This is a genomic window from Ruegeria sp. CDSB029, assembly GCF_059611125.1.
The window spans coordinates 1-55,358 of record NZ_JBXWOX010000020.1 but is presented as its reverse complement, the minus strand read 5'-3'; the positions used below and the strand labels follow the sequence as shown (position 1 = coordinate 55,358).

Sequence of the window (55,358 nt, the reverse complement as noted above, 5' to 3'; positions counted from 1 at the left end):
GTTGCTTGTGGATTGTAAAACCGTGCAGGCGGCATCGAATACCCACACCGCGTAAAAGCGCCATCAAAAGCGTACCCTTGGTGTTGCATTGCCCATACCCATCGGCCAGTACATCCGAGGCGGCGATGTCATCGGCGCGGTTGTAGCCGAAGGCGATCTCATTTCGCACGAAGTCATAAATCGCGCCGATGCGATCTGTTTGCGGTAGGTCGCGCCAGCGACGATTGGCGATGAGCGCGGCAATGGGCCCAGCTTCAAAATCCAGTAGCGGCGTGGCCGTAAGAAGCGGGTCGTTGGCAGCCATAATATCTCTCCACGAATCGTTTGAGAGATGTTTAATTGCTCCAGTCACTGTAGGTTCAAGAAGTCTTTCATACGGTCTCGAGTTCGTCTTTCGACGTCAGGCGCCGATTTCTTCGTGGTTGGTCAGGCATTCGGAATGATCGCGTAATACTTCGAGAACACGGCATTCAGATGTGTTGCCGCCGCTGCATTCGTGCACCATGCGTTGAAGTTCGGTACGCAGTGCTTCGAGGCGGGCCATTCTTTGCTCGACCTGTTTGAGTTGCCGACGCGCGATGGAGTCTGCCTCTGCACAAGAACAACCCGGATTGTCACTCAAATCAAGGAGCTCACGGATCGCTTCCAGTGGAAAGCCTAACTGACGCGCATGTCGAATAAAGGAAAGGCGGTCGACTTCGGCATCGCCATAGCGCCGCTGCCCCCCTTCTGTTCGGCCAGGCTCCGGCATCAACCCGATCTGCTCGTAGTAGCGAACCGTCTGAACCTTTGTTCCAGTCTTTTTCCCAAGAGTACCGATTGTAAGCACATGAGTCTCCATTCAAAGGTACAGTGACTGTAGTTTTGAATGCGGCAACCGACAAGTGAAACGGCATAAATTCTCCGAACCCGTGACACCCCGCCGCAGATACCAAAACCGCCTTGAACCTCTAGCAGCTAGAGCATGTACATGCGCATTCAGATGCAAGAATCAAAAAGCAGGCAATTCGTATTGAAACTGACAAAGTTCCAGAAATACCTATGGGCTGTAGCGGGTATAGCAACGGCCGCGTTTGTCTATCTGCTGCTTTGGTCAGATTACAGCGCCAGCCAAAACCAAACCAGCGCCGCAGCTTTTAGCGCCAGGTTCGACTTGACCGATCATTCGGGCGTCACACGATCCGAAAAAGACTATGCCGGGCGTTGGATGCTGGTGTTTTTCGGATTCACCAACTGCCCGGACGTCTGCCCAACGACCCTGTCCGAGGTCGCGGCCGTCATGGACGGTCTGGGAAACAAAGCGGAAGAGGTCCAACCTATCTTCATCTCCATCGACCCCGAGCGGGATACGCCTTCGGTCCTGGCCGAATATGTGCCGCTCTTTGATGCAGGCATTATTGGCCTGACCGGCACGCCTGAGCAAATCGCGCAAACCTCCGAGTCTTTCCCGATCTTCTACGAACGGGTCGAGGAGGCCTCGGCACCCGATGGGTACACAATGGGGCACACATCGCATTTGTTCTTGTTCGACACACAGGCAGATTTTGCCGAATCCTGGTCTTACGGCACACCCGCCGAAGACATTCTGGCGGATCTGAAACAGAAAATCTGACAACAATGACCCGATTGACCAAAGAAACCGCTCTCGGACTGGCCTGGATGCTGGCGCTGTTTTCATCGCTTGCCGTTTTGTTCATCGGCGAGGTGCTGGGACAAACGCCTTGCCTGCTCTGCTGGTTCCAGCGCGCCTTTATGTTCCCATTGGCCATCATTCTTGGGCTCGGCCTGTGGTGGCAAGACTGGCGCGTCGGTCGATACGGGGTCGCGCTGGCGATTGGCGGCGCGGGCATGGCCTTGTGGCACATGGGCCTTTACGTCGGTCTGATCCCAGAAAAAATACAGCCCTGCACCGCAACGGGACCGTCCTGTACGGATGCGAACCAATTGGTCTTTGGCACCCCAATCCCTCTGATGGCGCTTGTTGCGTTTGCGCTTATCGGCGTGCTGTCCGCCCTTTCACTCAAGGAGATACAAGAATGAACAGACGTGGTTTGATCCTGTCCGTTCTCGCGCTCGGTGCCGCCGGTTTTGGCGGCGGCGCGTGGTACGTGACCCAATCGAAGTCCGCAGGCGCTGCCGATTCAGTCGCGCCTGAAATTGCTGCAACACTCATCCGGCCGTATTCCCCGATACTTGGCCCGGAAGACGCCCCCGTGACCATTGTCGAGTTTTTCGATCCGGCCTGCGAAGCTTGTCGCGCATTTCATCCAATCGTGAAAGACATCATGGCACAACACGGCGACGCAGTGCGCGTCGTTATCCGTTACACCCCATTCCATGGCGAAGCGTCAGAAGAAGCGATCCGCGTACTGGAAACCGCGCGGATGCAGGACGTTTTCGAGCCGGTGATGGAAGCCGTATTGAGAGAACAACCCAGATGGGCCGCGCATGGCGCACCCGAACCGGGTTTGATCCTGCAGATTGCAGCATCGGCGGGTCTGGATGTCGACGCGGCAAAGACGCAGATGCGCGCGCCTCAGACAACGGGGCTACTTAATCAGGAACGTGCGGACGTTGCGGCTGTTGGCATACAGAAGACCCCCTCTTTCTTCGTCAATGGCAAGCCACTCGATCCGTTTGGTGAGGCCGAGTTGAGACGTCTGGTCGCGGCAGAAGTTGCAGCGGCGCAAAGTTAATCATGCGTGTGAGCAAAATCATGAAATTCCATCCGAAGAAGACCACACTGGCAAGCGCCTTTGCCGCTTTTGCCCTGAGCATCGGTCTTTCAGCGTCTGTTCTGGCAGAGGCCGACGAAATTGTTGTTGAAGACGCCTGGTCTCGCGCATCGATCGGAACCAACCGCCCGGGTGCGGCCTATATGACGATCCGCAACACCGGCGACGAGGCAGTCACAGTGACCGGCATCCGCACGGACCTTGCAGAGATGCCCGAAATTCATATGACCTCGACCAATGAACAAGGGGTCAGCTCTATGGCGCTGGCCGGGAATATCGAGATCGTCCCGGGTGCCTCGGTCGCACTGGAGCCCGGCGGATTGCACGCCATGCTGATGCGGCTCCAACGGCCGATGACCAAAGGCGAGAGTTTTGCGTTGACACTGATCTTTGCCGATGGCGAAGAGATGTCGGTCGAGGTGCCGATTTATGGAATAGCGGCGCGAGGGCCAGAAAACTGATGCAGCGCAGACGTCTGTTTCAGATGGGTGCGGCTGGTATCGGCGTGCTGGGTCTTACGCTTGTTGCGGGTTGGTGGCAGGTAGACGGCCCCGGTGCACCCGACCCTGATCCGCTGCGGCCGCTTTCCTTGTCGGCCATGGATTTCCGTATGACCGACCACGAAGGCAACACGGTAAACACGCGAACGCTTACCGGTCGCGCAAGCATGGTGTTTTTCGGCTTTACCTATTGCCCTGACGTCTGCCCGACCACGCTGTCTGATATCTCGGACTGGCTTGACGGGATGGGGGATGATGCCGAGCAGCTGAACGTCGTGTTCATCACCGTCGATCCCGCACGCGACACCGTCGACGCCATGGCCGACTATGTCAGCTATTTCCACCCGGCCATCCGCGGATGGGTCGGTCAGCCCGAACAAATCGCCAGAGCCGCCGCAGACTTCCGAGCGACATACGAGAAGGTCCCGACAGATGATGGTGATTACACGATGAACCACACCGCCAGCGTTTTCCTTTTCGACGCTGACGGCCAATTCGCCAGCACCATCGACTACCACGAGAAAAGGGATTTCGCGGTCCCCAAAATTCGCCGCGCAATGATTAGAGGAACGAAAGAAACGTCATGAAAGCAAAACATTTGGCAACTGCTGCCGGTGGTGTTTCGTTGGCAGTCGCTGCGGTCTTCGCTCTTACTCCAAAAGAACCTGCGATGCGGGCTCCTGTAGCAGCAAGTTTTCAGCCCCCGGAACACCCTGAGCTACCGCAACATGACGCGACGCCCACAATTGACGTGGCGGCCAGCCGTCTCGAGTCCTGGCCAGATATGAAACCACCTGTTGTCCCCGCAGTCGCATCAGCTGATGACCCCTTGCCGGCCATTGATCCACCTTTGAAAACCTGGTCACGCGAGATTGAGTCTGGCGAAACCCTTGATGCAGTTCTTGCCGAGGCCGGACTCGATGCGGCTGACCGCGCCGAGATCGCACTGGCGCTGGGAGCAGAATTCGACTTGCGTCGTCTGCGCCCAGGGCATTCGATCGCGCTTACCCGAACGCCCGATGGCCGCCCGCTGCGCATAACACTTGCGGTTGATGACGGTGTCCGCGTCGAGGCGGTCTTTGGCCAATCTCTGGCCACGCGGGTTGTGACCCCTGAGCCTGACACCGTAACGATCGCCGGAAAGACGATCATCGAAAGTTCGATTGCAGCTGCACTGGATGATGCAAACCTGCCTGCGCGATTTGCGGTGGATCTGGCCCAGATGCTGAGCGGTACGATCGATTTCCGACGCGAGCTCAGCGGCGGCGAAACGCTGCGCCTGCTCTGGCGCGAAAAACGTTTGGATGACCAAAGGATCGGCCAGCCGGACCTTGCCTTTGCGGCGCTGGAGATGGGTGAGACGCTCTACGAAGTGGTCTGGCCGGATGACAGCAGCGGACGCGCCACAATCTATGTTGATGGCGAGTTGCTTCGTGTGTTTGCACAACCTGTCGAAGGTGCACGTCTGAGCTCGGTGTTTGGCCGGCGCAAACATCCGATCTACGGCAACGTGCGGATGCATACCGGCGTCGATTTCGCCGCCGCGCGGGGCACTCCTGTGCATGCTACAGCGCCTGGTCGGGTATCCTATGTCGGGTGGCGCGGGGGATATGGCCGCGTGGTGGAAATCACGCACGGGTCGGATACGGTCACACGCTACACTCATCTCAGCTCGGTCACCGATGACCTGTCAAAAGGTCAACGCATAAAGGCTGGCGAAGTGATCGGACGCGTGGGATCGTCTGGAACTGCGACCGGGCCCAACATGCATTATGAGGTGCTGGTCGACGGACGACCAACCGATCCGCTTGCAGATGACCGCTTCGCTGAAATCACAGGTGACAAATCTGCGGACACTGCCGCGCAGGAACGGCTGACCGTCGCACGAGCCCAGCTTGAGGAGCATCTTTCGGAACGGGTTACGGACAGGCTCTGATCCATTCGACGTCCCCGCTCGGCAACACACCTCAAGTAACTTACCTTGCTATGTGTTGATGACGGCCGCGATCTTAATTCAGAACACGAAAACCGAGGAAACGAGGATTTGATATGATGGCAATTGCGGGCGCCTTGGGTGGTGCAATTTGGGGCGGCTTACTGGCCAAACGGAGAAACGGAAACCGTGTTGACATACTTCAATACGCAACAGGATACGGAATCGCATTTGGCCTGCTTGCCTTTTTCGCTTCGCTTGCCATTTTGCGTCTGGTTTCCTAGCGCAGCTCTTGCTGCTGCGGCGGGATGGAACGCCCCTTCAAGAAACCGCTTCGAAGTGTAGTGGCCTTTGCGGTTCACATCGTTGCCAGTATCTGGTGAAGCCCTATTTTGTTGAATTCTTTTGAGAGTTCACGCCTCTGTCAGGCAAGAATGTAGATGGGCGTTCCGTCGGGCACCATTGCGTAGACCTCTTCGATCTGGCGGTCTGTGACAGAGATGCACCCGGCGGTCCAGTCTCGCTTACCCATCGGATCAACGCCTCGTCGCGGGCCACCATGAATGAAGATGTCACCTCCTGGCGACTTACCCTGCGCCTCAGCGAAAGCGCGGTCTGCTTCATTCGGGTATGAGATACCAATGGACAAATGGAAAAGGCTGTCCGGATTTCGCCGGTCAATGACATAAGCGCCTTCAGGTGTTCGCCCGTCGCCTTCGAACTGCTTGTGTTCACTTGGCGCGAAGCCAAGGTCGACCGGATAGGTGCGCAACACTCCTTCTGCTCCATCCAGAACCAGCAATCGCTCCGACTTGTACAGGCGAAGCCGTGTGACTTCTGGCCCCGTGTATGAGCGGAACTTGTTCGCGCATCCCGACAGGAAAGCGGTCACGCCGCCCAAAAGGAAAAATCGTCTTGGAAATTTGCCAACCATCACTGCTCTATGCCTCTTTTTAGAGGTCTCCTATGTGGATCTGATACCACGAGGTCAGAACCCGATCAATGTCCATGCGCCACAGCGCGCTCCGCCAGAGGTTCGCTGACCCTTTGTCCTCCACGCGGCCCAGCCTTGTCTTCCTTTGCTCTCAGCAGGCGTAGTGCATTGGCCACAACCAGCAGTGAAACACCGACATCTGCCGCGATGGCACTCCACATTGAAGCCATACCTACACTCGTGAGGCCCGCGAACACAGCCTTCGTCGCAAGCGAGAAACCGATGTTCTGACGGATGATCGACATGGTCCGGCGCGAATGTCCGATGAGCCACGGCACCTTGCCGATATCATCCGTCATCAGCGCGATATCCGCCGTTTCGATCGCCGCGTCCGAGCCGACCGCCCCCATGGCGATGGCATAATGCGACCGCGCCATGGCCGGCGCGTCGTTCACGCCGTCGCCGATCATGGCCACCATCTCGTGACGCTCGGCCAGTTCCTCGATTGCCGTCACCTTGTCGTCGGGCAACAGTTCGGCGCGCACCTCGTCGATGCCAACCTCGGCGGCCACAGCCCGCGCTGTGCGCTCGTTGTCGCCTGTCAGCATGACAATCGTTTTCACGCCCTGCGCGTGCAGCTTTGCCACAACATGTTTGGCGTCAGGCCGAATACGGTCGCGCACTTCTAGAACACCTGTGACCACGGTCTCGTCACCGACAACCACAAGCGTACTGCCCGCGCCTTCGATCTGGTTACGCAGACCGGTCGGGATGGCATCACCAAATCCCTTCTCGGTGGCAAAACGATCCGAGCCCAGCCAAACCGAGCGGCCCTCGGCACGGCCTTCCAGACCCCGGCCCGGCACTGTGCGAGTATCTTCCGCGGCGGAAATCGCGATGCCCTCGGCCTCGGCCCGTGTCAGGATGGCACGCGCCAGCGGGTGCGAGGATCGCACCTCAAGGCAGGCCGCGCTTGCCAGCAGATCCTGTACGGATGCGCCGCCGAGGGGATGAACAAGCGCCACTTCAGGCTCGCCCATGGTGATCGTTCCGGTCTTGTCCATGGCCAGCGCCGTGGTGCGGCCTGGGGCCTCGATGTAGGCACCGCCTTTGATCAGCACTCCGGCCCGCGCCGATGCGGTCAGTGCCGCGACGATGGAAACCGGCGTTGAGATCACCAGCGCGCAGGGGCAGGCAATGACCAGAAGAACCAGCGCGTTATAGATCCAGAAGCCCCAAGGTGCACCAAAGGCAAGCGGCGGAATAAGAGCGATGGCAACCGCGACGATCATCACGATCGGCGTATAGATACGGGCGAATTTGGTCACCCATTGTTCAACCGGCGCACGCCGGGCATGGGCATCACCGACCATGCGGATGATCTTGGCCAGAACAGTGTCCGACGCCGTCTTTGAGGCGCGCACCATAAGGGTCCCTTCGCCGTTGATAGTACCGGCATAGACTTCGTCGCCCTGTTCCTTGGGCACCAGGGCGCTTTCACCGGTGATCGGTGCCTGATCGACGGCGCCAGCACCGTCTATGACCTCTCCGTCCAGCGGAATGCGGTCGCCCCCGCGCACGATGAAACTGTCGCCGACAACCACTTCGGCCGCCGGAACCACCTCTTCCCGACCGTCCGGTCGCAGCACCAGCGCCGTCGGTGGTGCAAGATCAAGCAGCGCCGAGACAGCATTACGCGCGCGCCCGACACTCCAGCTTTCCAGATAGAGAGAGAGCGAAAAGAAGAAGGCAACGGTTGCGGCCTCGAAAAACTCGCCCAAACCGATTGCGCCGCAGACGGCAACAACCATCAGCAGGTTCATGTCAGGCGAAAGCCGCCGTGCCGAGGACCAGGCCTTGGGGGCCACCAGCCAGACGCCAAACAGGATTGCAACGGCGAACAACGCCGCCTCAGGCAAGGGCATCTGCACGTCGCCATGTCCTGAAAACAACCCGAGCGCACCACCCATTCCGGTTTCGACCAGATGCCACAGGAAACCAGCCGCCCAGAACCCACCACTGAGCATGGTGAAACGTCGCTGCCGCGCGATATGCGCCGCCTGATCTTCGGCGGCATTCTCATCGTCCCAGGGCTTGGCACTCATCCCGGTGCTGGCGACCAACTGCTCGATCTCGTCATCAGAGATTCTTGCTGCAGTTTCAAGTAACGTCATCCGTCCGTTGATCACATCGAACGCGATATGGTCTGTTCCACCGACCTTCGGTCCGACGACCCGGTTCAGGATCGCCACCTCTTCGGCGCAGTCGAGACCCGAGACCTGAAAGCTTCGGCCATTGACGGGAGCTGGCACGGACGGCGCCACATCTGCACTGGCTCCGCCACCACAGCAATGTTGGCCTTGTTTGGCATCATGATCACGATTGTGATCGTGGCTATGGCTGTCGGACGGCATGAAAATACCTCAAGATTCTCCGTGGTCAGAAACAGATAGTCCCTACAGCAACTAGAGCTTCAAGGCCAAATTCTCGGTAATTTCCAAAATGTGTGCTGTCTCGTAGAACATGCCGACGCCATTGCAGCTTGCGGGCCATCAACGCCGGTGCGACCTTTCCGGCAACGAATCGAAATATTGGTCGGAAAAAGCTACATGCAGAACAAAAAGATTTTAGCTGTCGTTGCAGCGCTGTCCGTCACCGCCGGGTGTTCCTCACAGTTTGATGCGGAAAACCAGATTGGAAACCTGCCGGATTCCGTTGTGGCCCTTGCTGCTCCGGGGCAGAACTTGGCGACTGCACGCCTTGTTCCACAAGACAATTGTTATTGGTATGCGCATAGCGGGCCGGTCGAGACTACCCTGGTACCGTTGCGCGCTACAAATGGCGGCCCGATCTGTGTCGCACGCGAAGCGTGACAATCGGGCGGTCGCCAATTCGCTTTCGGTGGCCATTACGTTTGTGCGGTAACGCTGTCCTCGGCTGAGTATAGATATGCGGTCGAGCCGACTTTGACGTTCGGATAAAGATCGTTGATATGCGCCATGATCATGCGGACGCAGCCAGAGCTTGCACGTCCGCCAATGCTTCTGGGCTGCGGTGTGCCATGGATTCTTAAATAAGTATCACGGTCGCCAACGAACAGGTAAAACGCCCGGGATCCCAATGCATTGGTCGGCCCGGGTTCCATCCCATTCCTGAATTCCGCGTATTCCGGATTGCGCTCGATCATGGACGCTGTTGGGGTCCAATGCGGCCATTCAACCTTGCGCCGGATCGTATACGTTCCCGGCTCGTACAGATTGCCACGCGCAATGGCGACGCCATAACGCATCGCCGTGTCGCCCTCTTCGATATGATAGAGGTAGCGCGCCACCGCATCGACATGAATATCACCAGGCACCAGGCCATCATTCGCAGTGACCCGCCGCGGCAGAAAACGTTCGTGTACACCCCAAGGATTTGTAGTGGCGGCATTATATCCAGGCGGTGTGACCTGGGCGTCCCAAGCGGACTTTTGCGAACCCGTTGGCCAAGTCTTAGCCAACAGCGGGCTAGATACCGACGCTGAAAACAGCGCAATGGTTGTTTGTATGAAATGGCGTCTCGTCAGCATGGTCCCGGTCCAATTCTTCAATCATGTCTGCCGGTTCAACGGTCCAGCGATCAAAGGATATCCATAATGCCTCTAGCAGCTAGAGCTTCAAGTGGTTTCCGGTAACGTTTTGGACATCAGCACCATTTTTGAGCTAGCTTGTGACCTTTGTGCCGGCGTCACGGTAACCCTGGAAGATTCGCTGCTCTCGTTGACAGAATTGAGTGTTTTTTCACTAGGTCGTGCTAGCGCCATCGCGAACTTATGCTGCAGGGTAACTGGCAAACACCTCTGTGGTTCCATCCTTGTGGATCAGGAAGACGTCAAAGGCTTCGCGTTCGCTTGCCGGTCCCATGCCCGGCGAGCCGAAAGGCATACCCGGAACCGACAGTCCGACAGCATCCGGGCGTTCGCCCACCAGGCGTCGAATGTCATCGGGTGGGACATGCCCTTCGATCATGTAGCCCTCTATGCGACCCGTGTGGCATGACATCATGCCCTCCGGAATTCCATTGGCGGATTTGTAAGCGTTCAAGGCCTCCCATGCGCTGTTTTCCACGCTTACTTCAAAACCTTCCGCTTGCATGATTTTGATCCAAGAGGCGCAGCACCCGCAATTCGGATCCTTCAGGACATGGATTGACGAACTGGATTTTGCGAAGGCAGGAAGCGCCGCAACCGCTGCTACTCCGTACAACACGGCTCGGCGGCTCAGATTACTCATCGTCATATTTCCCTCCAAGGAAATGTTACCTTGACCCGCTACGAAAGCGCGCCGATTATGTTGTCGCTAAGGTTTGAACACTGACGACAGGCCTTTTGCCTCACTTGAGATCGACACATTCGTCACCTATGGATTCTATCTGATGTTGCATTCTTGGTGATGTCGGGATTTGCCGCAATGATCTTGGTCAATTTCTATAGCGAACGAGACGCCCTGGTCTAAATATTGCCACCGCGTCCGGTGTTCAATGTCCGGCTCAGTAATTTTTGGTTTTGCAGACGACATCAACGCCGAAGGTGATCCAACAGATACCTTGCGCTTATTTCGGAATACTGCGCTCGATAGCCCCCACGATTGAACAGTGCTGAATTCCACCTCGCCCGGGACACGCCGCGATCAGCTCATCCAGATTGTTCTTCAATCTCGCAAGCCCGTCGATCCGCTCCTGAATTTCGTCTCGCTTTCTGCGCGCTCTGGCCTGTATCGCAACGCATTCGGTATTTGGCGCCGTGCGCAATTCTAGAAGTTCCGCAATTTCGGCAAGCGAAAATCCGAGTTTCTTGGCGCCAGATATGAATTTCAGCCGCCAAAGCGTGTTGCCGCTATAGTCCCGCACTCCGCCGTCAAGCGGGCGCGGCGGTTGAGGGACAAGACCCTTCCTCTCGTAAAATCGGATTGTCTCGACACCAATCCCAGCCTCGCGCGCGGCCTGACCGATCCTGAGTGGTTGCATCTCGTTTTTTCTCCGTCACCGCTACCTTGACACCGTATCATGATACGGAGGTTAAAACATTGGAGTCCCGGGCTGTTGCGAGGATGTTATATGCGGACCTTCCTGAAACGGTGGCTGTTGCCAGTATTTGGCTCCACGTTGGCGCTCTATCTGGTGTTTGCGCTCTACGGCAGCCTCGATTTTGTGCTGTTCGTGCAGGGCTTGCGCGAAGCCAACATTTCTTGGATCGCCATTCTTGCCGCCACCATCCTGCTGGAGCAGTTGTTGAGCGGCTGGAAGTGGCGGCAGATTCTGTTCGACGTGAAACCGGTCGGCACCCTGCGCCTGACCGGGGCGCTTCTGGCTGGTTATGGCGCAAATGTTCTTGTCCCGCTCGGGATCAGCCCGCTGGTTCGGGCTTGGCTGGTTGCCCGGCTCGACCAATTGAAGATGGCTACCGTGCTGACAACCGCAGTCATCGCCCGGTTCCTCGACGGCGTCATTTTCGCCCTTTTTGCCGGAGCGGTGGCCGCCGCCGGCCAGATTCCGCAGATCGAGGGTGAACTGCGGCTGGGATTGAGCGTCGCGGGCCTGTTGAACCTGATGCTTTTCGGCGCCCTGCTTTGGGTTCTGTTCCGGTTCCGCGCGTTGCTTCTGAGCGAAGACCCTCTGGTCTGCCGCCTCTTCGACTGGGCTGCCGCCCGCATTGGGGCCGATGGCGCGTATCTGCGCGCCGCGCTCGGTGAAGGGATCGTCTGGCCGCGGGCACGGGCCCGCCGTATCGCCGCCATCATCGCGGCCATTGCGGGCAAGCTGGTGGCGACAACCCATTTCCTGTGGGCCGGGCTGGCGGTTGGCGTGGTGCTGAACGTGTGGGACTACTTGTTCCTGATGGTGTTTGCCGGGTTCGCCATGGTTCTGGGCCGTTTCGTGCGCATTCCGGCGAGCTTTGTCTTCGGGGCGGGGTTTGCGCTAAAGGCGCTCGGCGTTCCGGACGAGACCGCCCTTCTGATGATCCTGTTCAACTATGTGCTGACGATCCTTCTGGTGGTCGGGATCGGCCTGACGGTGTTGTGGCAGAGCGGCATCGACATCCGCCGCGCCCGGGCGGAGGCAGAGGCGGCGAATGGCAAGGCGTAACCCCGAAGACACGAGATTTTGGCGCATCGCCGGTGCCGGGGCGTTGTTTCAGGGCGGGTCGGCGGCGGTGGACAGCGCAACGGTGGTCGCCAGTCTGGTGCATATGCTGACCGGCAGTGCGTTGGCCGTGGGCTACGCCAGCGCGGTCCTGCGTCTTGGTTGGCTGCTGCCCCAGATTGCGGTGGGCTATCTCGCCGAGCATACCGAACGGCGCATGCCGTTCTACGCTTTTGGTGCATATGGACGGGCGATCACCGCAGCGATGATCGGTATGCTTCTGTGGTGGGGGGCGGACTGGCCACAGATCGATTGGCCTTCGGTTCCGCTGGTGTTCGGAATGCTGGCACTGTGGACGATCTACGCCTTTGTCAGCGGCGTGGTTGCGGTGCCCTACAACGACATCGTTGGCCGGGCAATCCCGTCCGGGCGCCGCAGCCGGATGTTGGCTTGGCGCTTTTTCGGTGGCGGCGTTCTGGCGATTATTGTGGCGGGTGTCCTGCGCCTCGCGCTCGACGTGATGCCGCCGCTCAGAGCCTATGCGCTGATCTTCGGTCTTGGTGCGGTGCTGATGATCGCCTCCGCAACGCTATTCGTCGCCGCGGGCGAGCCCGCAATTGCGGCAAGGGCGTCAAGAGACGGTCCGGCCAACCTACCCAGTTTCCTGCGCGAAGGGATCTCGACGCTGCAGCAAGACCGCCGGTTCCGGCTGTTCCTGATCTTCCAATGGCTCGGCGCGGCGACTCTTATGGCGTTGCCGTTCTATGTCGTGGCCGCCGGACGTGGCGGTCTTGGCGCGGCAGATGTTGGAACGTTGCTGGCGGCTCAAACCCTCGGCGCGCTGGTTTCGAATCCGGTCTGGGGCCGTATTGGGGACCGAGCAGGTAAATTGCGCCTGCTGCGGATTGTGGCGCTGGTGCGCATCGGGCCGCCAACTCTGGTGTTGCTGCTGGTGAGCATGCATGCTGGCTTGGCCGGTTTCGCGCTGCTGTTCTTTCTGATCGGCGCCATGATGAACGGAGTGACCATCGGCTATCTCGGCTACCTGCTGGAGATCTCGCCCGACGACCGCCGTCCGTCCTATTCCGCGTGGTTCAACAGCTTTACGGCCCCAGCGGCGCTGGCGCCGCTTATGGGTGGCGCGGTAGTCAGCATGATCGCTATCGAAGCCGTGTTTATCATCGCGATCCTTACTGCTCTCGGGCAAATTGTCATTTTGGAGCGGCTGTCACGAAGTTAGGCCACCTTTTGTGATCAAATTGGCTATCCAATTTTTATGAGCGTGTCGTTAACGAACTGATACGGTGGCACATCGAGGTTTCGAGGTGCCGGGCCTTTTCTGATCCGGCCCGAAGTGTCGTAGTGCGACCCGTGGCATGGGCAAAACCAGCCATCCCAGTTGCCGGTCGGGTCACTACCGCCCTGCCCCAGCGGAATGCAGCCCAGATGGGTGCACACGCCGATCATGACCAACCATTCCGGACGTTGAACCCGTTCGGCGTCCGGCTCCGGGTCGATCATCGGCGCATTGTCATCTGCACGTGCCAACGCGATCCGCTCCTCAGAACGATGGTCGATGAAGACCGGCTTGCCCTTCCATTTAAGCGTGATCCGGCTGCCTGGCTCGACCCCTTCGAGGTCGACGTTCACCACCGCCAGAGCCGACACGTCGGCGCTTGGATTCATGCTGTTGATCAAAGGCCAGATGGCAGCACCAGTGGCGACGATTGCTGCACTTCCAGTCACGAAATACAGAAAGTCGCGGCGGGTCGCGGGCTCTTGGTGTTGGAGATTTGCTGAATTGTCAGGCATGACTTTTCTCCTTTACGGATGCGGGTCTACACTCTCCGACCGGCAATGGCACAGTTGGGCAGATCAGTCGTGATGGTCCTCCTCAACCTGGTGATGCATCATCGATTGGACGGAATAGGGGATGTCCTGCAACGAGAACTTCTCCTGTTCCTTGGCGTCGTGGACAAAGGCGATGATGTCGGCCAGTTCCTGTCCGGTCAGTTCGATTTGGGCGCCAAGCTCCGCTTCCTGCAGCTCGACCATAGCGGCGGCGCCTCGCCACATACGGGCGGCGAACTCGAATGGATTCATGATTTCGTCCATCGTCGAGGCGTCAAGCATCGGAGCGTGTGCGCCTCCGAAGCCGTTGATCGAATGGCAAACGATGTAGCCTTTGACCGCAAACAGCCGCCTCCCCCTTTCGGCATTCATCTCGGGCATCATCAGTCCCTCGGTCATTTGCTCCGTCATCTGCATATGCTGCCGGTCGTCTTGGGACGCATCGACGGGCGCCAGCCCGAGTGTCGTGATTAGCACCATTGCAGGGATTGTCCTGGCAAGCATGGCAACCTCCTTTCAGTTATGTGGTTTCCGGTGTCCTCTCTCCTCATCCAGACCTGTTTGAAGCGTGGGTCTCGGGTTGCGGCGATCCAACAGCCAGCCATCAAACGGGCCAGCCGAAAGGCCGTCAGGACCCGCTGCCTCCACCCCCGTGTCCGCCATGACCGCGATGCATCAGGAAATGCATGCCCAGGCAAACCAGCAGGAACAACACCGGGGATCCAAGCAGCGGATAGAGCGTTTCGCGATATTCCCAGCCCAGAACCCCGGCCCCGACGGCAAGGGCCACGGCAAGCGGCAACCATTTGCGCCGGGTGGTCTCGGGACGAGCTTCCTGTTCCGAGGTTCGGTCCTGTGTCACATCGTTCATGTCTGTCTCCTCTGCCTGTTGCGGCGGGTTCGCGGGGTGGTCCGGCACGGCCGCCGACCGATCCAGTCCTTTTTTGTCAAGGGGTTGAAAAGTCATAACTAAATTGCCTCCTGTGTGTTTATCCAGCGTTTCAAAAAGGCGCGTTCATAGGCGAAGACCAGGGCGATCCCCGCAACCGCGTAGATCACGATCATCGGGTCCGACCGCAGTTTCAGGGTGGTGAAGGCCGCCAGCACCACGGCGTCCAGCGCCAGGGCGGTCAACAGAACCCATGAGCGGACGGCGATCTGGCCGCGCAGGTTTCGCCATACGCCCCAGTGCACTGCCATATCCATCACCAGATAGAAAAACGCACCCAGCGAGGCGATGCGCGACAGGTCGAACAGCACGGTCAGAAGCCCGGCGATGACGACGGTGTAGATCAGCGTGTGCGACTGGATGGTTCCTGACATACCGAAATGGCTGTGCGGGATCATCTTCATGTCGGTCAGCATCGCAAGCATCCGCGACACTGCAAAAACGCTCGCAATGATGCCCGAGGCTGTCGCCACCATCGCCAGCGCCACGGTCAGGTAGAACCCGCCCTGCCCCAGCACCGGCCCGGCAGCCTCGGCCAGCGCATAATCCTGCGCCGCGCGGATCCGCTCGGGCGGCAAGCTCGCGCCGACGGCAAAGGCGACCAGCAGGTAGACCACCGCGCATATTGCGATTGAGATCATGATGGTGCGCCCGACATTGCGATGCGGGTCCACGATCTCGGCACCGCTGTTGGTGATGGTGGTGAAGCCCTTGAACGCCAGGATCGACAGGGCCACCGATGCGACAAATCCCAGCGGCGCGGCCGGTTCCGAGCCGTTTGCCTGCCAGCCTCCGCCGGTGGCCCACAGCGCGGCAATGCCGAAAACCGCGATCCCACCGATCTTGAACGCCGACATGATGATCGACCACAGCCCGACCGACCGGTTGCCCGATTTGTTGATCGCGTAGGCAAAGACGATCAGCGCCACGCCAATCAATGGCACCAGTGGCCCGCCCTCGATGTCGAAGGGTCTTAGCGCGTAGGTGGCAAAGGTGCGGGCGACAAGGCTTTCGTTGATGACCATCGACAGCGCCATCAGCAGCGAGGCCGCCGCCGCAACGGCCCCCGTCCCGTAGGCCTTGGTCAGGATCATGGCAATGCCACCGGACGAGGGCCAGGCATTCGACATGGCGATGTAGGTATAGGCGCTGAAGGCCGTCACGATGGCCCCGGCGACGAAGGACAGCGGGAACCATGGGCCCGCGAGCCCGGCAATTTGACCCGTCAGCGCAAAGATCCCCGCGCCAATCATCACGCCGGTGCCCATCGCCACCGCACCGGACAACGAAATCGAACCGGCCTCAAGGCTCCTGTTCTTGCCGTGTGTCGTATGGCGTTCGGTCATCCTGCCACCTCTTCATTTGGTGCGCTGGACACCGGCTCGGCGCCGGATTCGCTTTCCAGTCGAGCTTCGGGCCATGCGATGCGAATGGCGCCAACTGCTTCGTCCAGCCTCAGAACATCGGCCGCAGTAAGGATTTTCGCGCCGGGTAAGGTGTAGATTCGAGCAGCAAGGGTTGTGGCTGTGATAACGGCCGCTGTGGCGGCGGTCTGATCCCCGGTAACAAAGCGCAGCACGCCGGTATTCTGGCCTTTGCCGTCAAAGCCGCGCACGATTACGCGCGTCGAGGCAGGTCCGAATGCCGGCATGCGTAGCAGGCCACGGGCAATCCTGTCTGCATTACTGGAAAGGATACTGCCTGCCCCCCACCGCAATAGCCGGGCTAAGGCGGCCGTGACCCAGGGCGGGTCCAGTGCCAGATAGCTCAGCACGGTCGTGCAGGGACCGGGCAGTTCTCGAGTAAGCACGAACTGTTCGACAAACGGAAAATTCACGGCGATCCGGTCGGGCGATCCAGTGTGAAATGGAAAACAGCCGCGCAGCTGTCCGGGACGCAGAGCCCGTGTCCCTGCGTCGATGACGGTCTCGTAGGACAGGTTGAGGTTGCGAAAGAACCACTCAGTCGCGGCACGGCCAGCATGCTTTCCCAACCCCAGCTCAACCGCGATTTCCATACGCCGTGTTTTCGGGTTCCCGGCGGCCAAACTGTGGGCCATCATGTTGGTTAGCCCAGGCGCCAAGCCTGCGCAGTCCACCAGGTAGCCCGGGCCGACAGCCTCACTTGCAGCGCGGCGCAAGGATCGCACATAGGCCAGGCTTGCGGAACTGTCGATGAAGATCGCGCCGCATCTGACGGCTGCAGTCACAAAGGACGCGGGCGTCCGCTCCGTAAGGTTTATCACGCGGTCTCCCATGCCAAACGGCAGAGCGACGTCCGGTTGACTCAGGTCCAGTTGCATGTGGTGCAGCCATTCGGCTCGCACGCTCTTCGCTGGAGTATGGCGGGATACGACCGTGACCCCAACGGCTTGATTTTGGGGTAGCAGCCGGATCACCTGACGACCCACAGCGCCAGTGCCACCCAAGATCCAAAGGCGGGTTTTGTCGGGCGACATGTTCCGAAATGCGTTCATATCTTCACTCCTCGTAGCCTGAGAGAGTTCAGAACCACCGAGATCGACGAAGCGCTCATGGCGAAGGCCGCGAACATCGGGCTGATCAGGATACCGAAGAACGGGAACAACACGCCCGCCGCCACAGGCACGCCCGAGGCGTTGTAAATGAGCGCGAAGAACAGGTTTTGGCGAATGTTGCGCATTGTGGCGCGGGCCAGCTTGCGTGCGCGCACGATGCCGTCGAGGTTTCCCTTGACCAGCGTGAAGCCCGCGCTTTCGATCGCCACGTCGGCACCGGTGCCCATGGCGATGCCAACGTCGGCCTGCGCGAGTGCCGGCGCGTCGTTAACCCCATCGCCCGCCATCGCCACCTTGGCGCCGCTGTCCTGAAGCTCTCGGACGATGCGCGCCTTGTCCTCGGGCAGAACGTCGGCGCGGATCTCGTCGATGCCCAACCGTCCGGCAACAGCCTGGGCAGTGCGTTCATTGTCGCCAGTGGCCATAATGATGCGGAACCCCAAATCGTGCAGAGCCTGCAGCGCAGCGGGGGTCGTTTCTTTCACCGGGTCGGCTACGCTGACCAAGCCCGCCACCGCCCCGTCCAGCACGACGAACATCACTGTTTCTCCCTCGTCGCGGCGTATATCGGCTTTGGCGGTCAGATCTGCCGCCTCCAGCCCGAGATCCGTCACAAACTTCAGATTGCCAAGCGCGACGGGCCGGCCATCTACCGTGCCCTTCACCCCTTTACCGGTCACGGCTTCGAAATCACTGGCATCCGATAGCGCCACTCCGCGCTCCTTGGCGCCCTCGACGATCGCCTCGGCCAAAGGGTGCTCCGAGCCCTTCTCAAGTGTCGCGGCCAGGCGCAGCACCTCGGTCTCGTCATGGTCGGGCTCGGGCAGCACGGCGACAAGACGCGGCTTGCCCATCGTCAGCGTTCCGGTCTTGTCGACGATCAACGTGTCAACCTTCTCGAACCGTTCCAGGGCTTCGGCGTTTTTGATCAGAACCCCGGCTTGGGCACCGCGCCCGGTGGCGGTCATGATCGACATCGGCGTGGCCAGACCCAAGGCGCAAGGACAGGCGATGATCAGCACGGCCACCGCGGAAACCAGCGCGTAGGACAGCGATGGTGCAGGTCCCCAGATCGACCAGCCGATGAAGGCCAGCAGCGCAACGCCAATCACCGCTGGCACAAACATGCCCGCGACCATGTCGGCGTATTTCTGGATTGGGGCGCGGGACCGTTGTGCGTTTGCCACCATCTCAACGATCTGGCTCAGCATCGTGTCGGCGCCCACTCGCGTTGCCTGCATCACCAGACTGCCGGTGCCATTGATAGTGGCACCGGTAAGAGCTTCGCCTGCAACCTTCTCTACGGGCACCGGTTCACCCGAGATCATGCTTTCATCAACCGAAGAGCGCCCTTCCATGACCACACCGTCCACCGGCACTTTGTCACCGGGGCGCACACGCAACCGGTCGCCCACCTGCACGTCTTCCAGCGGGATTTCTTCTTCACGACCATCAGCGTGGATGATCCGGGCGCTCTTGGCTGCCATGTCCAGGAGCGCCCGGATTGCCTTACCGGTGCCTTCGCGGGCACGCAGTTCCATTATTTGCCCCAGCAGAACCAGCGCAACTATCACTGCCGCTGCCTCGAAATAGACGCCGACATGACCTTCGGCGTCACGAAATCCGTCGGGGAAGATGCCCGGTGCCAGCACCGCCACTACGCTGAACAGCCAAGCCGCCGCCACACCCATACCTATGAGCGAAAACATGTTGAGGTTCATGGTTCGGAACGACGTCCAGCCTCGCTCAAGAAATGGCCATCCGCACCACAGCACCACTGGCGTGCCCAAAACCAGTTCGATCCACAACGTCGCGCGTTCGCCGAAGATTTCGCGGACGCCAGGGATTCCGACAAATGGCCCCATCGTAAAGACAAGAAGCGGCAACGTCAGGACGCCGCCAACCCAGAAGCGCCGGGTGAAGTCCACCAATTCCGGGTTGGGGGCGTCATCGGTCACACTTGCCGTTTCAAGCTCCAACCCCATGCCGCAGATCGGGCACGAACCCGATTCCGCTTGGCGCACCTGGGGGTGCATCGGGCAAGTATAGACCGGCCCGGAATAATCCGTTGGCACAGTGTCATACTGCTTCCTTGCTGTATCTAACTCGCCGGTTGACGAGTTGGGCGAGACAAGGGTGTGAGACGCCGTTTCTTCGGTAACAAGGTTCATTCCGCATTTGGGGCAATTCCCTGGCCCAAACTGGCGCACCTCAGGATGCATCGGGCAGACATAGGCGACTTGCGTCGCAACGCTTGCTTGGGTCATGTGATCCTGGTCGTCGTTCATAGTCTTCCCCTTCGGTTATGGAGTAGGTCGGGTGTTCAATTTCGGGTCCGGCGCTACAGGCGGGATTACGGCAAGGCCACCATCTGGTGCCCCTCTCCATGAATGGTGATTACGTCCGAAGCCGTTAGGGTGGCCTGATCGACAACCCAGACTTTCGGCTCCGACCTGCTCGAAACCATCAGTTTTCCCGAATTCGGGATGGTGGTCAGGTGATAGGGCTTGGGTGACAGGGCGGCCTCGCGCTGTTTCCCGGTGGCCAGGTCGATCGACACCAGCCGGTCAGTGCCCTTGCCGGCGACAAACAGAACCCCCTCGCGGTCGGACAGGCCGATGCCGTGCACCTCGCCGCCAATGTCATACGCGTCGGTGACTTCGCCGCTGCTCAGATCCACGCGATGGGCCTTGCCACCGTCGCTGTCGGCAACAAAGGCAACCGCCCCGTTGGCACTCAGCACCAGGTGTTCAGGCCCTTCGCCCACGCGAATGTTGCGAATGAGGTAACCATTTTTGGCGTCCACTTCGCTCAGCGTGCCGTTGCCGGTGTTTGTCACATATACGTTGCCGCCTTCAGGTCCGAAGACTGCATAGTTCGGCATTGGCCCGGTCTGGACAAATTTGCGGTAGGTCAGCGTTTCGAGGTCGATGATGGAAATGCCATCGCCGGCCGGGTGAGTCACCACCGCAAGCCGCCCGTTGGGTGACACAGCAGTGTGATGCACAGCCCCCGGAACCTCGATCTGCTGCACAACATCGCGTGTTTTGGCATCCAGGATCGTCACGAGGCTCAGCCCTACGTCTTCAGGTAGTGCCGTCTTGTCGCGCTTGGCGTGATGGGCGGCGTGATCTTCCTCGGATATGCCCTTGGGTTTTGCCGTTGCAGCGGCCTTGTCCCGATCAATCTCGGTGAAGCTGCCAGCGACCAGGTATTTTGCGCCAGGTGCGCCGCCCAACCCATGGATCGCCTCGAAACCCGACAGTCGGCCGAGGACCTCTCCGGTTTCAGGCTCGATCATCAGGATGGAATTGGCGCTTCCCTCGGGGATGAACACGGTGCCGGCCAGGGCAATCGACGGTGCGGACAGGGCCAGTGCGGACAGGGTTGCCGCCAGTTTGAGCTGGATCATTTGGGTTTCCTCTCGTTGTGTTGGATGCGAACCTTGGCGGGAACGTGCAGAAAGATCCGGTAGATCACCATCATCAGGAACGGTGTCAGGATCAGTGTCAGAGTGAGGGCCATCATGGCCATTTCCTTTCTGTTAGTGGTGTTGGTTTCCGATCCGCGAAGATAGGTCAGGCGCGGGCCGTTGTGGCGTTGAAGAGCCCACCGAAGAGCAATGCTGCATACCAGCCGTAGAAAAATGCCCACACCAGCCCGAGCAGGAATGATCGCCAATTGAGCCAGGTCATGCCCGGCATTAGGCCAATCCAGACCTCATACATGGCGTAGCCCGGGAAAATCAGGTCGAAGCCCACGCACAGGACATAGGTAACAGTCAAAAACAGGCTAAGAGTCCAGCCAAGCGCAATCACCGGGAGCTGCGGATGCGGGCCAGAGGCCTGCGTTCCTGAATCTGGGCGACCCATCACGTAGGGACCACATGTCAGGCGCAGCACCGCCAATAGCAGAGCTGCTGTAACGAGGAAGTAGAGGAAGGCAAACATCGGGATTTCCCTGAACTGGAGGGGCCGCGATCTGCGGCATCGACGCAGCCCCGGATTGGCGGGGCCCGTCGGCGACTCGGTTCAGGAATGGTTGGGTGGGTGCGGAAGTGGGGGGGCCAGAACACCCGGAAGATATTTGCGATGATCGGGGTAAACCGCCGAGGCAAGATGCACCACCGGCATTTTGGCCGGGTCTACAAGTGCCAAGGCGTAGCATCCCGGATGGATCGAACAGTCAATATCCGCGCCCTGATCCTCGACGTCAGGCTGATCCGGTCCATGTTCGACCAGCTCAGCAAAGGCATCTGGTAGCGCAAGTTCGTGCGCAGCGTGCGTCGGAACCGCGGTGACCAGCATCGATATGACAAGGACACACATTAGCATAGCGCGCAACTGGCCTGCGGCCCGAACCGCCCTTGCCAATGTTGATATCCATGTTGCGCGCGTCACCGATGGTTTCCTCGCTTTTTACCAGTTTAGCGGAGCCCTGTTCATCCGCGTTGATCTTGCTCAAATCCTGGATCAGGGCGCCTGCCCCGCCTATTTTGCTTCCAAGCCAGCCAGAGCAAGGGGACTCCGGTCACCAAACCCAGCCCGAAAACGGCCAAGCTGGCGCCGCCGGAATCGGCCCCGGCAATCTTGCCGCCCAGATGGGCCAGAACGAAACTGGCTGGCAGGATTCCAGCGAATGTTGCCAAGGCGAAGCGCCAGAAACACAGACGGGTCAGTCCGGCAGCATAACTCATCACGTCGAAGGACACGAACGGCATCAGGCGGCTGGCGAATACGGTCATCATCAACACGTTCTGCGACCCCATCAATCCCATGTCCAAACGGTTTCCGAACCTCTTGCGCAGGGCGTCATGCCCCAATTTTCGCGCGATCAGAAAGGCCAGAAGCGCACCCAATTCCGCCCCGGCGGCCACCAGCGCGGCGCCCAGGATGTGCCCATAGGCCGCGCCAGCGACAACGGCGATTGGGGCGCTCGGGATCGGGCTCGCGACGACTGCCGTAGTCATGAATCCGATAATCAGTAGCGGCCCAAATGGGCCGGCTCGCTCCACCCAGGTCTCAATAGTTTCGCGTGAGGGCCAGGTAGCGGCCGTCCCGGAAATCCATATCCAAACCATCGCAACCAACACTGCGACCGCAGTGACGATCAGAACCAGATGCAAAGAGTGTCGTGTTCTTTCCAGAGCCCGCCCTCCTCTTAGCTCAAGGCGTTTTTGTCACTCGAGTCAAAGTATAGCCCATGTCGCCCCTCCTGCCCTATTTGGCGATGTATTTGACCAACGCGACGATCGCCAGCACCACCAGCAGACCGATCAGCAACATCCAAATGACACCGAAACCCATTCCAACACCGTAACCCATCATCGTGTGATCCTCCTTGGATCGGAGCCCGGAGCCGGACCCGATGGCCCGGCCCCGGCCTCGCATCAGTTGTCCGTTTTTTCCTCGCCCGCTTCAGCATCGGGCATGGCCTTGGCAGGCTTCATCCCATGCTTCCGCGCCTTCTGTTTGGCGCCCTTCTCGATCTCGCCGGGCGTCACCGAACCGTCGCCATTGGCGTCGAAATGCTGGAACCGGTCCACCATGGTTTCGCGAATCATCCCGGAATGCAGCGCCTCGAATTCGTCGATCGACAGGTTGCCGTCGCCATCGGCATCATGCGCGTCCATCCGCGCCTTCAGCCCCTCGGTGATCTCGACCTGCGTCAGTTTTCCGTCATCGTCCCCATCAAGGACCATCAACCAGTTGCCGCTTGATTTCCCTTGACCGTGCATACCGCCCATACCGCCGTGCATTTTCATCATCATCTGCATCATGTCGGTGTGATCGCCCATCATGGCCTGCTGGCCCATGCCTTGTCCCATTTTCCCTGGCATCATCCCATGCTGGCCCATCCCCTGGGACTGCTGGTTATGCATTTGAGCGTTGTCATGCCCCTGCCCTCCAGCCAGTGCCGGAAGCGCCAGGCCCGTTACTGCCAGAACACCGATGACCAGACCAAACTTGCGTTTCATGATTCCACCTCATGGTTTTGCTTCGATACCGAGCATATGTTTGTTGAAACCCGCACGACCACCCCTCTACCCCGGTTGCTTTGTATCGCTCTGTCGCAAACGCCTGCGCGGATACAAAGCGATACAAAAAAGCCGGGAATTGCTCGCCGAGCGGTTCTATGATCCGGTCATGACAGAGATCCCACATATTCTTATCGTCGATGATCACCGCGAAATTCGCGACTCGGTGAGCCGTTATCTGGAAAAGAACGGAATGCGTGCAACAGCGGCGCGCGACGCCGTTGAAATGGACACCAAGCTGGCAGCAGGACGGTTCGATCTGATCATCCTTGACATCATGATGCCGGGTGAAGACGGGCTGTCGGTCTGTCGCCGACTCTCGTCAACGGACGCGCCGCCGATCCTGATGCTGACCGCCTTAGGTGAGGACACCGACCGTATCGTCGGGCTTGAAATCGGGGCGGATGATTACTTGCCGAAGCCATTCAATCCGCGCGAGTTGCTGGCAAGGATCAAAGCCATTCTGCGGCGTTCGACAACCATCGAGCATCCCGCAGGCGATCTGACCGGCAAACAGATAGCCTTCGGGGGATGGGTGCTCAATACCGACAACCGGTCCTTGAGGTCCAGGGAAGGCCACTTAGAGGATCTGACAACCGCCGAGTTCAGACTGTTGACGGTGTTCTTGCAAAGGCCGCGCGCGGTTCTCAGCCGGGACGAATTGCTGGACTTGACTGCCGGCCGCAGCGCTCATCTTTTTGATCGGACGATCGACAACCAGATCAGTCGCCTCAGGCGAAAGATCGAAAAGGATCAATCAAAGCCAATGATCATCATAACCGTCAGGGGCGGCGGGTATTGCCTTTCGGTTGACGTGCACGAGTTAGACGGATGAAAGCGTTTCTGCAAAGCCTGCGCGGCCAGTTGATCCTGCTGATTATCACCGCCCTCGCCGCCGCACAGCTGGTCAGCCTGTGGCTATTCGTGGACGAACGCACGATGGCTGTGCACATGGCGCTGGGTCAGGAAACCGCCGGCCGGGCGGCCAACATCGCGCGACTGATCGAAGAGGCCCCGCCAGAGCTGCATGAGGCGATCCTACGCGCCGCAAGCTCTCCATTGGTGCAGTTTCGCCTCGCGGATGGCCCCAGCGTCGATCACACTGACCACGACGCCGGTGGTCTTATCGAAAGCAACATTCGAGATTTGCTGCCTCGCAGCGCGTCCCGACAGATCCGCGTGGAGTTACACGAATTTAAGGCGGAAATGCTGCCGGCTCACGGAATGCCCTCGACAATGGCTGAAATGCACAGCGTGATGATGAGCGAACAGATGTCCGCTGTGGAAATGCAGTTGTCGATCGAGCTGACCTCGGCGGGGTGGCTGAATGTCGATACCCGGTTTCACAACCCGCCGCTGCAATGGCCGTGGATGTCTTTCGTCAGTTTCGGCCTGACCGCGACGCTGATCCTTGTTGCCGCCATCTGGTTCCTGCTCTCCCAGTTGACCGGCCCGCTACGGCGGCTTTCCCAAGCCGCCGACAGGTTCGGTCGGGGCGAGGAAGTCGAAGAGCTCGTCGCATCCGGTCCGACTGAAGTGCGGAACCTGACCGAGGCGTTCAACCACATGCGCGACCGCTTGAGTCGCTACGTGGCCGACCGCACCCGCCTGCTCGGGGCTCTTGGGCACGATCTGCGCTCGCCGCTGACCGGGTTACGGGTTCGCGCCGAACTGGTCGAAGACGACGAAACCCGGCAGCATCTGGTCGAGACCATCGAAGAAATGCAAGAGATGGTCGACTCGACCCTGTCCTTTGCGAAAGGCGTTGCCACCCGCGAACCTTCGACTGATGCTCATCTTGCCGACTTCGTTAGTGGTATCGCCGATGACCTGTCCCGTGCCGGGAACAAGATTGCCGTCTCGGTTGTTGAAAATCCTATCGTCACCATACGGCCCTTGCTGTTGAAACGGGCGTTGCGCAACATCATTGAAAACGCCTGCCGATACGGTGATCGCGCCGACGTCACGGTCACTCGGGGAGATGAAGATGCAGTCATTTCCGTTCAGGATAAGGGAACGGGGATTCCGGAGCATATGCTTGACGCGGTGTTTGATCCGTTCGTTCGGCTGGAGATCTCGCGCTCCCGCGAAACCGGCGGAGCGGGTCTGGGGTTGTCGATCGCGCGCACCATCATTCAGTCACATGGCGGGGACATATCCCTTATCAACGCGCGGTCCGGCGGGCTTTGTGCACAGATAACGTTACCCATCTCCCTTAATGACGCCTGAAAACCCGGTGGGGCCAATTTTGCTTCGTTCTTCGCGCACGTGGTTAGGCACGTCACTACCTCGAATTTCTGCAAAAGCGAATGCTTGGATGCCTTACGCTTGGCCGAGATCTTTCAGAATTGGGCAATCGGGGCGATGATCCCCGGCGCATTCGTCGATCAGATGGGAAAGGGTCGCCCGCATGGCCCTCAGGTCAGCTATCTTTGCGTCTATCTCTTTCAGATTCTGCTTCGCAATTCCCTTCACATCGGCACTTGCACGGTCCTTGTCCTCGTATAGAGCCAGCAAAGTGCGGCAATCCTCTATGGTGAAGCCCAGCGACCGGGCCCGACCGATAAACGCCAGTTTGTGCAGCTCTTTTTCATCGAAGTGGCGATATCCGTTCAGGCTGCGCCTTGGCTTGATGAATCCAATATCTTCATAATAGCGGATGGTTTTGGCAGGCAGACCCGAGCGTTCTGCAACATCTCCAATATTCACACTGGTTCTCCTTTTCTATTCAGCCAGCGCCGACTGCAGCGCTGGTTCGATGTGCTGAACGTCCTGTTCGCCCCCACCTGTGGCCGGTTTTACCCAACGTAGGCGCAGGGCGTTTGTCAGGACAAAAACACTGGACAGCGCCATCGCGCCTGCAGCCAGAACCGGCGACAGAAGCGGGCCTCCCAGAGGATAGAGCACGCCCGCTGCCACCGGGATCAGCAATGTGTTGTAGCCAAAGGCCCAAAACAGATTTTGCCGGATGTTGCGCATGGTGCGCTGGCTGATGTCGAAGGCATTGACCACGCCGTTCAGGTCACCTGACATTAGCACCACGTCAGCGGTTTCGATTGCAACATCAGTGCCGGTGCCGATGGCGATCCCTACATCCGCCGCCGCCAATGCCGGGGCGTCATTGATGCCGTCCCCGACAAAGGTCAGGTTGCGGCGATCTATGCGCAGTTTTTCCAATGCGGCCACCTTACCCTCGGGCAACACCTCAGCCACCACATTGTCGATCCCTAAATCAGCTGCAATAGCTTCGGCGGTTACCTTGTTGTCGCCGGTGATCATAGCCACCTTGAGCCCGAGAGCGTGCAGCGCCGAGATGGCGGAAGGCGTGGTCGGCTTGATCGGGTCAGCGACCGCAATCACTGCAGCAATACACCCGTCAATCGCAGCATAGAGTGGCGTCTTGCCCTTGCCTGCCAACGCGGCGCTATGGTTCGACTGTTCGCCGATATCCACACCTTCGCGAACCATAAGCCGGTCGGCCCCGATCAGAACCTGGTAGCTGTCCACCGTGGCGCGCACCCCGAAACCGGTGATCGAGGTAAAATCTACGGGGCTTGGCAGTTCCAGGCCCCGCGCCTCAGCTGCCCGAACGATGGCCTCGGCAATTGGATGCTCGGACTTGGCCTCGACCGCTGCAACCAAGCGTAGAACCTCGGCCTCGTCCATGCTTTCTGCTGTGATCAGGTCGGTCAGTTCCGGCCGCCCCTCGGTCAGAGTGCCGGTTTTGTCCAGCGCCACCACGGCACTCTCCTGCAACATCTGCAGCGCATCGCCCTTGCGAAACAGCACCCCCATCTCGGCGGCGCGGCCAGTGCCGACCATGATCGAGGTCGGCGTTGCCAGCCCCATCGCGCAGGGGCAGGCGATGATCAGCACAGCCACCCCGGCCACCAGCGCCAGGCTAAGGGCAGGATCAGGACCAAACAGAAGCCAGACCGCCACAGTCAATGCCGCCACCGCCATCACCACCGGCACGAACCAGAGCGTGATCCGGTCCACCAGCCCCTGGATCGGCAGCTTGGCCCCCTGCGCCTGTTCGACCATCTGAATGATCTGTGCCAGCATAGTATCAGTGCCAACTTTTTCGGCCCGGAAGGTTAACGCGCCAGTGCCGTTCACCGTTCCGCCGACCACCTCGGCACCCTCGGACTTTTCCACCGGAACTGGTTCGCCGGTGATCATGCTCTCATCCACGTAGGACGCGCCGGCCGTTACCGTGCCATCCACCGCAATTTTCTCACCAGGGCGGACATGGATAACATCACCCACGGCTATCTGCTCGATCTGCAGTTCGACTACCGCATCGCCCCTTTCGACCCGCGCGGTCTTGGCCTGAAGACCGACAAGTTTTCGGATAGCCTCGCCCGTGCGACCCTTCGCTCGGGCTTCAAGAAACCGGCCCAACAAGATCAACACTACGATTACTGCTGCCGCCTCGTAGTAGACGTTGGCTGTTCCTTTTGGCAGGATGTTCGGCGCGAAAGTCGATACCAGCGAGAATCCGTAGGCCGCCGAAGTGCCGAGCGCCACCAGCGAATTCATATCGGGCGCCCCTTTGAACAGAGCCGGGAACCCCTTGGTGTAGAAGGGCAGACCCGGTCCGAACAGCACGATCGTCGTCAGCAGGAATTGCAGGTAATGGCTGTTCTGAATCCCGATCGTGTTTGCCACCAAATGATGCATGCCCGGAATCACATGGGCTCCCATCTCGATTACGAAAACCGGCAATGCCAGAAGGGCCGCAAACAAGGTGCGCCGCGCCAGCTGCCGAATCTCGTCAGCCTTGCGATCCTCATGATCGACGTGAATCTTTGATCGGACCTGTGCTGAATACCCGGCCGACTTTGCCAGTTCGGCAATGGCAGCCGGAGAGGTCGCTCCGACCGCAAAGCGCACGGTTGCGGTTTCCGATGCGAGATTTACATTTGCCGACAGAACGCCGTCCCCGGCTGCCAACGCGCGCTCAACCCGGCCGACACAGGACGCGCAGGACATATCCTCGACATCCAGAGTAATTTCCTCGGTTGCGGCGGGATACCCGGCTTCGCCCAAGGCTTCGACCAGCGATGCTGCGTTTGCTGGCGCCTCGAACCCGACCTGCACGCTTTCGCTGGCCAGATTCACCGAAGCAGAGGTCACGCCCGACACGGCGTTCAACGCCCGCTCAACCCGCCCCACACACGAGGCGCAACTCATGCCCTCGACCTGAAATCGCGCAATTGCATTCTCAGTCATCTTCTCACCACCAGTTTTCTGTTGATGGCCAAAATAGTGCTTCCAGTAGGTGGAAGGTCAAGGAGCCAAATCTGAATTTTTTTTCGGTGAAATCGCAAAACATCTAAACACGAGGAAATCCGCGCCGCGGTCCAATTGTCGCTTGACCTTCCAGTGCTGGAACACTTTAGCCACGCCTTAGCACACAGGAGTAAATGCCTATGACAACACTGAATGTCCCGGAAATGAGCTGCGGTCACTGCAAGGCAGCCATCGAAAAAGCCGTCAATGTCGTGGATTCCGCCGCTCGGCTGGATTTTGACATGGTTAATCGCACCGTAAGCCTGACTTGTTCGAGTTCTCTTGACGGCATCCTTGCAGCCCTGAAAGCCGAAGGTTACGAGGCCACTGTCGTCTGAAGCCTTTTGGGGGCGCACTTGTTGCCGCCCCCAACTGTTACTGTGCATCACGCGTATTTTTGATCAGCCGCTTCATTTCATCCTCGGAGACCAGCCCGGGCGCAAGGGCATCACCGATGACAAAAGAGGGCGTGCCGCTGAACCCAAGCTGACTGGCCAAATTCATCGAGACCTGGATATGTGCGTCAATCTCGGGCGCTTCCATGTCGGCGCGCAGCCGATCCTCATCCAAGCCAAGATCCCGCACTACTTTCATCACGCTGGCCTCGTTGGCTCGACCCCTCAGATCCATCAATGCCCAATGGAATTCTTCGTATTTGTCCTGATTGCGGGCGGCCAACGCGGCCCGTGCGGCAAACACCGATCCTTCGCCAAGGATGGGCCATTCGCGGTAGACCACGCGAAGCTGGGAATCCTTGTCGATCAGATTCTCGACGATCGGTGCCGCCCGTTTGCAGTAGGGGCAGTTGTAGTCGAAGAATTCGACCACCGTCACGTCACCATCGGGGTTGCCGATGACCGGCGCATTCGGGTCGCGCTCCAGTAGGTCGCGTTGATCGGTCAGCACACTGCTGACCGCCTCTGCTTTCGCCTGATTTTCACGCTGTTGAAGAATTCCGACCGCCTGCATGACGATTTCGGGGTTTTCCAGAATGGCCTCGAGCGCAAGGCGCTTTACATCGGCCTCAGACAACTCATCGGCGCTGGCGGCTGGCGCGCCGATCGACACCGCGATTGCAAGTAGACAGGCGATAATACGTTTCAATTCAGTTTCCTTTCATTTGTTCAGCCAAAGTGCGCTGCTGCTGAAGTTCGCGCTCCCGCTCCGGCCAGCTGGCCTTGATGAAGGCGAGAATGTCCCAAATATCCTGATCGGACAGGCTGTCGCCAAAACCCGGCATACCGCTGTTCACACCGGTCACACCTGTGCGCTTCAAGGTCTCGGCACCGCCCAGTTTCGTGTAGTCGAACAGCATCCCATCTCCGTGATGCCAGGTGTGCCCGGTGCGATCATGAGGCGGAGCAGGAAGCACACCATCCTCACCCGGTGACCGCCAATCCGCTTGGCCTTCAAGGTCTCCACCATGGCAAGAGGCACAATTCTCAGCGTAGAGACCGGCACCGCGCGACGGATCTGCCAATTCCGCCTTTTGATCGAAACCCCGGCCGGTCACCCCGATCACGAAAACGATCATGGCCAGCACGCAGGCACCAAGAATAACAACCCATTTCAATGAACGGCCTGCGTTCATGTCACCCTGATCCATGTTTTCATGCCCGCCGCCTGATGCGACAGCATATGGCAATGCAACAGCCAGTCGCCGGGATTGTCCGCCGCAAACGCAATCTCGCGGGTTTCGCCCCGGTTCATCAGGATCGTGTCGCGAAGTGGCCCCAGATTCCCATCTGGGAAAACCTCCTGAAAATGGGTGCCGTGCAGGTGCATCGCATGGGGGAAAACGGTGTCATTGACCATTGGAATCCGAATGACCTCTCCCTTCGAAACGGAGACCAAGGGCTCTTCCGGCAGTCCGGCTATTCCGTTAAAGGTCCAGATCTGTCCTTGCTCCACCAACTCCTGAGCGCTCATCAGGCGCCCTTTGTAGGTGCCCTGCTGCAGCCCACCCATCGCACCACCTTCCAATTGCAGCGGAACGGTCTGGGCACCCGAAACATCACCAATACGGTCAATCGGGTTGGGAGGAAGTGCCGAGATAGTTTCTCGCGGGGCTGAAGCGCCCTGCCCCGTCACTGGCAATTCGCTCAGGACATAGGCCGAATCCCGCTCGTGCAGAATGATTTGGGCAGCCTCGCCTGCCTCGGCGGTGACATCGACGATCAGGTCAGCCCGTTGCGCAGGGCCAAAGACCAGAATTTTGAAGTCCTCGGGTCTTTCCACTGGCATACCGTCATGGGCAACAAGCTTTCCGGCCAGGCCGCGTAGCGACACTGCCATGATCCTGTCGGTGGCGACGTTGACGAAACGCAATCGCAATCGCTGGTTTTGCAGCACGCCCGGTGAAGATGGGGACAATTGCGCGTGAACGTAATTGCCCATTCGGCCGGCATGAGTCCAGTCGTGCATGGAACCGAAATCGTCGGTGATCTGCGCCCTCTGACCCAACCGCCAATCGTCCAGCAGAACTGTGATGTCGTGATCGACCTCGGGGACATCCTCCTCATCGACGAGAATAACGCCATAGAGACCGCGTGCTACCTGTTCGGTGGACTGGTTGTGCGAATGATACCAGTAGGTGCCGGCATCCTTTAGCGGCAGTTCATAGAGAAACTCCGCACCCACTTGCACTGCGTCCTGTGTCAAGCCAGGAACACCGTCCATTTCGTTGGGCACACGGAGACCGTGCCAATGGATTGCCGTCGGCTGGGGCAAGGAATTTACAAGCGTTCGGCTGACCGTCTCGCCCTGCTGCGCGCGGATCACTGGGCCGGGAACACCTCCGTCATAACCCCAGATTTCGGTTTCCGGATAGTTGCCCGGAGCCACCTGAACCTTGCCTGCTCGGGCCTCGATGATCCGGGGGGCGGGTGCCGCCCCTCCGGTATTGGGCAATACGGTCAGCGCCGAAATGCCTCCCAGGAAATGCCGGCGGTTGAGGTTCATACGAGTTCCCTTCTACTGAGTATTGTTGCAGGCAACGGCCTATCCCCCCTCATGTGCATCCAGCAGATAGGTCGCTATTGCTTTGCGATCCCCGTCTGTCAGGAAACTGGTGCCGTAGTTCACCACCTCGCCCATGGCGCCTCCGAATACGTCGCCATCGGGCATGACACCGGTGCGCAGGGCATAAGCCAAGCTGTCAACGGTCCAGCCCCTCTTTTGCAAGGTTTCAAAATCGATAGCTGGCGCCTTGTCACCGCCGGGAAGAGAGTCGCTGCCCTTGAAATGTTCGGTGTCCGAATTTCGCGCACCGGCCAGATTGCGGCCAGTGTGGCAGGCCGCACAATGCGTGGCACCTTCAACCAGCAACCGGCCCCGGTTCCACACATCGTCGTTGCCAGCTACCGGCTCTGTTCTTGGAGCTTCAAGGAATACCGCCCGCCACAGTTTTAGCCCCCAACGCTGATTGAACGGAAACGCCATTTCCTGGTCCCTCGACGGCTCGGCAACCGGCGGGACCGTCTGCCAAGCCGCCCAGAGATCCGCAATGTCCTGATCCGTAAAATTGGCATAGAAGGGATAGGGAAATGCCGGGTAATAGGGCTGCCCGTCCGGTGACACACCCTGCCGGACGGCCCGGGCGAATTCCTCCATCGTCCAGTCCCCGATACCGTGCTCGGGATCGGTCGTCAGGTTGGGCGAGTAGAGCGTGCCGAACGGCGTCTCCAGCTTTACGCCACCGGCAAGAGGCGCGCCCCCTTCGACAAAATTGGTGTGGCACGCAATGCAACCTCCGGCCCGCGCTAGATACGCGCCACGGTTTACATCACCCTCGAGGTCAAGCGATTGCAACGGCACGCCAATTGGCCAGGCAATCACGGCGACGAGACCTGCCGACGCCGCAAAGGCGGCGGTCAGGGCCAAACGAACCACGCGTTTCATGGCTCACTCCTTTTCCGACCGGAACCGGGTGTGGCAGGCCGAGCAGGCCTGGCTGAGCATCATGAACACACCATCAGCAGGCATTTCCGACAGCTCCTCAAGGCCGGGGACGCCTCCCGCCATCATTCCGCCGCCCATCATGGTTTCGGAACCCATCATGGAACTGCCCATCATCGTCGAACCGCCCATCATCGTCTCACTGTTGGCCATCATGCCAGTGCCCTGGCCCGAACCCGACATCATCAGGCCATTGCCAGCCGCCAATGCAAGGCCCTCGGAATAGGTGTGGAGCTGTTCCGCCATTTCCGAGAAGGCGTCCCAATCCTGCCAAATATCGGGCTTGGCCTCGGAGGGTTTACCTTCCGACCCTTTCGGAAACAGCTTTGTCATCGCATCACCCGCATGGTGCCCGATCTTCTCGGCCTCGCGCCGAACGGTTTGTTTATTGTAAGGCACCTTCCCCTGCATCATCGGGGTCAGGATTTTCATGCTCTCCTTCATGGCGGACATTCCGTCCATGCGTTCCTTCACGATACCTGTGGCACCGCCATGCGCGAGAGCGGCAGCGGCAATCATAGACGCTACGACGGCGCCTGTTGTCAGTTTGAGAATGGTCATTGTCTTGTCCTGTATGTCTGCTTCAACGCGCTCCAAGCAGGAGCAACTCATGAATCAGAACAGGACTCGCGGCGGCGGCGGATCAAAAGAAGTAACGGCCAGAAGCCTGAAGCCCCCTTTCGGGATGGCCTGTCTGTCGAAATTCGAGAATGGTTCGGGTGCCATCAGGACAACCGAGAACATGGCAACACCGTTGCAAAAGGTGCCGCCATGACAATGGCCGGGATGCCCCTTTTCGACATGCTCGGGATCCGGTTCGTCCAACTCGGCGACGGCGTGCGATGCCCCGTCGCCATGAGCATGGGCAGGTTCAGCCGCAATCAAAAACCCAGCGATAAGCAAGCCTGCCGCCAGAATCCAATACCAGATTGCCCTGCCCCTTTGGTTCGTCACGATTCAGTTGATCCCGTTTTCCCGCTGTAGCTCTCTTACATAAGCTACGATGCCCTTGACATCTCCACGGGTCAAGCCGTCGACCGGCGGCATGTCGCCGAAGCGCCAGTGATGCGCCTTGACCCCGAATTCCACCGCCCTGAAGAATGCCTCGTCAGCATGATGGCTCGGCTCATAGATTTTATGCACGAGTGGTGGCGCGGACCCTTCAAGACCGGTAGCGTCGGTTCCGTGGCAGGCCGCGCACTTTACATCGAATGCGGCCTTTCCCGAACTGGCCAGTGGGCTGAAACTGGCAGGCACCTGCACCTTTTCGATCGGATCCCCTGGCGACAGAGAAGACGTGTCAGGTGGAGTCATCGAATGGCCCGTAGGCTGCTGGTTGAGATTGAAAACAAATGCAGCGGCGCCCGCTATTAAGACACCGCCAATCAGAAGCGTAAGTTTGTCCATTTTAGTGTTTCATTTCATTCATTGTTGTTGTTTTTTTTGCCACCGCACCTATCGAACAAGACGGCATTAGATCAGTTTGACCTGCGTTCCAATGTTGGTGAGCTCGAACAGGTCGGCGATCTGTTCGTTGTAAAGGCCAATGCAGCCATTCGACGATTTACGCCCGATCTTGCGCGTGTCGTTGGTTCCATGGATGCGGTAATACTGCCAGCTGAGATACAGAGCATGTGTGCCCAACGGGTTTTCTGGCCCCGGCCCCACGTAGTCAGGCCACTCCGGATTTCGCTTCTTCATCGAGGGTGTTGGCCGCCAAGACGGTCCGTCTACCTTTCGGATGATCTCGGTGTAACCCAGCTTGGTCAGGTCATCCGACAGCGGCACACTCGTCGGATACATCCTGTAGACGCTTTCATCTTCGGACCAGTATTGCAGCACTTTTGACTTAGTGTCGGACAGGATGACTCCGTTCTTCAATGAGTCAAAATGGTCTTTCCAATCACTGATACGGAAAGATGAGATGTTGCGGCGTGTGCCAGCAGTTTCGTCAGATTGGGCCCAAACAACGGGCGCCGGGAACAATGTCGCCGCGCTGACACCAGCGATCAATCCACGACGCGAAATGCTCATCTTCTCTTTGCTCTGCCCCATGCCTGCCTCCTGGCAATTTCGTTGGCTTTTTTGATTCCAACGGAATTTGCCCGATTCCTGCGCTGGAAGGTCAACAGGTGTTTTATTCACGCGGGTGTGATGTCCGAAGAGCTGTCCTAATCCGAATTGTCATCGATGGCTGCGGATACAACTGTGTCCGAAAACCGGGAACTGAGGGGAATTGAGGGGAATTGAAAGGGAGCAAAGAAAACACCGGATGGCCACAACAAGAGTATTCTGGATTTTACCAGCCCTTGCGGTTGTCGGGGCCTGTTCTGCCGTCGTTCCGGTGGCCGGTGATGCAGATATTGGAACCGTCGAAGATCTGCCTGGCTCACGCAATGAGACCAAAATTGGCGAATTCACAAGTTTGTGATCAAGGGGCGAATTGACCTTCCAACGCGGGAAGGCGGTATCCGGTTTGCAAACCAGAACGTTGGAGCAAAAAAGTGGCAAACCATCAGCAATCAAGCACACCGAAAGAGAGCGCGAAAGACACCGGCGGCAAACTTATGAAATGGGGCATGATGGCGTGCTGCGTCGTCATGTTCATCCCAATCGGGACGTATTTTCTGGCTGGAGGGACCGTGAGTGGCATGACCGAATCTCTGGGCCTTTTTGCTCCGCTGCTGCTATGTGTCGGTGCACATTTTTTCCTGCACAAGGCAATGGGAAAATCCTGCCACTCGAAAAGTGAAAAGAAGCAAAAGAAAGTGCCGAAAGCGGCGGAAGTCGAGCAACCCGCATTGGCCCGGCAATAGAAATTGCTGAGGATTCTTTGGCGCACGCGGTCGGCGACCATTCTCGTCCCGACCGCCTTGCTGCTGTCAGCCTGTGGGCAAACCTATCAATCGTGTCAACAACAACCGCAGTCAGCAGAGATTTCTCTGCCCGAGGGGTGCCGCGTCCAATGGGAAGGCTTGGAAGGCGGTGCCTATTTTGTTTGCGATAACGGACGAGAAGGATTCACAGGCTGATTGCAACGATGTGACATTCGGACCGCTTGACCATCCAGCGCTGGAATCTGGCAGGCACGGCCCGATCAACAAAGGACACCGAGTCGGTATGACCAGGATAGTGACAAATCTCTGCCTTCTTGTCTGTGCTCTGGCCTCGGGCGTGCTTCTGACCGGGCAGAGCCAGGCCGCTGTGTCGGACGACCATGTGTCGGTTCCGGTCACTGCCCGACTCATCACCGCGCAGGAAGGCGTGGATCAGAATACCGACACACTCACTGCCGGCCTGCATCTGCAACTTGGCGAAGGCTGGAAAACATACTGGAAATCCCCGGGCGAAGTGGGAATTCCGCCAAAGGTTGCCTGGGACAGGTCGAACAACGTCAGGGACGTGCAGTTTCACTGGCCGGCCCCCATCCGCTTCCGCGCCTTCGGGATCGAGAATTTTGGATACAAGGACGAGGTCGTCTTTCCTCTGACCATTGCACTCGACGATCCCGGCGCGCCGGTCGATCTGAAGGCCAACGTCGCGATCTTGGTCTGTTCCGATGTTTGTGTCCCGATCGAATTTCCGCTGACCTTGTCCCTGCCGCAGGGAACTGGCAAGGATCTGGCGTCCGCCCGGCTGATCAACGCCTACATGTCGCGCGTGCCGACCGAAGGAAACCAAAGCGGGATCGTGGCGGCGTCGACCGCGCTCGATGCCGAGGGCAAGACACTCACTCTGACCCTTTCCTCTGAACTCCCCTATTCGGAACCCGACGTGTTTCCCGACATGGGCCTGGACACTTCATTCGGCGCGCCGGATATCCGTCTGACACCGGATAGTCAGCTGATGTGGGTTCAGTTTCCGGTCCTTACTCTGGCCGAAGCCCCATCACCCCTTTCTGTTACCGTGACCGACGTCAATCGCGTGGCCGAGTTCTTCCCGAATCCCGGTGGCACCCCTGCCCTGCCCCCTTACGAGATTGCGACGCCTGAGACAGCAGCAAGCACGCTGATCTGGGTTCTGCTGCTGGCCGTTGGCGGAGGTCTAATCCTGAATGTCATGCCCTGTGTGCTGCCGGTCCTATCGATCAAGCTGTCCTCGGCGGTAAAGGCGCGGGATCGTTCCGTCGCGCAAATCCGTTCCGGGTTTCTGGCCTCTGCCGCGGGAATCCTGGCCTTCATGTGGTTGCTGGCCGGTGCCACCATCACCGCACGGTCGCTGGGCTATTCGATCGGTTGGGGAATTCAGTTTCAAAACCCCGTTTTTCTCGCGGTGATGATCGTCGTGCTCGGGGTCTTCGCGGCAAATCTGGCAGGGCTGTTCGAAATTTCTCTGCCGCAATCTCTGAACACGCGATTGGCCCATGCCGATACTCGTCGCGCGCCATTGGTCGGGGATTTCCTGACTGGCGCGTTTTCCGCAATTCTGGCAACGCCCTGTTCGGCACCGTTCCTGGGCACCGCCGTCGCCTTCGCCCTGACTGGACGACCTATGGATATTCTGGCGATTTTCACGGCCCTGGGCCTCGGACTGGCTCTTCCTTACCTTCTGGTTGCGCTTCATCCGAAACTCACCGCTGTTCTGCCCAGACCAGGGCGCTGGATGCTGGTGCTGAAGTGGCTGCTGTCTGCTGCGCTGGTAGCAACGATCGCCTGGCTGGTATGGGTCATGACTGGCGTCGCCGGCGCCACAGCGGCAATGGGGACGACGGCGGCGGCGGCAGTCCTGATCCTTGTGATCTGGAAAGGCGCGCACCTGCCGCCGGTTGCCCGCTGGACCGCCCTGTGCTTACCGCTTGTGGCGGCCTTGGCGACACCTGTCGCGCTCTATGGCGGCCGCCCTCAAGCCGAAGCGGTTCAGGAAGGTGAAAGCATACCCTGGGTGCCCTTCAACCGGCCACAAATCGCGCGGCTGGTATCGCAAGGCCAGGTCGTGTTCGTCGATGTGACCGCTGACTGGTGCCTCACCTGCAAGGCCAACAAAGCATTGGTGCTTGAGCGCGGGGAAGTGCTGACGGCACTGCAATCCGGCAACGTCGTCCCGATGCAGGCCGACTGGACCCGACCCGATGACCGGATTGCGCAGTTTCTCGAAAACAACGGACGGTTCGGGATCCCCTTCAACATCGTCTACGGGCCGTCAGCACCCGAGGGCATCGCCCTACCGGAAATCCTGACCACGGTCGCCATTCTCGACGCCGTGGAACAGGCCGCGGCCGTCAAGCGCGCGGCCAGCCAATAACTGCGGCCTTCAGACCTCCAATTCTGACAGCGCCTCAACGATCCCCACCTTGCGCGGGTCATTCTGAGGCAGACCTTCCGCCAGGTCTTTCGCCTTACCGTAGGCATCTCTGGCATTGTCGGTCTCACCCAGAACCGCATACGCGTTCCCAAGGCGCATCCAGCCTTCGAGGTCTCCGGGGTTATCCTGCATGCGGGTCGCCAAACGTTCGACCATTGAGCGGATGAAGGCCTGCCGGTCTTCTTCGGTCATCTGTTCTGCGGCTGCGGCCTGCTCGGCAGTCGGTCCACGCAGGGCCGGGGCGAACTCGGCGAGATCGACGCTGGGTCGTCCGGCTGCGGGGGCAATCAGATTTAGCTGAGCGACGAAGGATTCCATCCAGGGCCGGAACCCGTCCGCCGCCTCAAGACGCGCCTGCAACAGATCATAGGCTCGATCCGGCGCACCCGCCTGTTTCAGCGAGATTGCCTTATAGTAGGTGCCCGCAGGGTTGGACGGATCCAACTCCAGCGCTCGGTCGAAAACGCGCTCAGCCTTGGGTGTCACGATACCATTCTCGGCATAAACCAGCGCCTCTCCATATTGGGACGCCAGTGCTGAGGTCACGTCGGGCCGGTCTTGCACTCTGGCAAAGGCTCCGGCAGCATCTTCGTATTGCCCCATACGCATGTATGTCTGCCCCAAGAGCGCCCAGCCATCGGAAGGGCCACCGGTTTCTTCTAACTCCAACCTAGTCTTCAGCCGTGCCGCCAGATCCGCGATTTCGCGGGCTTGCGACTGTTCCTCCACACGTTCAGCAAAGGGTTGGCTGGGCATATCCGGGCTGCCAAGCTGCCAATAAAGCGCGGCTCCAAGCGCCGGAACCGCCAGCGCAGCGAGCATCACCAGCGTTCGCCCCGAACGCGGCATGTTCAGATCCTCGCCCGCCTGCCTGGCAATCGCCTGCAGGCGGCGTTCGATCTCGGCCTTCGCTGCCCTGCCCTCTTCGGCCGTGATGATCCCCCGCTCTATATCCCGTTCCACTTCGCTGATCTGATCAGTGAATATCGCGGAGGCGCTGTCACGCCGAGACAGCACAGGGTTCTTGCGACTGATGCACGAAACCGCAAGCGCCAGAAACGTGACCGCCGCCATGAAGGAAAATACGATCCAGATCATGATTTCGGCTCCGTGAGTGAGTGGTCGAGTGGTTTCTGTAGTTCGCCTGCGCCTCGTTCCGGCGCTTGGATCTGGGAATTTCGGTAACGGCGGGCGCTCTGCGCCAGCACAAGTGCAATAGCGATGGCGCCAAGCGCCAGTATCACGAAGGGCGCGACCCAAAGTATATATGTCGAGGGCTTCCATGGTGGCCTAAATAGGACATAGTCGCCATAGCGCGCGACAAGGAAGTCCAGAACCTCCTGGTCGCTGTCGCCGGCCACCAGCCGTTCGCGCACCAGAATCCGAAGATCCCGCGCCACCCCGGCGTTCGAACTGTCGATATCCTGGTTCTGGCATACGACGCAGCGCACCTGTTTCGAAATTGCGCGGGCGCGCTCTTCGAGAACAGGATCAGCCAGCATCTCGTCTGGTTCAACCGCAAGGGCGGGATTGGACAACATCGCTGTCAGCGACAGGAAGGCTATCAGCAATCTAATTATCATGACGTTTCCCCTGCCTTGTTCGCCCGCGCCTGCGTTAATGCTGAGCGCAGCTTGCCAATCGCCTCTTCACCCACGACCGGTCCAACAAACCGGAAGACAACGGTTCCGGCGGCGTCGATCACGAAGGTTTCCGGCACGCCGGAAATCCCCCACTCGATGCCGGCCCGCCCATCAAGATCCGATCCGATCCGCTCGTAGGGGTTGCCGAGATCGCTCAGCCAGGCCCGGGCGTCCTTGGGCTTGTCCTTGTAGTTAATGCCCATCAGACGGATCCCATCCTCTCGGACCATCCGCGTCAGAACGGCGTGTTCGGCCCGGCACGGGACGCACCAAGAGGCAAAGACGTTGACGACAATCGGCACCGACCCGTCGTTGTCTGCAAGATCCGTGCGAGACAAGCCGGGAACCCCCAACCCCTCGAGCGCCGGCAGGTCGAATTCCGGCACCGGCTGCGAGATCAGCGCCGAGGGAATTTCGTTGGGGTCCCGATCCGGGTTCAGCCCCCACAATAGAAAACCACCGAGGATGCCGGCGATGGCAATCGGAAATAAAGCCAAGATACGTTTCATGATCTACTCCGCCGCAACCGCTGCTGGTGCCCGCACTGCTGGTTTCCGGGGCGCGCCCACGCGCAGGCGCCGGTCGCTCAGGGACAGGACCCCGCCCAGGGACAGCATCCCCGACCCGATCCAGATCCACACCACCAGTGGTTCATAAAGAATTCGCAGGGTCCATTTGCTCTGCTCCGCCTCCGCCGCTGGCTCGGAGATCGACGCGTAAAGGTCACCGGCAAGCGTGGTGCGGATTGCCGATTCGGTCGTGGTGCTGCCGGCGGCCGGATAGGCCCGGCGCTCCGGTTTCAGCGCAGTGACGAACCCACCGTTGCGCGTGACTGCCAGTGTTCCCATCTGTGAGATGTAATTCGGCCCGCGCACCTGTTCGATACCTTCGAAACGCACATCGAAACCTGCAATTTTCAGCTCGGTCCCCGGCTCGGCAAACATCACGATCTCGGTTTTCCAGGCGCTTGAGCCCACGAAGCCGATCATGCAGACGGCCACCCCCGCATGGGCGAGCACCATCCCGTAATGCGATCGCGGTAGGTTGCGCGCACGACGCAGGGATTCGGGCAGCGGCACCTCGCCCAGCCTGACCCGCCCGGCCCATTCCATCACCACCGAGCCGAGCAGCCAAACCGCCAGACCGATCGTCAGCACCGCCAGAACCGGCCCGCCGGTATCCAGATACCAGACGGCCAGGCCCGCCAGCAGGCTGAGCATGACAACCCCTCTCAGTCGCGCGAGAACACCATGCAGGTCCGCGCGCTTCCAGGACAGGAGCGGGCCAATACCCATCACCACGACCAGAATCAGCATGATCGGCACGAAACTGGCATTGTAGTAGGGTGGCCCGACCGAGATCTTCTCGCCCGTCACCGCCTCAAGAAGCAACGGGTAAAGAGTGCCGAACAGCACGGTCGCGGTGGCAGTGGCCAGCAACAAGTTGTTGAACAGGAGCCCGGCCTCGCGGCTGATCGGAGCAAACAGTCCCCCGCCCTCCATCTCGGGGGCTCGAACTGCAAACAGCGTCAGAGAACCGCCGATGGCAATTGCGAGCAGCGCAAGAATGTAGATTCCACGTTCTGGATCGACCGAGAAGGCGTGAACCGACGTCAACAGACCGGAGCGCACGATGAAGGTGCCCAGCAATGACAGTGAGAATGTCAGCACCGCCAGAAGGATCGTCCAGCTTTTGAAGCTGCCGCGTTTCTCGGTCACGATGGCGGAGTGAAACAGCGCGGTTCCCGCCAGCCAGGGCATAAAGGATACGTTCTCGACCGGATCCCAGAACCACCAGCCGCCCCAGCCCAGCTCGTAATAGGCCCACCAGCTACCCAGAACGATGCCCAGCGTCAGAAAAACCCATGCCGCCAGCGTCCAGGGCCGCACCCACCGCGCCCAGGCCGGATCGACCCTCCCCTCAATCAGCGCGGCCACAGCAAAGGAAAAGACGATCGAGAACCCGACGTAGCCGAGGTAGAGAAACGGCGGGTGCAGGGCGAGCCCAATATCCTGCAACAGCGGGTTCAGATCGTTTCCGTCAAGTGGTGCCGGGAAAACCCGGTCGAAAGGGTTCGACGTGAACAGCATGAAGGACAGAAATCCGGTGCTGATCCACGCCTGCACCGCCAGAGTGCGCGCCTTTAACGTCAATGGGATATTCCGCGCCAGCAACGACACGCCAAGCCCAAATATGACCAAGATCAGCACCCAGAGCAGCAGCGATCCTTCGTGACTTCCCCAAGTGGCCGCCACCTTGAACAGCATTGGTTTTTGCGAGTGAGAGTTGCTGGCCACGTTCAAGACCGTGAAGTCGCTGACGATGAAGGACCACATAAGGGCACCGAAGGCGAGACCAACCAAACCGGTCAAAAGAACCGAGGTCACGGTTGCCGATCTCATCCAGATGATGTTGTCCCGCGCCGTTCCCATCAACGGCAAAACGCTTTGAACGAGCGAAACAGCCAAGGCAAGTGTCAGGGCAAACTGCCCGATTTCCGGTATCATTCCAAATCCTCCGGGATTCCGGTTTACGGCCTTGTCCGACTGTCCAGCGCTGGAGGGTCAAGTGCGATATTGCCGCACTTTTGGCCGCATTTTCGTGATCCGGGCCCAATTCTCATTGAACGGCTGGATCAATCCTTGCTGCGGCACGTCGCGGCTTGAAGATCTGGTCTGACTGCAAATCGCGATCGGCCCATTCGAAGAAATAGATGGCCAGGGCAGCGTGATTAGTTTTGCCTATGAAGCCCTTGTTGACCTTCCAGCGCTGGAGGTGGCTACCGTTGCCTGCGTAGTCCAGTTTGAGGAACTTTGATTGGAGCGACCACCTATGTGTTTTGCATCACCCGACACCATTGATCATGTAGAAAGCAAACATTGATGCCCGTAGAAATCGCTTTGAAGGGAACTCGAATAAGTCCAAAAAATTCCACCATGACTGCCCGTGCCTGGGTCAATGACAGCGACACTGCGCGAGTCCGAAAATCCCGATGGACGGGTCTGTTTTTCGGCGTGTTGGCGGGGGCGGCGGCGCTCACTTCCTCGGTCACAGCACAGACGATCACAAAGTCTGACGGTGACATGAGCATGGGCCAGACGGAATCGGCCAGTGAAGCGATGATTGCCTCCGGCATGGGTGGGATGGATAATATGGCTATGATGATGCGCCCAGACGCGGCACCGCCTAACGGTATCGTCGGAGGAATGCATCCGCGCGAAGGCGTTCTGATGCCGGTATTTTCCTACATGTATATGAAAATGAGCGGAAACCGGGACGGGACGAGCTCGCTTTCAACTGCCGATGTCTTGTCACAATACCCGATTGCCCCTCTGAGCATGGAAACCGACATGCTCATGCTCGGGCTGATGTATGGCATCACCGACGAGCTTTCGGTGATGGCCATGATTCCCTATTTTTGGAAGTCGATGGACCATCAAACCCGAACGGGCCAGACCTTCACGACCAAGGCACAGGGGTTTGGAGATCTGAAAGTCGTCGGAGGCTATGATGTCTACAAGTCGGATAGACAAGTTGTCGAGGTGTCCCTCGGGCTGAGCTTCCCGACCGGGTCGATCGATGAGCGCGACACGACCCCGGCCGGGCCAGAGCAGTTGTTGCCCTATCCCATGCAACTCGGATCCGGCACCTACGACCTGCTGCCGGGCATTACCTATACGGGACGGAATGACGACTGGTCATGGGGCGGTCAGCTTGGCGCCGCGATCCGAATTGGGGACAACGATGCTGGCTACACGCTTGGCAATGCATATTCCGCCTCAATCTGGGGTGCCCGGCGGTGGAGCGATTGGTTCAGCTCATCCCTGAGACTGGTCGGTGATGTGGTGGAAAACATCGATGGGGCGGACCCACGTCTCAACCCGAATATGGTGCCCACCGCAGATCCGACCCTGCGGAGCGGACAGTTTCTCAGCGTTGGGATCGGTCTAAATATCATCGTTCCCGGGTCCGGTGCATTGGCTGGCACACGTCTGGGAATCGAGGGCGTGATCCCAGTTTACCAAGACCTTGACGGGCCTCAGCTTGAGCGAGATTACGCGGTTTCCGCAGTAATCCGCAAAGCGTTTTGACAACAGAGAAGACCAGTAGCTGGTGTCAACTTTGATTAACATGATCCACGAAGGTATCGGCACGATCCTCTTTGTCGGCGACAGCGCAAGAATCCGTGAATCATACAATCAGGGCAACAGGTTCACTCCATGGGTCCGCAGGCCTTAGCTTCAAGTCGATTGCAGTTTCACGATTAAGCCGGCCACCCCAGTCAATAACAGGACGAATACCGCAAAAAGAACCAGTGCAAGCAGGGTTGGCCCGAGTTTACCCGGTAGTTTGTATGCAAGTTTCCCAAGCCATAGCGGGCGTCCAGTTCCCTGTTGAAAACTCTGGTCGATCACCGTTGCGTAAAGTGGCAGGGCACTGACCAGCGTTGCGTATAGGTAGACGCCGGAAATGTTCTCAAAAAACGCGGATCGGACAAGTGTGGGTCCGACCACCTGCAGGGCCTGCCAGTGATCTCCTCCAAACGAACCGAACCAGTCGGCCGATATGAAATAGATCACCTCGTGCAACACAACAAAAATGATCACCCTTGCAGGCAGGTCGATCAGAAGGACACGGGCCCGCGAAACTCCTTTTTGCTGCTTGGCAACACTTGCGGCATACAGAAAGAAGCTCACGTAGTTGACAGCGAACACAACCGGCAGCCCGTTAGTCACCACCTGTCGCAAAAAGCGACTGAATGCGAGACCGTTGTTCAGGAGCATCGCCCCGAAGCTCGGCGTCAGTGCGATGTAAAATAGCAGGAGAGGCAACAGGCTGAGGCAGCTGACAATCAATGTGTTGCGGGCAAATCGCCAGAAAGGCATATCAATGTTAAAGTATTTTTCCATTGCACTGCACCTTGCCAGAAATTCCGGATCGGTGTCGATGGATGCAGGCGATACGGCTTTGATGGAATGGACATCCCCTGATCTCTCATCTGATAGGTTTTGGAGATGGAAACCATCAGAGCCCTTTGTATGCCTTTTTTGGCGATCCTTAGCTCTACTGCCTTGATCCGAAATAGCGCAGGATTAAAGCCCCGCCTTACCAAGTCCGCGCAGCATGTCCTCGGTTCCCGCACCCATCCAACCGAGACTTGAACGCAGTGCCTCGATTGAAGGCCTCGAGGTGCCTGTTTCGCTAAAATACCGCTCAAGCAATTCGCCGGCGGCTTCAACCCTGCCGTCCAATGCCAGCGCAGAAGCCATCGCAAGGTTAGCGAAGGAATCTTGCGGTGCAGTTGCCAACGCACGTTCGAGGGCAGCAATTGCCAAGTCGTTCTGATTGCTCTGGATATGCGCTAGGCCAAGGTATTTCTCTTTGGTGAAGGGTCGAAACCTCGGGTTGAGCTCCAGCGCATACTCAAAATACGGAATGGCTTTTTCCGGTTCGTCGCTCGCCATGTGCACCAAACCTGCGCAAACATAGCCGCAATCCATGTTCGGATTCAGGTCCATAGCCGTTCGACACGCCGGCATTCCCAACTCGGGCTGACCCATACGCGCGTAACCCGCACCAACAAGCCAATAGGGTTCTGCGTTCAATGGATCTGCCCGCGTCGCTTTTAAGGCAGTCTCCAACGACAGCCTCGCGGAATCCGGACGGCTGACGCCCGGCACGTTCGCGAGGCTTCCGACAAGATGAACAAAGGCGAGCCCACCCCAGGCTGACGCAATTCCGGGATCGAGCTCGGTTGCTTTGGTCAACAGCGCGTAAGCTTCCTGATAATCAGTGACACTCTGATGGTTGTAGAGCAGAACATTTCCACGCAACGCATAGTCCCAGGCATTGTCCATCACTTCCGGGTCCTGACGGTCGAGGTCAGCCTTCCGGAGTTCAGCTCGCAACACCGACGCGATTTGACCGGTTACATTGCCCTGAAGCTCGAACAGATCAGCGACAGACCGATCATATCGCTCTGACCAGAGGTGGCTGTCATTTTCGCCATCAATCAACTGAGCATTGACCCTAACACGGCCTCCCTCCAGCCGGACACTCCCCTCCAGCACGTAGCGGACACCGAGTTCTGTTGCCACCTGAGACGCGCCAACGTTCTTGCCGCGATAAGTAAAGGACGTGCTGCGCGAAATGACAAACGCGTCGCGGATCCGAGACAGGTCGGTAATAAGGTCTTCGGTGAAAGCATCGGCAAGGTAGGTTTTGCTTTCGTCGCCCGAAAGATTGTCGAAGGGCAGAACCGCGATTGAAGGGCCGCGCGGCTTTATGACTCCATCCGTTTCGGAGAAAGAGGCTTGCCATAATACATATACAACAAACGCGAGTGCGAATGCCGCCGCCAAAGCGGTGTATCGCGAAAGCCCTGATGGGATCGCGTTTCGACCCATTTGGCTGGCCTCGCCTAAAGCAGGCTTTTCAGGGTGAGAAGTTGTATACTCATCATCCTGGATGTGCGATAGCTCATCGACCGCGACGGGCGCGACAAAACTGAAACCTCTGCGCGGGTGCGTCTTGATAAAGCGTTGCTGTTCTCTGTCATCACACAGAGCCTTGCGTATGGACCGAACCTGCGTACTAATGGCTGCATCTGATACGATTTTTCCATCCCAAAGGGCGTCGCACAATTCTTCGCGCGAGATGATTCTGTCTTTTTCATTCAGGAAATAGTGCAGCAGTTCCTGCGCGCGTGGCTCAAGAGGGATCGCTTCGCCGTCGCGAAAGAGCCCGCGTGTGGGGTCAAACGTAAAACGGTCGAACCGATACCGCATCGGTACTCTCCTGTATTGCCTTAAGACAACTCAGATCATCCTTAGAATTCCTCAAGTGCCCCTTAAGCACAAGGGTGCACCATGGCGCAGACTCTAACTTGCTAGCCTGGACGCCTGCGCTTTGTGCACCGTCGCGCAGTATGCAGGCGCTACCGTTCAATACAAAATGGAGAAACATCAAATGAGCTTTTGTAAAAGAATCTATACCTCGCTACTTGCTTCACTTGCACTCTCCGCGCCGGCTTTTGCGGAAACCCAGTTGGAAAATGCGCTCGCGAACGGGGGACATCGTCTGACAGCCGAAGAGGTAAGCATCCGACTGGCTGACAAAACCGTCACGTTTGAGAACGCAAATACCGGTGCCAAGGTGCTGGTGTATTATGATGGAGGCAACGGAACAAAACTGAAGCTGATGGCGGACGGAACAATGCTGAAAGGTTTTTACGCCTTTGACCTCGCGGACCACGTCTGTGTCGGTGTCTACGGAGATAAACCGATGCGCCTGCGGTGCGTGCATGTCGTTTTGATTGATGGTGTCATGCACAAGTTCGAACTCGACGGAAGCCTGCGCGGGCGGATTATCGAGGAAGTCAGCGGCAACGTAATCTGATATTTATCATCTCACCCGCATAGCAGACGAAATGCCATGCGGGTGAATTGGATTTGCAACATTCTCCCATTACCTAGGTCATGTTGACAAATGGCGGAGCCAGAGGCGGATCGACGTGATGTCGATGAACCCCAAGAAGCTTTCCGCAGTCTTGTCATAGCGAGTTGCGACACGCCGAGCGTTCTTAAGCTTGTTGAAGCATCGTTCGACCAGGTTGCGGAGACGATACAGCGAGTGGTCAACACCGACGCGCATTTTCCGGGTGTAACTATGCCTTTAATTTCTGGACGCAGATACATTCTGGGACTTTTACCTCGACTTTGTGCCCTTAATTCTCGGATACCCACAGGCCACCAACAAGCGATCGCACATACACCCCGTGAGAGATTTACTGGATCACGTTCCCTGTTCACGTCTGACTGACATGCAACTTATCCCCAGAACGCACGGTCTTGGGATTAAGGGTACAGTCCGGCAATTAATGACACAGTCCAGAAATTATAGGCACAGCTTGGATCTGATTTTGCTCAACTTTTTGAGGCGAGCGTCCAGCAATTAGGGGCACCGTGACAGTTGGACCGCGACGGGATCTGTCGCAAATCCGTGGCCATATGCTTCTCCTGAGGCCTTGATTTTGGCCGCAGCGCAATACCGCTGCCCATTTGATGCTCATAATGCACCTATTTTGGTCGCTACATTTTGAAATTCCGAAAATTCATATTATACATGATAAGTATCCCTTATCATGTTTGTTTGATTTTTCCGCGAAATGCACGCAGAGTGGCTGCCATGAAGCCCCCTGCCCCCTATCTCCCTTCCGCCTCCCCTGCCCTGTCACAGGCGGATCAGGAGGCGCTCACCGATCTCTATGTCCGTGGCACACCGGAAAACACGTTGCGTGCCTATGAACGGGATTTGATTTATGTCACCGCCTGGAAGGCTGCGCGCTTCGGTGCGGCGCTGGACTGGCCCGAAACAGAGGCCTCAGCGCTGGCCTTCATTCTCGATCACGCGCGCAATCTGAATGACGCACCAGAAACGGATGTCGCGCGCGAAACCGCAGAAGCGCTAATTGCTCAGGGGCTGCGCAAGTCCCTCGCCTGCCCTGCCCCATCAACGCTGGATCGGCGCATCGCATCCTGGCTGGCCTTCCACCGCATGAAGAACCTGAACAGCCCCTTCGGCGCACCCCAGGTGAAACAGGCCCGCGCCAAGGCCCGCCGCGCCGCGGCCCGTCCTGCGGCCCCGAAGTCGCAGCACCCGATCACCCGCGATGTGCTTGAGCAGTTGCTGGCCACCTGCCAAGGCCCCCGCCGGGATTGCCGCGACCGGGCCATTCTGATGCTGGGCTGGGCCAGCGGCGGGCGGCGCCGGTCCGAGATCACCGGGCTGATGCGCGAGGATGTGTCGCTGAAAGAATTCGACGGCAAAGGGCTGGTCTGGCTGTCGCTGCTGGAGACCAAGACCACGGCCATAGGCGAGACGCCACGGCTGGTGCTCAAGGGTCGCGCCGCACAGGCGCTGGTGCATTGGATCGAAGTGGGCGAGATTCAGGACGGCCCCTTGTTCCGGCCAATCTCCAAGGCCGACCGGGTGTTGAAACGACGCCTCAGCCCGGATGCGATCTATCAGATAGTCAAACACAGGCTGGTTCTGGCGGGATTGCCTGAAGACTTCGCCTCGCCGCATGGGCTGCGATCCGGTTTTCTGACCCAGGCCGCGCTGGATGGTGCCCCAATCCAGGCCGCCATGCGCCTCTCCCTGCACCGCTCGATGGCCCAGGCGCAGAAATATTACGACGATGTGGACATCGCGGATAACCCGGCGACTGATCTATTGGGGTGAGCACATACTGCCTACTTAAAGAATTCCCAGCTTGAGGGAAACTCCGGCTGCTGTGCCTATGTCTTGTTTCCTGTCGCATCCGTTAACGTGGCCAGCGCGGAAACATGTCGCGGCAGGTCGCAGCGGGAATGCAAGATATCAACAATGATCACCGCGTCCGGCTGATCCAGGTAGACTAGGAAGTGCTCTCCCGCCCGTACATATCTGAGATCAGCTGCCTCCTCTACCAATATAGAACAGCTGCGGCTGGCCGCCCTGCCCTCCGTGATGGCCTGACAGCGCGCTATCAGCTCTTGTTCATAAAGATCAGCCTGAAGCGGTCCAAACTTGTCGATGGTCCATCGGGCAATTTCCACCAAGCTGGCTTCAGCACGGCGTGTCAGTCGAAAGGGTTTGGTCACGCTTTGGTTCGTGCCCTTACAAAGGCACGACGGATCGCATCCGTACCGCCGCCTTCTGCTAGATCTCCTGCCTGAGCCTGGGCTACGCCCTCCTGCAGGCCTTGTCTGAGAGACACCAGTCCCGCCTCTTCCCGCTCCAGAAGACGAAGACCGGCGCGCAACGCTTCACTGGCGTTCTGATAGCGACCGGACGCAACCAGGTCCTGCACCAGTTGATCCTGCGTTTCCGTAAGTACGACATTGCGGGTTACCATGGCTTAAGCCTCCTGATTGGCAATATATGCCAACAAAGGTACTTGTTCAACAATTGAAGTTTCCACACCCGGTAGTTTTATCAAGCCGTTCTTATTGCCGGCCTGACAGAGCAAATAAGTGCTCACCGCCGTGGCAGGGTTAACCATCGCCCCTACGCTTTCGCAAATTCCAAACACAGGACCGACCTCCTTGCCCCTAACACCGCCCATCCGATTACCCGTGATATTCTCGAACAGCAGATGGTCACCATTCAAGGTTCGTGCCGGGACAGCCGTGACCGGATCATCCTGTTACTGGGCTGACCTCGGGTAGATGGCAGCGTTCGGTGATCGGCGGGATCTTTTTGGGGAATGTGTCGCTGAAGGAATTCAACGAGAAATACATAATTTAATTGTCGCTGCTGGTAGTTGAGACCACCCAAAAAGACAAGACTCCACGGTTGGTGCGCAAGGGCCGCGCAGCGAAGCCGTTGGTGAATTGGATCAAAGTGGGTCAGATCGAGGACAACCCACTGTTTCACTCGGTCTCGAAATCTGGCTGGATGCGGAAACGCCGCCTCAACCTGGACGCCATCGTCCAGATCGTCAAACACCGACTGAAGGTGACAGGACTACGAAGGATTATGCCTCATCGCATTGGCTGCGCTCGGGCTTCCTGACCCAAGCCGCGCAGGACGGCGCACCGCTCAAGACCGGTTTGCACCTATCGCACTGGCTCAGAAATGCTATGACGGCGTCGATATCGCCCAGAACCCGGCTGCGGATTTGTTGGGGTGTGATTCAACCAATCAGCTGAACTAACCCCCCTGCCCTTCCCTGATACCCTTCTTACAACGCACCTCGCTCATTCATGACACAGCCTTCGGCAGGACATGCTCCACTCAAAGCGGAGCATGTAGAGAAGTTTCACGCGCATGCCTGCTTGATCTGCGGAAGATCCACCTCTGATTTGAGAGCCCACAATTCTCTTCTACCGGGTTTACAACTGTAAACCACCCTGCTCTGATACAAAGCGCATGTAGTCTGCCGGTCAGCGCAGCCCACAATATAGGCGAAAATTCTTGACTTAGGGCAGTGAATCACGGCTGTTTGTCTCAAGTGGCGCAAAAATGACCACATTCTTTAATTTGAGGCAACTACATGATTCCCGTGACACCACTTACGGCAGATCGACCATCGGCACTCGCCACGGAAATTTCCGAGAGATTGAACTCGGCTATCCGAGAGCATCTTCTTGCTGCCTTTGCACCTGACAACACAAAATCACTACGCACATTCGCAGCACCAGAAGCGGCCGAACTTTTGGGCGTCTCGGGTCAATTCATGCGCAAGGTCCACTCAGAAGGTACAATTCCTGAACCAAAAGACGTGCGAAGCGGTCGACGTTACTATACTGCACAAGAGCTTTGGGAGGCACGTGAAACGCTTGAGAAGACCTCACGCAAACAAGGACGCTACATCCCTCGCCGGACGGAAGGAGAGAAACTTCAAGTCTGGCAGTTGATGAACTTCAAAGGCGGTAGCAGCAAAAGCACTACAACAATTCATCTGGCTCATTTTTTCGCGCTTCGCGGATACCGTGTGCTGGCCGTTGACCTAGACCCCCAAGGCTCGCTTACATCCATGTGCGGCATCAGCCCTGAAATCGAGTTCGATGGGCTAACGATATACGATGCCATTCGCTATGAAGACCCGGTTAATATGGCAGATGTCGTGCTTCCGACATATTTCCCCGGATTGTCTGTGGCACCGTCACGGCTTGTTCTTTCTGAATTTGAGACGGAATCCGCCGTCCACTCTAACCCTGACCATCCGTTTTTTACGAGAATACGGAATGCTCTGGCCCAAGTGGAAGACGATTTTGACCTTGTTCTTATTGATAGTCCACCACAACTCGGGTTTCTAACCATTGCGGGGATGGCTGCCGCCAGTTCCTTGCTCGTGCCTTTAACACCTTCTATGTTGGACGTGTCTTCGACAGCTCAATTTCTCGAACTTGCTGGTGCTTATATGGCTGTCATTGAAGACGCCGGCGCCACTCTCGAATACGACAGCTTCAAATTCCTTATAACACGTGACGAGCCAACAGACGTTCCATCTCAACAGCTGGCTTCGTTCATGCGAGCACTGTTTCAGGACCGCGTTATGTCAGCAACGGCTCTGAAGAGCACTGCGATCAGTGACGCAACAATGCTCAAGCAGTCGATCTACGAGGTTGTGCGTTCGGAAATGACACGCGCAACGTATGACCGGGCAAAGAACTCAATGGATGCGATCGGCTCTGAGGTAGAGCAAATGATCCACCAAGCATGGGGACGTAGCTAATGGCTAGAAAATCTCTTCAAGAAATGTCGGGTATAGCGAGCACGATTGCACGTTCCGGATCCAAGACCGCAGACAGACCGGTAAGAGCTAACGCCCCTGCTCTCGGTGCGCTTCAAGGATCCCTTGCCGCAATTAGGGAAATTGACCCATCTCTCATAGACGATTGGGGACCGATTGATCGGCTTGGTGAGTTTACAGCTGTAAACCCTGATGAAGATGACGACAGCTTTGAGAGTTTGAAATCGAGCATCCAAGACGGCGGTCAACAAGTGCCCATCCTCGTTCGGAAGTCGAAAACCGAAGGTCGTTACGAGGCGATTTATGGGAGGAGAAGGCTCAAAGCATGTCGTGATCTCAAAATCAAAGTTCGCGCCAATGTTCAAGATATCGACGATGCGTCGGCGCTCCTTGCCAAAGGCCTTGAAAACGCAGCGAGGCGCAACCTGTCCTTCTACGAAAAAGCTCGCTTTGCGGAAGCAATTCAGACCGCTGGGCATGATACAGCCACGGTGAAACGAGTTCTGAACCTGTCAGCATCAGGATTGTCCCACCTTACTAAGGTCACGCAAAACGTTCCTTTTGAGGTCGGAGAAATGATCGGCGCAGCTCCAAAGTCAGGCCGCCCGAAGTGGACTGCACTTGCTGAGCACTTCTTGGCAGGCAAGCTGACAATTGAAGACGCAACGGACTTGCTTCAAGCCGTCGAGCCATCGGTTTCCTCAGATGACCGGCTGGAAACCCTACTTAAAGCGGCCGCAAAACGTGGTGCCCGACAAAAGGACGGCGTTGGTGAAATCAGCCCCATTGATGGCGTGACTATCAAGTCCGGCAGCGGGTCTCTTACATTGTCAGTTAGAAAGACAGGTTCGAACGCGGATTTTGCTGAGTGGTTGGACAAAAATCTGACGAAAATCATCAAGAGATCACACGCCGAGTTTACAGCTGTAAACAACAAGCAAAATAACTGAGGACGAGCAGAAAGGAGGAAGGCAAGCAAAGAAAAACCCCCGAAACCGGAGCTTCGAGGGCTGCTGCGCTAAGCGCAATTCTTAGATTAGACACCTAGAATCTAGCAGTCCCCGAATCGCCATACAAGAAAAAACGCTCCTGAGCGAACGGGTATTTTTTGTCTGCTAACATAATCTCATGAAAACAGTGACAGCGATGGCTCCGTCAGGAGCAACCTTGTCGAGCGCGACAGGGCAGGGGACTTATACGCCCAAGAAATGGATTCTTCTTCGAGCCGTTGAAGAGGCGAGGGAGCCGCTTGGGCTGAAATCCACTTCTCTCAACGTCCTAAGAGCAATGATTTCCTTTTTGCAGGGAGATCAGATTTCAGTCGATCAGGATGATGAGCATATCTGCTTCGCATCCAACGCCGCGATTGCCAAACGAGCCCATGTCAGCGTTCAAACTGTTGAACGTCATATCTCGACTCTGGCCAAGCTTGGGATTGTCCGACGCGTAATGAGCTCAAATGGTAAACGTTGGGCACGCCGAGACCGACAGGGCAGGGTGGTCACAGCGACCGGTCTTTCCCTGATGCCATTGTCTGAAAGGCATGCTGAGTTCCTCCAGGAAGCCCAGAAGCATGCTGACCGCGTTCTCGAATTCACGTTACTCCGCGACAAGGTATCGACCGCTCTGGCTCGTCTGAAAGAACTTGTAGCAGACGATGGCTCTATCACAGATTTGATGACCTCCGTGCGCAATGCGCTGCGCCGTAAGCCGGATGCGCGTGTCTTTCGGAAACTTCTGGCTGAAATCTCAGTGGAAATCTCAGAGATAACACCGGCTCATACCAAAAAAATGAGGGCCAATGACCATGAAATTGAGGGGCACAAAGAGGACTCTTTGAATCCGATAGTTAAGAAAGAAAAACATTCTCAGGTTCAAGTTTCTCCAGATCAAATGGAGCGCAGCTTTCCACGTTTGTGCTCGGAACTTCGCTTTGCCCGGGATCAGTCACATTGTGACCGGCTTATGGACGATATCGCCGAGTACTTACGATTTGGTCAGACCTGGTATGCTATGAAATCGACATATGGCCCAGCTCTCCGTTTCATGGTGCTCGGATATATTTTTCAACGAGCTGAGAATATAAAATCTCACCAAGCTTATTTGATCTCACTGATCTCGAAAATCGATCGGGGAAATATGCAACCAACCGCATTGTTGGCGCATAGTTCAAAAGTCCGCGGCAGTGCAGGCCATACCCATGATATCTCCTCACGCTCATGAGTTCAGAACAACAGATGTCGTTCACGCCACCGTCTATTGTGAACTGAGTGCCAATGTATTACATTGTACTACACAGAGGAAGCAGGTGATTGCGATGAGTACTAGCCCATATTCAATCCGTCTAGATGAAGACCTGAGAAAGACCCTGGAACGGGAAGCTGCGATCGAAGATCGACCGCCTGCACAACTCGCCGTACGGGCAATTAGAATGATGTTAGAATCCAAGGCCGCTAAACGTGCAGCCATTGATGCGGCTGTTGAAAAAGCAGACCAAGGCAAGTTCATCACGGCAGACGAGATGAATGCTTGGATAGACAGCTGGGATACCGAGAATGAGCTCTCTGCTCCGGTCGCAAGCGAGCAATCCAACAGCCAATGAAAATCGTATTTCTCGAAGATACGGCCCGGGACATTCAATGGTTCCGCTACTACTACACGTCAGTTTTTCCTGAAGGCAGCGAAAGGGCACGAGCTCAGCTCAAAGCCATTCAGCTTACTCTTGCAGCCAACCCCTATGCAGGTCACCCAAGTGACACACGGCAAGACATACGGGAGCTTTCAGTGCCCCGAACCCCATTCACGCTGATATATCGTGTAATGCCCACTCAGATAGAAATTCTGCGTCTCTGGGATGCCAGGCAGGGCGCGGATTACTGAAACCAGGAGTTTAAATTGGTGGCATCAGGCGGGCAGGGTAGGGGGCAAGCAACCGAACCTATTTTGTTGTTCGACCGCTTAACTCTGCACAATTGTCGAAAATGTGCCCGCGCTTTCAATTGGTCGGACTCTGAATTTCAATCAGTCGAAGAGGCGACCTAGGAGTTTCTCGAGTTCTTCCCTTTGCTCGACGTGCTTTTTCGGGTTGTCCCGGATCAGGCGCTCCAGATTGAGAAGCTTCCAACGCACGGCGGGAAGATTGGCGGCTTGCGGTCGATCTATTACGGCGAAATCCGGCGCGCCATCCTGCAGACTGAGCAAGAATTGTCTGGTGGGTTTGTCGAAGCGAGATTGGATATCCGCAATCGGTATTGCCAAGTTGTTTGCGTCATATTGCACTTCATTGGCAATGGTTGGATTATGCGGACATTTCAGCGGTGTAA

The 55,358-nt window shown here is 58.0% G+C and carries 60 protein-coding genes and 2 pseudogenes (1 of these 62 running past the window's edge); 23 read left to right on the top strand and 39 right to left on the bottom strand.

Annotation, left to right across the window (positions count from 1 at the left end; translation table 11 throughout):
- Both AC2FI8_RS19545 and AC2FI8_RS19540 read right to left on the bottom strand, forming a co-directional pair.
- Positions 1-304 carry the beginning of a transglutaminase-like domain-containing protein gene (locus AC2FI8_RS19545; protein ID WP_496780655.1) on the bottom strand. It extends 458 nt beyond the left edge of the window, so only the first 304 of its 762 coding nucleotides appear in the window; its start codon is at positions 302-304; its stop codon lies beyond the left edge, outside the window.
- Positions 305-400: 96 nt separating this feature from the next.
- Positions 401-829 (bottom strand): MerR family transcriptional regulator, encoded by a 429-nt coding sequence (locus tag AC2FI8_RS19540; protein ID WP_496780654.1) that lies wholly within the window; start codon positions 827-829, stop codon positions 401-403.
- A 183-nt stretch (positions 830-1,012) separates the two neighbouring features.
- On the opposite strand from AC2FI8_RS19540, the gene AC2FI8_RS19535 reads away from it, so the two are divergent.
- Genes AC2FI8_RS19535 through AC2FI8_RS19510 form a run of 6 tightly spaced genes read left to right on the top strand, consistent with a single transcriptional unit; the run spans position 1,013 to position 5,171 of the window.
- Positions 1,013-1,612 (top strand): SCO family protein, encoded by a 600-nt coding sequence (locus AC2FI8_RS19535; RefSeq protein ID WP_496780653.1) that lies wholly within the window; start codon positions 1,013-1,015, stop codon positions 1,610-1,612.
- 5 nt (positions 1,613-1,617) lie between these two features.
- Complete coding sequence (locus tag AC2FI8_RS19530) at positions 1,618-2,040, top strand: disulfide bond formation protein B (protein WP_496780652.1); 423 nt, start codon at positions 1,618-1,620, stop codon at positions 2,038-2,040.
- On the top strand, positions 2,037-2,696 hold the full coding sequence (locus AC2FI8_RS19525) for a DsbA family protein (RefSeq protein WP_496780651.1): 660 nt from the start codon (positions 2,037-2,039) through the stop codon (positions 2,694-2,696). The genes AC2FI8_RS19530 and AC2FI8_RS19525 overlap by 4 nt, the downstream gene beginning before the upstream one ends.
- A gap of 20 nt (positions 2,697-2,716) precedes the next feature.
- Positions 2,717-3,196 (top strand): copper chaperone PCu(A)C, encoded by a 480-nt coding sequence (locus tag AC2FI8_RS19520; protein ID WP_496780650.1) that lies wholly within the window; start codon positions 2,717-2,719, stop codon positions 3,194-3,196.
- On the top strand, positions 3,196-3,822 hold the full coding sequence (locus AC2FI8_RS19515) for an SCO family protein (RefSeq protein ID WP_496780649.1): 627 nt from the start codon (positions 3,196-3,198) through the stop codon (positions 3,820-3,822). The genes AC2FI8_RS19520 and AC2FI8_RS19515 overlap by 1 nt, the downstream gene beginning before the upstream one ends.
- Positions 3,819-5,171: a peptidoglycan DD-metalloendopeptidase family protein gene (locus tag AC2FI8_RS19510; protein WP_496780648.1), complete on the top strand. Its 1,353-nt coding sequence runs from the start codon at positions 3,819-3,821 to the stop codon at positions 5,169-5,171. Before AC2FI8_RS19515 ends, AC2FI8_RS19510 begins: the two co-directional genes overlap by 4 nt.
- A gap of 421 nt (positions 5,172-5,592) precedes the next feature.
- Here AC2FI8_RS19510 and AC2FI8_RS19505 read toward each other — a convergent pair whose 3' ends face one another.
- Complete coding sequence (locus AC2FI8_RS19505; protein ID WP_496780647.1) at positions 5,593-6,102, bottom strand: L,D-transpeptidase family protein; 510 nt, start codon at positions 6,100-6,102, stop codon at positions 5,593-5,595.
- A gap of 65 nt (positions 6,103-6,167) precedes the next feature.
- Entirely contained in the window at positions 6,168-8,516 is a 2,349-nt protein-coding gene (locus tag AC2FI8_RS19500; RefSeq protein ID WP_496780646.1) for a heavy metal translocating P-type ATPase, read from the bottom strand.
- Positions 8,517-8,711: 195 nt separating this feature from the next.
- On the opposite strand from AC2FI8_RS19500, the gene AC2FI8_RS19495 reads away from it, so the two are divergent.
- Positions 8,712-8,975 (top strand): hypothetical protein, encoded by a 264-nt coding sequence (locus AC2FI8_RS19495; RefSeq protein ID WP_496780645.1) that lies wholly within the window; start codon positions 8,712-8,714, stop codon positions 8,973-8,975.
- A gap of 35 nt (positions 8,976-9,010) precedes the next feature.
- On the opposite strand, the gene AC2FI8_RS19490 is transcribed toward AC2FI8_RS19495, so the two are convergent.
- The 3 genes from AC2FI8_RS19490 to AC2FI8_RS19480 all read right to left on the bottom strand — a co-directional run bounded on the left by AC2FI8_RS19490 (position 9,011) and on the right by AC2FI8_RS19480 (position 11,109).
- Positions 9,011-9,673, bottom strand: coding sequence for a L,D-transpeptidase (locus tag AC2FI8_RS19490; RefSeq protein ID WP_496780644.1), 663 nt, complete (start codon positions 9,671-9,673; stop codon positions 9,011-9,013).
- Between the two features lie 241 nt (positions 9,674-9,914).
- Positions 9,915-10,382, bottom strand: coding sequence for a DUF411 domain-containing protein (locus AC2FI8_RS19485; RefSeq protein ID WP_496780643.1), 468 nt, complete (start codon positions 10,380-10,382; stop codon positions 9,915-9,917).
- Between the two features lie 313 nt (positions 10,383-10,695).
- The gene (locus tag AC2FI8_RS19480; protein WP_496780642.1) at positions 10,696-11,109 is read right to left on the bottom strand and encodes a MerR family DNA-binding protein; all 414 of its coding nucleotides are present in this window, start codon (positions 11,107-11,109) and stop codon (positions 10,696-10,698) included.
- A gap of 90 nt (positions 11,110-11,199) precedes the next feature.
- Here AC2FI8_RS19480 and AC2FI8_RS19475 point away from each other — a divergent pair, with 90 nt between their 5' ends.
- Positions 11,200-12,228, top strand: a complete 1,029-nt coding sequence (locus AC2FI8_RS19475) for a lysylphosphatidylglycerol synthase domain-containing protein (RefSeq protein ID WP_496780641.1) — start codon at positions 11,200-11,202, stop codon at positions 12,226-12,228.
- Positions 12,215-13,465, top strand: coding sequence for an MFS transporter (locus tag AC2FI8_RS19470; protein ID WP_496780640.1), 1,251 nt, complete (start codon positions 12,215-12,217; stop codon positions 13,463-13,465). The genes AC2FI8_RS19475 and AC2FI8_RS19470 overlap by 14 nt, the downstream gene beginning before the upstream one ends.
- 23 nt (positions 13,466-13,488) lie before the next feature.
- On the opposite strand, the gene petA is transcribed toward AC2FI8_RS19470, so the two are convergent.
- The 11 genes from petA to AC2FI8_RS19415 all read right to left on the bottom strand — a co-directional run bounded on the left by petA (position 13,489) and on the right by AC2FI8_RS19415 (position 23,538).
- Positions 13,489-14,037 carry a ubiquinol-cytochrome c reductase iron-sulfur subunit gene (gene petA, locus AC2FI8_RS19465; protein ID WP_496780639.1) on the bottom strand — a complete coding sequence of 183 codons (549 nt, stop codon included), beginning with the start codon at positions 14,035-14,037 and terminating at the stop codon, positions 13,489-13,491.
- Positions 14,038-14,100: 63 nt separating this feature from the next.
- Positions 14,101-14,580 (bottom strand): hypothetical protein, encoded by a 480-nt coding sequence (locus AC2FI8_RS19460; protein WP_496780638.1) that lies wholly within the window; start codon positions 14,578-14,580, stop codon positions 14,101-14,103.
- A gap of 124 nt (positions 14,581-14,704) precedes the next feature.
- The gene (locus AC2FI8_RS19455) at positions 14,705-14,947 is read right to left on the bottom strand and encodes a DUF2933 domain-containing protein (RefSeq protein ID WP_496780637.1); all 243 of its coding nucleotides are present in this window, start codon (positions 14,945-14,947) and stop codon (positions 14,705-14,707) included.
- A gap of 98 nt (positions 14,948-15,045) precedes the next feature.
- A complete protein-coding gene (locus AC2FI8_RS19450) occupies positions 15,046-16,371 on the bottom strand; it encodes an APC family permease (RefSeq protein WP_496780636.1) in 1,326 nt (441 codons plus the stop codon).
- Positions 16,368-17,501, bottom strand: coding sequence for a saccharopine dehydrogenase family protein (locus tag AC2FI8_RS19445; protein WP_496780635.1), 1,134 nt, complete (start codon positions 17,499-17,501; stop codon positions 16,368-16,370). Before AC2FI8_RS19445 ends, AC2FI8_RS19450 begins: the two co-directional genes overlap by 4 nt.
- Complete coding sequence (locus AC2FI8_RS19440; RefSeq protein WP_496780634.1) at positions 17,498-19,849, bottom strand: copper-transporting P-type ATPase; 2,352 nt, start codon at positions 19,847-19,849, stop codon at positions 17,498-17,500. Before AC2FI8_RS19440 ends, AC2FI8_RS19445 begins: the two co-directional genes overlap by 4 nt.
- A 65-nt stretch (positions 19,850-19,914) precedes the next feature.
- A complete protein-coding gene (locus AC2FI8_RS19435; protein ID WP_496780633.1) occupies positions 19,915-20,973 on the bottom strand; it encodes an outer membrane protein assembly factor BamB family protein in 1,059 nt (352 codons plus the stop codon).
- Positions 20,974-21,139: 166 nt separating this feature from the next.
- Positions 21,140-21,511 (bottom strand): DUF5676 family membrane protein, encoded by a 372-nt coding sequence (locus AC2FI8_RS19430; RefSeq protein WP_496780632.1) that lies wholly within the window; start codon positions 21,509-21,511, stop codon positions 21,140-21,142.
- A gap of 81 nt (positions 21,512-21,592) precedes the next feature.
- Complete coding sequence (locus AC2FI8_RS19425; RefSeq protein ID WP_496780631.1) at positions 21,593-21,961, bottom strand: hypothetical protein; 369 nt, start codon at positions 21,959-21,961, stop codon at positions 21,593-21,595.
- Between the two features lie 41 nt (positions 21,962-22,002).
- Positions 22,003-22,530: a TVP38/TMEM64 family protein gene (locus AC2FI8_RS19420; RefSeq protein WP_496780630.1), complete on the bottom strand. Its 528-nt coding sequence runs from the start codon at positions 22,528-22,530 to the stop codon at positions 22,003-22,005.
- A 420-nt stretch (positions 22,531-22,950) separates the two neighbouring features.
- Positions 22,951-23,538: an EF-hand domain-containing protein gene (locus AC2FI8_RS19415; RefSeq protein ID WP_496780629.1), complete on the bottom strand. Its 588-nt coding sequence runs from the start codon at positions 23,536-23,538 to the stop codon at positions 22,951-22,953.
- Positions 23,539-23,707: 169 nt separating this feature from the next.
- Between AC2FI8_RS19415 and AC2FI8_RS19410 the strand changes: the two genes are divergently transcribed.
- Together AC2FI8_RS19410 and AC2FI8_RS19405 are read left to right on the top strand one after the other, a co-directional pair.
- On the top strand, positions 23,708-24,433 hold the full coding sequence (locus tag AC2FI8_RS19410; RefSeq protein WP_496780628.1) for a response regulator: 726 nt from the start codon (positions 23,708-23,710) through the stop codon (positions 24,431-24,433).
- Positions 24,430-25,827 (top strand): ATP-binding protein, encoded by a 1,398-nt coding sequence (locus AC2FI8_RS19405; protein WP_496780627.1) that lies wholly within the window; start codon positions 24,430-24,432, stop codon positions 25,825-25,827. The genes AC2FI8_RS19410 and AC2FI8_RS19405 overlap by 4 nt, the downstream gene beginning before the upstream one ends.
- 93 nt (positions 25,828-25,920) lie before the next feature.
- Here the strand turns inward: AC2FI8_RS19405 and cueR are convergent, their stop codons facing one another.
- Both cueR and AC2FI8_RS19395 read right to left on the bottom strand, forming a co-directional pair.
- Positions 25,921-26,307 carry a Cu(I)-responsive transcriptional regulator gene (gene cueR, locus AC2FI8_RS19400; RefSeq protein WP_496780626.1) on the bottom strand — a complete coding sequence of 129 codons (387 nt, stop codon included), beginning with the start codon at positions 26,305-26,307 and terminating at the stop codon, positions 25,921-25,923.
- A gap of 15 nt (positions 26,308-26,322) precedes the next feature.
- The gene (locus tag AC2FI8_RS19395; RefSeq protein ID WP_496780625.1) at positions 26,323-28,833 is read right to left on the bottom strand and encodes a heavy metal translocating P-type ATPase; all 2,511 of its coding nucleotides are present in this window, start codon (positions 28,831-28,833) and stop codon (positions 26,323-26,325) included.
- A gap of 200 nt (positions 28,834-29,033) precedes the next feature.
- On the opposite strand from AC2FI8_RS19395, the gene AC2FI8_RS19390 reads away from it, so the two are divergent.
- Complete coding sequence (locus AC2FI8_RS19390; protein ID WP_496780624.1) at positions 29,034-29,231, top strand: heavy-metal-associated domain-containing protein; 198 nt, start codon at positions 29,034-29,036, stop codon at positions 29,229-29,231.
- 37 nt (positions 29,232-29,268) lie between these two features.
- On the opposite strand, the gene AC2FI8_RS19385 is transcribed toward AC2FI8_RS19390, so the two are convergent.
- The 8 genes from AC2FI8_RS19385 to AC2FI8_RS19350 form a co-directional block, all read right to left on the bottom strand.
- The gene (locus AC2FI8_RS19385) at positions 29,269-29,997 is read right to left on the bottom strand and encodes a DsbA family protein (protein ID WP_496780623.1); all 729 of its coding nucleotides are present in this window, start codon (positions 29,995-29,997) and stop codon (positions 29,269-29,271) included.
- A 1-nt stretch (position 29,998) separates the two neighbouring features.
- Positions 29,999-30,427: a c-type cytochrome gene (locus tag AC2FI8_RS19380; protein WP_496780693.1), complete on the bottom strand. Its 429-nt coding sequence runs from the start codon at positions 30,425-30,427 to the stop codon at positions 29,999-30,001.
- Between the two features lie 53 nt (positions 30,428-30,480).
- Complete coding sequence (locus AC2FI8_RS19375; RefSeq protein WP_496780622.1) at positions 30,481-31,854, bottom strand: multicopper oxidase family protein; 1,374 nt, start codon at positions 31,852-31,854, stop codon at positions 30,481-30,483.
- Between the two features lie 39 nt (positions 31,855-31,893).
- The gene (locus AC2FI8_RS19370; RefSeq protein WP_496780621.1) at positions 31,894-32,793 is read right to left on the bottom strand and encodes a c-type cytochrome; all 900 of its coding nucleotides are present in this window, start codon (positions 32,791-32,793) and stop codon (positions 31,894-31,896) included.
- 3 nt (positions 32,794-32,796) lie between these two features.
- Positions 32,797-33,411, bottom strand: a complete 615-nt coding sequence (locus AC2FI8_RS19365; protein ID WP_496780620.1) for a c-type cytochrome — start codon at positions 33,409-33,411, stop codon at positions 32,797-32,799.
- Between the two features lie 54 nt (positions 33,412-33,465).
- Positions 33,466-33,804 (bottom strand): hypothetical protein, encoded by a 339-nt coding sequence (locus tag AC2FI8_RS19360; RefSeq protein ID WP_496780619.1) that lies wholly within the window; start codon positions 33,802-33,804, stop codon positions 33,466-33,468.
- A gap of 3 nt (positions 33,805-33,807) precedes the next feature.
- Positions 33,808-34,257, bottom strand: coding sequence for a c-type cytochrome (locus tag AC2FI8_RS19355; RefSeq protein WP_496780618.1), 450 nt, complete (start codon positions 34,255-34,257; stop codon positions 33,808-33,810).
- Between the two features lie 66 nt (positions 34,258-34,323).
- Complete coding sequence (locus AC2FI8_RS19350) at positions 34,324-34,905, bottom strand: L,D-transpeptidase (protein WP_496780617.1); 582 nt, start codon at positions 34,903-34,905, stop codon at positions 34,324-34,326.
- A gap of 217 nt (positions 34,906-35,122) precedes the next feature.
- On the opposite strand from AC2FI8_RS19350, the gene AC2FI8_RS19345 reads away from it, so the two are divergent.
- The 3 genes from AC2FI8_RS19345 to AC2FI8_RS19335 all read left to right on the top strand — a co-directional run bounded on the left by AC2FI8_RS19345 (position 35,123) and on the right by AC2FI8_RS19335 (position 38,091).
- Complete coding sequence (locus AC2FI8_RS19345) at positions 35,123-35,281, top strand: hypothetical protein (RefSeq protein ID WP_496780616.1); 159 nt, start codon at positions 35,123-35,125, stop codon at positions 35,279-35,281.
- A 73-nt stretch (positions 35,282-35,354) separates the two neighbouring features.
- Entirely contained in the window at positions 35,355-35,666 is a 312-nt protein-coding gene (locus AC2FI8_RS19340) for a DUF2933 domain-containing protein (RefSeq protein ID WP_496780615.1), read from the top strand.
- Between the two features lie 304 nt (positions 35,667-35,970).
- Positions 35,971-38,091, top strand: a complete 2,121-nt coding sequence (locus AC2FI8_RS19335) for a protein-disulfide reductase DsbD family protein (RefSeq protein ID WP_496780614.1) — start codon at positions 35,971-35,973, stop codon at positions 38,089-38,091.
- 9 nt (positions 38,092-38,100) lie between these two features.
- On the opposite strand, the gene ccmI is transcribed toward AC2FI8_RS19335, so the two are convergent.
- Genes ccmI through AC2FI8_RS19315 form a run of 4 tightly spaced genes read right to left on the bottom strand, consistent with a single transcriptional unit; the run spans position 38,101 to position 42,301 of the window.
- Positions 38,101-39,249 carry a c-type cytochrome biogenesis protein CcmI gene (ccmI, locus tag AC2FI8_RS19330; RefSeq protein ID WP_496780613.1) on the bottom strand — a complete coding sequence of 383 codons (1,149 nt, stop codon included), beginning with the start codon at positions 39,247-39,249 and terminating at the stop codon, positions 38,101-38,103.
- Positions 39,246-39,728, bottom strand: a complete 483-nt coding sequence (locus AC2FI8_RS19325) for a cytochrome c-type biogenesis protein (RefSeq protein ID WP_496780692.1) — start codon at positions 39,726-39,728, stop codon at positions 39,246-39,248. The genes ccmI and AC2FI8_RS19325 overlap by 4 nt, the downstream gene beginning before the upstream one ends.
- 2 nt (positions 39,729-39,730) lie before the next feature.
- Positions 39,731-40,303, bottom strand: a complete 573-nt coding sequence (locus tag AC2FI8_RS19320; protein ID WP_496780612.1) for a DsbE family thiol:disulfide interchange protein — start codon at positions 40,301-40,303, stop codon at positions 39,731-39,733.
- Between the two features lie 3 nt (positions 40,304-40,306).
- Complete coding sequence (locus tag AC2FI8_RS19315; RefSeq protein WP_496780611.1) at positions 40,307-42,301, bottom strand: heme lyase CcmF/NrfE family subunit; 1,995 nt, start codon at positions 42,299-42,301, stop codon at positions 40,307-40,309.
- A 429-nt stretch (positions 42,302-42,730) separates the two neighbouring features.
- On the opposite strand from AC2FI8_RS19315, the gene AC2FI8_RS19310 reads away from it, so the two are divergent.
- The gene (locus AC2FI8_RS19310) at positions 42,731-43,885 is read left to right on the top strand and encodes a transporter (protein ID WP_496780610.1); all 1,155 of its coding nucleotides are present in this window, start codon (positions 42,731-42,733) and stop codon (positions 43,883-43,885) included.
- A 150-nt stretch (positions 43,886-44,035) separates the two neighbouring features.
- Here the strand turns inward: AC2FI8_RS19310 and AC2FI8_RS19305 are convergent, their stop codons facing one another.
- Positions 44,036-44,704 (bottom strand): hypothetical protein, encoded by a 669-nt coding sequence (locus tag AC2FI8_RS19305; protein ID WP_496780609.1) that lies wholly within the window; start codon positions 44,702-44,704, stop codon positions 44,036-44,038.
- A gap of 183 nt (positions 44,705-44,887) precedes the next feature.
- A complete protein-coding gene (locus AC2FI8_RS19300) occupies positions 44,888-46,582 on the bottom strand; it encodes a winged helix-turn-helix domain-containing tetratricopeptide repeat protein (RefSeq protein ID WP_496780608.1) in 1,695 nt (564 codons plus the stop codon).
- A 259-nt stretch (positions 46,583-46,841) separates the two neighbouring features.
- Between AC2FI8_RS19300 and AC2FI8_RS19295 the strand changes: the two genes are divergently transcribed.
- Complete coding sequence (locus tag AC2FI8_RS19295; RefSeq protein WP_496780607.1) at positions 46,842-47,192, top strand: hypothetical protein; 351 nt, start codon at positions 46,842-46,844, stop codon at positions 47,190-47,192.
- Between the two features lie 78 nt (positions 47,193-47,270).
- Here the strand turns inward: AC2FI8_RS19295 and AC2FI8_RS19290 are convergent.
- Positions 47,271-47,453 (bottom strand): annotated as a pseudogene (locus tag AC2FI8_RS19290) (transposase); the annotation flags it as partial.
- Between the two features lie 528 nt (positions 47,454-47,981).
- Between AC2FI8_RS19290 and AC2FI8_RS19285 the strand changes: the two are divergent.
- Positions 47,982-49,037, top strand: a complete 1,056-nt coding sequence (locus tag AC2FI8_RS19285) for a tyrosine-type recombinase/integrase (RefSeq protein ID WP_496780606.1) — start codon at positions 47,982-47,984, stop codon at positions 49,035-49,037.
- 56 nt (positions 49,038-49,093) lie between these two features.
- Here the strand turns inward: AC2FI8_RS19285 and AC2FI8_RS19280 are convergent, their stop codons facing one another.
- The 3 genes from AC2FI8_RS19280 to AC2FI8_RS19270 are packed head-to-tail and all read right to left on the bottom strand — an operon-like array spanning position 49,094 to position 49,947.
- Positions 49,094-49,438 carry a type II toxin-antitoxin system RelE/ParE family toxin gene (locus AC2FI8_RS19280; RefSeq protein WP_496780605.1) on the bottom strand — a complete coding sequence of 115 codons (345 nt, stop codon included), beginning with the start codon at positions 49,436-49,438 and terminating at the stop codon, positions 49,094-49,096.
- Positions 49,435-49,692, bottom strand: a complete 258-nt coding sequence (locus tag AC2FI8_RS19275; protein WP_108862330.1) for a type II toxin-antitoxin system ParD family antitoxin — start codon at positions 49,690-49,692, stop codon at positions 49,435-49,437. The genes AC2FI8_RS19280 and AC2FI8_RS19275 overlap by 4 nt, the downstream gene beginning before the upstream one ends.
- A 3-nt stretch (positions 49,693-49,695) precedes the next feature.
- Positions 49,696-49,947 carry a hypothetical protein gene (locus AC2FI8_RS19270; protein ID WP_496780604.1) on the bottom strand — a complete coding sequence of 84 codons (252 nt, stop codon included), beginning with the start codon at positions 49,945-49,947 and terminating at the stop codon, positions 49,696-49,698.
- 885 nt (positions 49,948-50,832) lie between these two features.
- On the opposite strand from AC2FI8_RS19270, the gene repA reads away from it, so the two are divergent.
- The 5 genes from repA (at position 50,833) to AC2FI8_RS19245 (ending at position 54,915) form a co-directional block, all read left to right on the top strand.
- The gene (gene repA / locus AC2FI8_RS19265; RefSeq protein ID WP_037317392.1) at positions 50,833-52,017 is read left to right on the top strand and encodes a plasmid partitioning protein RepA; all 1,185 of its coding nucleotides are present in this window, start codon (positions 50,833-50,835) and stop codon (positions 52,015-52,017) included.
- Entirely contained in the window at positions 52,017-52,985 is a 969-nt protein-coding gene (gene repB, locus AC2FI8_RS19260) for a plasmid partitioning protein RepB (RefSeq protein ID WP_496780603.1), read from the top strand. The genes repA and repB overlap by 1 nt, the downstream gene beginning before the upstream one ends.
- Positions 52,986-53,163: 178 nt before the next feature.
- Positions 53,164-54,258, top strand: a complete 1,095-nt coding sequence (locus tag AC2FI8_RS19255) for a helix-turn-helix domain-containing protein (protein WP_496780602.1) — start codon at positions 53,164-53,166, stop codon at positions 54,256-54,258.
- A gap of 94 nt (positions 54,259-54,352) precedes the next feature.
- Complete coding sequence (locus AC2FI8_RS19250) at positions 54,353-54,637, top strand: CopG family ribbon-helix-helix protein (protein ID WP_496780601.1); 285 nt, start codon at positions 54,353-54,355, stop codon at positions 54,635-54,637.
- Positions 54,634-54,915, top strand: coding sequence for a type II toxin-antitoxin system RelE/ParE family toxin (locus AC2FI8_RS19245; protein ID WP_496780600.1), 282 nt, complete (start codon positions 54,634-54,636; stop codon positions 54,913-54,915). The genes AC2FI8_RS19250 and AC2FI8_RS19245 overlap by 4 nt, the downstream gene beginning before the upstream one ends.
- 141 nt (positions 54,916-55,056) lie before the next feature.
- Here AC2FI8_RS19245 and AC2FI8_RS19240 read toward each other — a convergent pair.
- Positions 55,057-55,358 (bottom strand): annotated as a pseudogene (locus AC2FI8_RS19240) (hypothetical protein); the annotation flags it as partial.

Coding starts and splice junctions, on each gene's coding strand:
- AC2FI8_RS19530 (WP_496780652.1), top strand. CDS start 1,618: ATGACCCGATTGACCAAAGAAACCGCTCTCGGACTGGCCTGGATGCTG.
- AC2FI8_RS19525 (WP_496780651.1), top strand. CDS start 2,037: ATGAACAGACGTGGTTTGATCCTGTCCGTTCTCGCGCTCGGTGCCGCC.
- AC2FI8_RS19520 (WP_496780650.1), top strand. CDS start 2,717: ATGAAATTCCATCCGAAGAAGACCACACTGGCAAGCGCCTTTGCCGCT.
- AC2FI8_RS19515 (WP_496780649.1), top strand. CDS start 3,196: ATGCAGCGCAGACGTCTGTTTCAGATGGGTGCGGCTGGTATCGGCGTG.
- AC2FI8_RS19510 (WP_496780648.1), top strand. CDS start 3,819: ATGAAAGCAAAACATTTGGCAACTGCTGCCGGTGGTGTTTCGTTGGCA.
- AC2FI8_RS19505 (WP_496780647.1), bottom strand. CDS start 6,102: ATGGTTGGCAAATTTCCAAGACGATTTTTCCTTTTGGGCGGCGTGACC.
- AC2FI8_RS19500 (WP_496780646.1), bottom strand. CDS start 8,516: ATGCCGTCCGACAGCCATAGCCACGATCACAATCGTGATCATGATGCC.
- AC2FI8_RS19495 (WP_496780645.1), top strand. CDS start 8,712: ATGCAGAACAAAAAGATTTTAGCTGTCGTTGCAGCGCTGTCCGTCACC.
- AC2FI8_RS19490 (WP_496780644.1), bottom strand. CDS start 9,673: ATGCTGACGAGACGCCATTTCATACAAACAACCATTGCGCTGTTTTCA.
- AC2FI8_RS19485 (WP_496780643.1), bottom strand. CDS start 10,382: ATGACGATGAGTAATCTGAGCCGCCGAGCCGTGTTGTACGGAGTAGCA.
- AC2FI8_RS19480 (WP_496780642.1), bottom strand. CDS start 11,109: ATGCAACCACTCAGGATCGGTCAGGCCGCGCGCGAGGCTGGGATTGGT.
- AC2FI8_RS19475 (WP_496780641.1), top strand. CDS start 11,200: ATGCGGACCTTCCTGAAACGGTGGCTGTTGCCAGTATTTGGCTCCACG.
- AC2FI8_RS19470 (WP_496780640.1), top strand. CDS start 12,215: ATGGCAAGGCGTAACCCCGAAGACACGAGATTTTGGCGCATCGCCGGT.
- petA (WP_496780639.1), bottom strand. CDS start 14,037: ATGCCTGACAATTCAGCAAATCTCCAACACCAAGAGCCCGCGACCCGC.
- AC2FI8_RS19460 (WP_496780638.1), bottom strand. CDS start 14,580: ATGCTTGCCAGGACAATCCCTGCAATGGTGCTAATCACGACACTCGGG.
- AC2FI8_RS19455 (WP_496780637.1), bottom strand. CDS start 14,947: ATGAACGATGTGACACAGGACCGAACCTCGGAACAGGAAGCTCGTCCC.
- AC2FI8_RS19450 (WP_496780636.1), bottom strand. CDS start 16,371: ATGACCGAACGCCATACGACACACGGCAAGAACAGGAGCCTTGAGGCC.
- AC2FI8_RS19445 (WP_496780635.1), bottom strand. CDS start 17,501: ATGAACGCATTTCGGAACATGTCGCCCGACAAAACCCGCCTTTGGATC.
- AC2FI8_RS19440 (WP_496780634.1), bottom strand. CDS start 19,849: ATGAACGACGACCAGGATCACATGACCCAAGCAAGCGTTGCGACGCAA.
- AC2FI8_RS19435 (WP_496780633.1), bottom strand. CDS start 20,973: ATGATCCAGCTCAAACTGGCGGCAACCCTGTCCGCACTGGCCCTGTCC.
- AC2FI8_RS19430 (WP_496780632.1), bottom strand. CDS start 21,511: ATGTTTGCCTTCCTCTACTTCCTCGTTACAGCAGCTCTGCTATTGGCG.
- AC2FI8_RS19420 (WP_496780630.1), bottom strand. CDS start 22,530: ATGACTACGGCAGTCGTCGCGAGCCCGATCCCGAGCGCCCCAATCGCC.
- AC2FI8_RS19415 (WP_496780629.1), bottom strand. CDS start 23,538: ATGAAACGCAAGTTTGGTCTGGTCATCGGTGTTCTGGCAGTAACGGGC.
- AC2FI8_RS19410 (WP_496780628.1), top strand. CDS start 23,708: ATGACAGAGATCCCACATATTCTTATCGTCGATGATCACCGCGAAATT.
- AC2FI8_RS19405 (WP_496780627.1), top strand. CDS start 24,430: ATGAAAGCGTTTCTGCAAAGCCTGCGCGGCCAGTTGATCCTGCTGATT.
- AC2FI8_RS19395 (WP_496780625.1), bottom strand. CDS start 28,833: ATGACTGAGAATGCAATTGCGCGATTTCAGGTCGAGGGCATGAGTTGC.
- AC2FI8_RS19390 (WP_496780624.1), top strand. CDS start 29,034: ATGACAACACTGAATGTCCCGGAAATGAGCTGCGGTCACTGCAAGGCA.
- AC2FI8_RS19380 (WP_496780693.1), bottom strand. CDS start 30,427: ATGATCGTTTTCGTGATCGGGGTGACCGGCCGGGGTTTCGATCAAAAG.
- AC2FI8_RS19375 (WP_496780622.1), bottom strand. CDS start 31,854: ATGAACCTCAACCGCCGGCATTTCCTGGGAGGCATTTCGGCGCTGACC.
- AC2FI8_RS19370 (WP_496780621.1), bottom strand. CDS start 32,793: ATGAAACGCGTGGTTCGTTTGGCCCTGACCGCCGCCTTTGCGGCGTCG.
- AC2FI8_RS19365 (WP_496780620.1), bottom strand. CDS start 33,411: ATGACCATTCTCAAACTGACAACAGGCGCCGTCGTAGCGTCTATGATT.
- AC2FI8_RS19355 (WP_496780618.1), bottom strand. CDS start 34,257: ATGGACAAACTTACGCTTCTGATTGGCGGTGTCTTAATAGCGGGCGCC.
- AC2FI8_RS19350 (WP_496780617.1), bottom strand. CDS start 34,905: ATGGGGCAGAGCAAAGAGAAGATGAGCATTTCGCGTCGTGGATTGATC.
- AC2FI8_RS19345 (WP_496780616.1), top strand. CDS start 35,123: ATGGCCACAACAAGAGTATTCTGGATTTTACCAGCCCTTGCGGTTGTC.
- AC2FI8_RS19335 (WP_496780614.1), top strand. CDS start 35,971: ATGACCAGGATAGTGACAAATCTCTGCCTTCTTGTCTGTGCTCTGGCC.
- ccmI (WP_496780613.1), bottom strand. CDS start 39,249: ATGATCTGGATCGTATTTTCCTTCATGGCGGCGGTCACGTTTCTGGCG.
- AC2FI8_RS19320 (WP_496780612.1), bottom strand. CDS start 40,303: ATGAAACGTATCTTGGCTTTATTTCCGATTGCCATCGCCGGCATCCTC.
- AC2FI8_RS19315 (WP_496780611.1), bottom strand. CDS start 42,301: ATGATACCGGAAATCGGGCAGTTTGCCCTGACACTTGCCTTGGCTGTT.
- AC2FI8_RS19310 (WP_496780610.1), top strand. CDS start 42,731: ATGACTGCCCGTGCCTGGGTCAATGACAGCGACACTGCGCGAGTCCGA.
- AC2FI8_RS19305 (WP_496780609.1), bottom strand. CDS start 44,704: ATGGAAAAATACTTTAACATTGATATGCCTTTCTGGCGATTTGCCCGC.
- AC2FI8_RS19300 (WP_496780608.1), bottom strand. CDS start 46,582: ATGCGGTATCGGTTCGACCGTTTTACGTTTGACCCCACACGCGGGCTC.
- AC2FI8_RS19285 (WP_496780606.1), top strand. CDS start 47,982: ATGAAGCCCCCTGCCCCCTATCTCCCTTCCGCCTCCCCTGCCCTGTCA.
- AC2FI8_RS19275 (WP_108862330.1), bottom strand. CDS start 49,692: ATGGTAACCCGCAATGTCGTACTTACGGAAACGCAGGATCAACTGGTG.
- repA (WP_037317392.1), top strand. CDS start 50,833: ATGATTCCCGTGACACCACTTACGGCAGATCGACCATCGGCACTCGCC.
- repB (WP_496780603.1), top strand. CDS start 52,017: ATGGCTAGAAAATCTCTTCAAGAAATGTCGGGTATAGCGAGCACGATT.
- AC2FI8_RS19255 (WP_496780602.1), top strand. CDS start 53,164: ATGAAAACAGTGACAGCGATGGCTCCGTCAGGAGCAACCTTGTCGAGC.
- AC2FI8_RS19250 (WP_496780601.1), top strand. CDS start 54,353: ATGAGTACTAGCCCATATTCAATCCGTCTAGATGAAGACCTGAGAAAG.
- AC2FI8_RS19245 (WP_496780600.1), top strand. CDS start 54,634: ATGAAAATCGTATTTCTCGAAGATACGGCCCGGGACATTCAATGGTTC.